We start from the raw sequence: 57,671 nt of genomic DNA on the forward strand, positions 1-57,671 counted from the left end.
AGTGAACAATGCGGGCAAACCAGCGGCCACTACCGGGCAGTTTTCGTGGCCATACGCGGGCAGTCCCAGTGGCCGTCAGCGGGTAATTCCGTGGCCACCTATGGGCAGTTTTTCATGGCCGCTTACAAACGTGCCGCGGAAAGGTTCCAAGTTGCCGTGACGACCGCAGCCCGCTGGGCCAGCCGCTACCGCTGCCATGACGAAGCCGGCATGGCCGACCGTTCCAGCTGCCCGCACCGGTCACCGAACCGGGTACCTATGAAGCGGAAACGCCGGATTATCAGCGTCCGGGTGAACCTGCGTTGGGGTCCGGACCGGATCGGCTACTGCCTCGGAATCCACCCTCCACTGCCCACCGCGTGCTTTCGCGCTATGCGCTGGCGAGACTCAAATAGCAGGACCGGGCCAACGGCCGCTCCGTCCGCCGCTACGAACACGAACATCCCGGCGATCTGGTCCATGTCGATATCAAGAAGCAGGGACGCATCCCCGACGGCGGCGGGCACCAGGTCCTGGGCAGGGCAGCGGGAAAACGCAACATCACCGGCACCGAAGCCAACGCCGGCCCTGCTACATGTTCCTGCCCAACGCCATCGATAACTACTTCAGGCTGGCCTATACCGAGGTCCTGCCCGATGAGAAGAAGGAAACCGCAGCAGGATTCTGGGAACGCGCCAACGCCTACTTTGAATCCTGCGGCATCACCATCAAGCGTGTCCTGACCGACAACGGTGCCTGTTACCGCTCCCACGTCTTCAAAGACGCCCTCGGCAGCGACATCAAGCACAAGCACACCCGCCCCTACCGTCCCCAGACCAACGGCAAAGTCGAACGCTTCAACCGCACCATGCACGAGGTATGGGCCTACACGAAGCCTTACGCTTCAGAAGCCGAGCGTGTTGCAGCGTTCCCGGCCTGGCTCCATGACTGCAATCACTGACGAGGCCCACACCTCTTCAAAGGTCAGACACCCGCCAGCCGCGTACCCAACCTCTCTGGGGATTGAACCTATCCCAGAGTGCCGGCCTTGAGCGCTGCAGCCTTAACTGCTTCCAAGACTTCCGTCTTGGTCTCCACGAACCGTGGCGAAGGGACGGACACAGTAAAGGCGCCGATCACGGATCCACTAACCCAAATGGGGGCCGCGATGCAGTCAACGCCTAAAGCAAATTCCTGGTTGTCGTACGCAACCCCCTCTTCAGCAACTCGCTGCAGCTCTTCCGTGAAGGCCTTTCGGGAAGTGATCGTGTTGGGAGTGAGCCTGTCGAAAGACAGGCTGTCCAGCACAGCAGCACGGAAGTCCTCAGGAGCAAACGCCAGCAAGACCTTACCGCTGGCACGGGAATGCAGATGATCGGCATAACCGACTGCCAGGTTTCCCACCCGCACAGCGTGTGCTCCCTCGATCGTTTCGAGTACCCTGATTTGCTGGTGGCTCCAAGCGCTAAGATACGCTGTCTCGCCCGTGGTACGCGCGAGGTCACGCAATACCAGACTGAAATGTTCCGGCACCACGTCCGTTGCGGCCACACTCTGGGCAATTACCGCAGCCGCAGGTCCCAGATGGTACTTTTTGGCCGTGTCTTTGAAAAGCATGCCTTCACGGGCCATGGTGTTGAGCAGGTGGTAAGCGGTTGGTACGGACAGCCCGAATCGTTCAGCGGCTTCCTTGGCAAGCAGCCCATTGGAGGACTGTGCGACAGCCAGCAGCATCTTGAGTGCGCGCGAAACTGACTGAATGGTTGTGCCGCCGGACTTGTCAGCGACCTCTTTTGATTTCAACATGACTTTTCCCACCTGCCCGGAGCCGTTAGACGGTGCCGCGGCCTACGAAATTGCTGCCGTCCGCTCGTCGTCCGACATCCCCAGCCGTGACGACCGCTTCGTGGCCACCGTCAGCGAAGATCAGCTGCCCGTTAACAAACCCGTTTTCGGCACTGGTTAGCCAGACCAGGAGGGCGGCTATGTCGTCTACCTTACCAATGCCCTTGAGGGGCTGAGGGTTCCGTTGGAGGGCATCAGTAATCTGATCCGGTGTTCCCAAGTAGTAAGACGTCATGGGGGAAGCTGTCATGCCTGGTCCTACCGCGTTGAGTGCTATTCCGGCGCCCGCCCACTCCGATGTTACCGCCGCGGTACGGATCCACTTAGCGATCGCTCGTTTGCCGCCGGCATAGGCGAGGGCCGGGGATCCTTCGCAGGCTCTTGTAGCGGCGTTCAGGTCACCGTCCATGCAGCGGTCAACGATTTCGTCCAGGTTTGCCGAGAGTGCGGCGATGGAGGAGAGGACAACGGCGCGCGGGTTTGTGCCGTTTGCCAACAGCGGACGCAACGTTTCGAGGGTTCCTACTGCTCCGGCATAGTTGATGTTCAGAATGGCTTCCGGGCCGAGGGTGGAGGCCCCGACACCGGCTGACGCGATGACTCCGTCGATGGCTCCGCCGGTCATTGACCGGACGGTGTGTGCCATGGCGTTAATGCCGTCTTTGGTCGAGAGGTCAACGACGACATCGGCGTTGTTCAGGTCGACGCCGATGACGCTGTGTCCTCCAGCGGAGAGCAGTTTGGCGGTAGCAGCCCCGATGCCGGAGGCACTTCCGGTTACGACGTAGGTGCGCATGATTTTTCCAGTTCTGATCTGTTAGACGACATTGGCGTTTGAACCGTCCGGCCGCAGCCTCGGGTGCGTGAAGTTGCCAAAGAATCCAAGATAGCTTTCCTCGGTCAGGAGTTCCGGTTCCAAGGTGACGCCCAGCCCGATGCCTTCGGGGGCCTGCATGTAACCGCCGTCGCGCACGAGGGTGGTCGTGAGGGCGGGATGGATGTTGGAGTCCTCGTCGGTTTCGACATATTCCTGCAGCACGACGTTTGGCGTGGCCAGATCGAAATGGACTGACGCTGCGGTGAGGACCGGGCCAAGAAAGTTGTGTGTGACGATCGCGGAGTGGTGCGCTTCGCCCAATGCGGCGATCTTGCGCAACCCGGTGAAGCCTCCCGCGAGCCCTGGATCCGGACGCAGATACTGGGGTCCTCCCTGCTCCAACAACTCGGCAAACTCCCAGATGGTGTGCAGCCGTTCGCCGTTGGCCATGGGAACCTGGGTTCGCCGGGCGAGTTCCGCCTGGGTGCTGATGCTGTCGATTTGAATGGCGTCTTCAACGAAGAGTGGCCGGAATTGTCCCAAGCTTTCGATGATGGGCATGGCCTCAAGCGGGGTCAGCTTACGATGCAGTTCGAGGAGGATATCGATGTCGGGTCCGACCGCGGACCGGACCTGACTGACGAGCTCAATACAGTCATGGTGAGTTCTTGCTGCGCTGTTGCGGTGATATCCGGGAAGGAAGGGATCAAACTTCACCGCCGTGTAGGCTCTCGCTGCCGCGTCTTTCACTGCATCGAGCATGCTGTCCGGAGTTTCCGGTGTCAGCAGCAGACGGCACAGTCGGACCTGGTCTCGGTACGCTCCTCCCAGCAACTCAAAGACCGGGGCCTGACGGAACTGGGATGCAATGTCCCACAGTGCAATGTCGATTGCACTGACTGCTGCAGAGAGCACTGCCCCGCGGAACGGTCCCATGCGGTACAGGTGCTGGTGGTGTCTTTCAATCCGCAGCGGGTCCTCACCCTGCAGATAATCGCGGAACTGGTCCATCATGGCGTGAACTGAGGAGGGATAGGCCCAGCAGGCGGATTGACCAAGTCCCACGAGACCTGTGTCCGTGTGTACGGTGATGAAATGCATCCCCCCGGCGACGTGGGAGCGTATGTCTTCGATCTTCACAGGGCGCCGACTTTTGCTGCGCCGAGCAGGTTCCTTGCGGCGGCGATAATTGAATCCGTGCCGGGCAGGACGGCGTCTTGGAGGGCCGGCGCGCTGGGTATCCGTACGTCTGCCGTGCCGATGCGTGAGACTGGCGCAGAGAGCTCGGCGAAATGGCGTTCAGTAATTCCTGCTGCCACCTCCGCACCGAACCCGCCCGTTCGGTGCGCTTCGTGGACTACGAGCACATGGCCGCCGGCTTCGGCCACGGCTCGGGCAATGGAGGATTCATCCAGTGGCCGCAGCCAGCGCAAATCGAGAACGGTGGTATCGATGCCTTCTGCTGCCAGTTGCTCCGCGGCTGCGTTCGCCTTCGTGACCATGTCGCCCCAGGTGATGATCGCCAAATCAGAACCGTGACGGTGGAAACGGGCGCCAGCAGCGGTCTGTGTCGGTGCATCGGTGTCTACCATGCCCTTGACCTGGTAAAGGGAACGGGCCTCGACGAGCACAGTGGGGTCCTCATCCGCTATGGCGGCACGGGTCATGGCATAGGCATCCTGGGCCGTGGCCGGGAGTCCTACCTTGATTCCCGGGATGTGGGCGAGGATCGCCTCAATGCTCTGGGAATGCTGTGCACAGGATCCGGGTGTGGCACCCTGCTGCATCCGGATGGTCAAAGGAGCGCTGAGCCGTGACTGGTTGATGTACCTCACGTTCGAAGCCTGATTGATGATCTGGTCCAGTGCGACAAAGACGAAGTCCGCCCACATGATTTCGACAACGGGGCGCATGCCTTCCATGGCGGCGCCCACGGCTGAACCCAGGATGGCGGACTCGGCGATAGGCGTGTCAAACACCCGCTCTTCGCCGAACTTTTTCTGCAGTCCGCGGCTGACGCCAAAGATTCCGCCCGCAAATCCGACGTCCTCCCCATAGACCAGCAATTCCGGCCGGTTTTCCAGCTCGGTGCTCAGCGCCTGGTTGATTGCACGCTGGTAGGTCATTTCCCTGGCGGTCTCGGGCAATTGTTTCGGGACGGCGACTGGTTCCGGGCTGGGGGCATAGAGATGTTCATAAACCGACAGCTTGTCAGGCCCGGGCATGGCCAGTGTCTGATCGGTAATGTCGTCGATCAGCCGGGAGACCTGCTCCTCAACTGCCGCGAGTTCAGTCTCGGTGGTGCCTGCGTCGATGAGTTTGCGGCGGAGACGGGGGAGAGGATCAGCTGCGGTCGCAGAGGCCTGGTCTTCCTTGCTCCGGTAGTGCTGGATGTCCCGGTTGTAGTGCCCGCTAAGCCGGGCCGTTTTGCACTCCAGCAGAACCGGCCCTTCGCCCCGAGTGCAGACTTCGATGGCGGCAGCGACCGCGTCATGTACGGCTTCAGGGTCATTTCCGTCCACCACATGGGACTGGATTCCCAGGCCTTCGCCGCGTGAGGCGAGATCTTTGTTGCGGGTCGTGGCGTCCTTGGTCGTCATTTCCGCCCAGCCGTTGTTTTCACAGATAAAGATGATCGGAAGATTTTTCGCGGCCGCGAAAATCATCCCCTCGGTCGTGCCTCCCTGGTTCATGGCCCCATCACCGATGGAGGAAATGACCACGCGGTCCTCTCCGCGGGACTTAGCTGCCAGGGCAACGCCTGCCCCAATGGGTATTCCCGCTCCGACGATCGAATTTTCTCCGATAAATCCGTTCGCCGGGTCGCTGAGCAATGGCGATCCTGCCCGTCCGCCATTGGTTCCGCCGGTGCGCTGCGCGATCTCGGCCAAGATGGCCAGAGGATCGCTTCCGGCTGCCAGTGCCCAACCATGGCCGCGGTAGGTGGACAGAATTCGGTCCTGGGGACGCAACGCGGCGGCTGTCCCTACGGGTATGGCTTCCTGGCCTAGGCACAAGTGAACCGATCCGGCGACCTCGCCTTCTAAGGAGATCTTTTGCACCCGCTCCTCGAGCTGGCGGATGGTCAACATCTGGCGGTACGTGTCGAACAGATTCAGGGTACTCATAAGTGTTTCCTTACGTGATGCAGATCCGGTACAGGATCAGCTGATGAAGGTGCCGCCGTTGATGGCTATCGTTTGACCGGTGACGTAGGAACTCTCGTCGCTGATCAGGAAGCCGATGGTGTGGGCTACCTCTTCGGCAGAGCCCATCCTTCCCAGAGGAATGCCCGCAAGCAGCTTCTCGTGCCGCTCGGGACCATAACCCTGGATCATGGGCGTATCGATAATTCCCGGGGCAACAGCGTTGACCCGTACACCTTGGGGGGCGAGCTGGTGGGCCAAACTCATCGTCAGTCCTATGACACCGGCTTTGGATGCTACGTAGGCAGGAGAGCTGAATGTAGAAGCCGTTCGGCCAGCGGTGGAAGCGACATTCACGATGCTCCCACCGTGCTGCGTGAACACCGGTTCCACTGCCTTGCAGAGGTTGTAGGTTCCGGTCAGGTTCACGCCGATCACCCGGTCCCAATCAGTTCGGCTGACATCACGGATCCCGCCCAGGTGAACGATTCCGGCCGAATTCACCAGACCCTTCAGTTCGCCCAGATCCTGGGCCGTGGCGACAGCTGCGTCCACGCTGGCGGGGTCCGAAACATCGAGGCCTACGGCGATGCTCTGACCACCGGCGGCGCGGATTTCGGATGCAACCGACCGGCACGCCGCCACATCAAGGTCCGCTATGACAACTGCATGTCCGCGCTGGGCCAGAAAATGGGCCGTAGCGCGGCCAATACCTCCTGCGGCTCCCGTAAGCAAAACCGTTCCTTGCATAGCGGCACTCCGTGTTCTCTAGGGTATGAAAAAGCATAAGGGGTATTTCAAATGGAATCAATATATTTCAAATGATGAAATTTAGCTGTTCGGTTGAGTACTTTTGGACGGCTTCCCAGTCGAGTGGAAAGTCGAGCCCCGGGTTTGTCGATGAGTGCCATCCCCCCTGCCGGATCGGCATTGGCTCAGACAGCAGCAGGCTTATAGGTTCAGCACCTACGTATTCAGGAATGATTTCCAATGCGCGGACCGAATCGGACGTTCCGGCCAGGGGTGCATGGAGGTGAGGCCAGACATGCGGCAGCACCATCCGCCCGGCTTCGCCTGCGGCGGCCAGTCCCGCCGCGGCGGCACTGAATCCACCTACGGTGGTTGCGTCAATTCGCAAGTATTGGACGCCACCGTTGAGTAGATCGGCATAGTTCGACGGAGTAATTAGGTCCTCGCCTGCGGCCAAAGGCAAGGGCACGCTGCCTGCCGCAGATGCCACTTCACGGATTTCAAAGCTGGGAACCGGGTCCTCCACGAACAACAGATTGAGGTCCTCAAGATGTCGCGCATGCGCGGCATAGCTGCCAGCGTCGGTGAACACGCCATGGAAATCTACGGCCAGCTCGACGCCGGGCGGCAGCACGTCGCGGACCGCCCGAAGAGCGCGGGCATCCTCAGCCGGATCCGTTCCCTGGGCCATGTACTTGATGATCCTGTAACCTTCATCGACATACCGACGGACCTCGTCCAGAATCTGCCCCTCGGGCCGGCGGTCCGGGAAGTATCCGGCAACGGCCATCAGCGGCACATCGGCGCCCTCCGAACCTCCCGCCGGCGAAAGGGCGTCAACCAGCGGCTTTGATTGCGCCGCCGCTTTGATGTCCCACAGGGCTATGTCAACCAGCGACGCGGCCCGCACCAATGCCGCCCAGCCCGGTGAGAAGCGGCGCCGGTATTCGTGGTGCACGGTCATCGGATCAGCTCCCAGTCCGGGCAGCTGCCGGAGCATTTCCGCCACTGCCTGCAGCAGCGGCGTGTTGCGGCCATACCCAACGGCCCTACCAATAAGGCCATCATTAGACTCAAGGCGCACGACGACATAGTCCCGGGTGTTATAGCTGATGGGTCCAAGGTGAAGGGGAAACGGCAGGGGCAGGGGGCAAATCCATGCGTCGGCCTTCACGATGTGCCGCTCAGTGACAGGTAAATCGGTCATTTCAAACGGGTCCCCTTGTGTGTCGAGAGTATTTCGGCGAAGCAGTGACAACTTCGTTTGTTATGAGGTAGATTACATGAAAGTTTCACATAGCCGTATGAAATTTTACTATCTGAAATAACTTCCTGGCAGCTCCTCCTACGAAATCGGAGAACCACATGTCGTCGACTACACGCAAGGGCGCGGGTGCAACGAAGCTATCCGCGACTGATCGCAGGATCTTTGCCCGGCTCATGCCAATACTGATTGCCGCATACATTATTTCTTTCCTGGACCGGACCAATATCGGTATGGCCAAGGATCGCCTGGAAATTGATCTCGGGATTACGGCTGCAGCCTATGGCCTCGGCGCGGGTCTCTTTTTCGTTGCCTATGCACTCATGGAGATCCCTAGCAACCTGATCATGCACAAAGTGGGAGCCAGAATCTGGATCACCCGAATCATGATCACCTGGGGCATCATTTCAGGCGGCATGGCCTTCGTGCAGAACGACGTCCAGTTCTACATCATGCGGATCCTGCTCGGCGCCGCCGAGGCCGGCCTGTTCCCCGGAGTGCTGCTGTATCTCACCTACTGGTTTGGACGTGACGTCCGGACCAGGGCAATGGCCTACTTCCTGGTAGGAGCGTGCGCGGCCAGTGTCCTGGGAGGCCCGCTCGGCGGGCTCTTGCTCCAGATGGACGGAATCGGCGGATACCACGGCTGGCAGTGGATGTTCGTCGTAGAGGCTCTCCCCGCCGTGCTCCTGGCATTCGTCGTCTGGAAGGTACTGCCGGACCGTCCAAGCGATGCCAAATGGCTCACAGCCGCGGAGGCCGCGGAAATCGAAACCCGACTGGCAAAGGAACAGGCCGACGGAACCGCCCACTCCGGCACCCATTCTTTCGGGGCAATTTTCAAAGACCGAGCAATCATGCTTGTCATCTACATCTACCTGGCACATCAGATCGCAGTCTATTCAGTAACCTATTTCCTTCCCAGCGTGATCGCTGCCAACGGTGTCGCATCACCGGTCCTCATCGGACTTCTGGCGGGCATCCCGTGGTTCTTCGGGGCCGTCGGGGCAATCTTCATCTCGCCACTGGCGTCGAACCCGGTGCGTTCCCGCAAACTGCTGACCGGCGGGCTCATCCTCATGATTTCCGGACTGGCGATCGGGGCTCTGGGCGGTTCCGTTGTTGGCCTTATCGGATTCGGACTCTCCGGACTGGCTTGGTTTGTCGTACAACCCATCCTCTTCAATGTCACCGGCACCCGCCTGTCTGGCATAACGCTGGCCGCTGGGCTGGCGCTCATGAACACCATAGGAATCACCGGCGGTTTCTTCGGTCCCTCCGTCATGGGCGCCACAGAACAAGCCACGGGAAACCCGCTCTCCGGACTCTGGTTTGCTGTCGGACTGCTGGTACTTGGGCTGCTATCGGTTCCCCTGATCAACCTCAAGAATTCGGGGGACGTCGCCAGAGAAGCTACGGCTGCAGCTGAAGCTGAAACTGCGGCCAAGCGTGCCGAACTGAGTAAGTAGGGATACCCAGATGGCCCTATATTCGGTCCGCTATGCCTACGGGGCAGACTTGGAAAAGCGCCTTTCCTTCAGGGCCGAACACCGGACCTTCCTCAAAACCCTTTACGAACAGGGCATCATTCTGGCTTGCGGTCCATTTACCGATGATGCTGACCCCGGCGGCCAGTTATTGATCCGCGCCGATTCCGCGGCCACCGCACTTGAACTGCTCGGTGGGGATCCCTACCTGGCAAACCAGGTAGTTGATGAAGTGGAGGTCCGCGAATGGACCACCGTTTATTCACTTTGGGACTAGACCGGAACAACACTACTGCTGGGATCGATTTGCTGACTCGATCCCAGCACGTCAAAGCGATTAGGAGCACATGATGGACTTCCGGGGTAAAAAGGTCTTAGTCACCGCCGGGACAGGCGGAATAGGACTGGCTACCGCCATCAAGTTCCGTTCACATGGAGCAGCAGTCGCTATCACGGGCCGAAACGCCGAGACACTGAACGCGGTGGCCTCGGGTCACGGCCTTAGGGGCCACGTCAGTGACGCTTCGGACGAAGAGAGTGTTCGCCAACTACGCAGCGAAATCGAGGAAAGCTTGGGGGGTCTTGACGTGTTAGTCAATAATGCGGGCATAGCCGGCCCTACCGGCCTGGTTGATTCTCTTGATCTCGAAGACTGGGAAGAGACGCTGAAAGTCAACCTCACCAGTCAATTCCTGCACGTCAAGCACTTTGTGAAAATGCTCCGTTGTTCTGGAACTCCATCGATCATCAATATCTCCTCCGCTGCTGGCCAGCATGCGTTCCCTGGCAGGGCGGCCTACGCTTCGTCTAAATGGGCAGTTATCGGATTCACGAAGACTGTAGCCGCCGAGCTAGGAGAAGACGGTATCCGGGTCAACGCCGTGTGTCCGGGGCCGATTGACGGTCCCCGCATGCGTGCCGTCATGGAGGCGAAGGCGGCAATGCTGGCCCAACCAATAGCGGAGATCAATATGGAGCAGAACCGTGTGTCATCGCTGGGCCGGATGTCCACTGCAGAAGACGTGGCCAACATGGTTCTATTTACCGCAAGCTCCTTGGCCGGGAGCGTGACAGGCCAGGCACTGTCTGTGGACGGTCATATCGAAAAACTTTACTGACAGATCAGGAGGACCCCAAGAAATGTGCAGCGTTTCATCCATTTTTCACACGGGCATCACGGTTACAAATCTAGAGAAATCCATTCAGTTCTATACCGAGGGACTCGGCTTGGAATTGCGGCATCGCCAAACCCAAGACAACGCCTACACCCGTTCCCTCGTCGGCTATCCCAACGCACTGCTGCACATAGCCCAGCTGAGGTTCCCGGGCGAAAGGCAGCCGCCCAGCGGACACCACATCGAACTGGTCGAATATGAACGGCCGAAGGGCGAGACCGGTGCGGTCCCTCATAACCATGCCGGCACTATGCACCTAGCCTTTGCCGTTGACGGAATCCACCAAATTGCCGAGCGGCTAGTACAACTGGGTGGCCGCCTGATATCAGAGCCCGTCCCCATCACCGCCGGAATCAACAACGGAGGCTACGCTTTGTACTTGCATGACCCAGACGGCGTTGTCTTAGAGCTGCTGCAACAGCCGGTGAAATGACCCCCTTTGGGGTTGCTGGCGCTGCAATACTTTCTGGTAGCCACACAGTCTGACCGACTTCGGGCTACTAGGTGCCGTGAGTGCCAATAACGGCGCTTCTGTCGCTTTGGAACCCTTCATATCGTGATATGCAAGGCGACCTCCAATCATTGAAAACGACTGATAACTCCAGTCAATCTCAATGAATGCCCTAGATGACGGGGCGCTTCCGTTCCCGACATCGTCTCGCAGGTATGTAGCCGACACTCCGCGCCTCACTGTGCATTCGAGAGCACATATGCGCCGTTATCGGTGTCAGGCCGATGTTGCACAACCTTCAAGGGTCTCTGTTCCGGGATAAGCGCTTGCGGGTTAGCGGATCAGATGGCGAAGCTGGAGGCCTGTCAGCTCTGGTCAGTCGCTGCCGGGCGATGTGTCTCGTCCTCCTGCCGGTGGCGACGGTCCTCGCGGGCCTTTGGATGCCCGCCTTCGTGCTCGTCGCGGGCCTCCACTAGGCCCTCGATGCGGACGGCAGCGTGTGGCTCGGCATCGGCAAGTGGCTGGCGCTATCCGTGGGCCTCGCCGGGGCCGCCTTTGGGCTCTTCCTGTCCGTCCGTCCGCTGGGTCGCTCGTCTCGTCGGCGACTGGAAGGGCCACGGGATGTCGAAGTGGCTTTGCTGGAAGAGGTAAACGCCCCTGCAGAGAACCCCGTGGTCGATCGTGACCACGGGGTTCTTCTTGAGGGACGTGGATCGCCTGCTGCTACTCCCTCGTGATGACGATCTTGCCCGCGGTCCGGCCGGTCTCGCCGAGTCGGTGCGCGTCGGCGATCCTGCCGAGGGGGAAGGTCTCGGCGATCGTGGCGCGGAGCTGACCGGCCTCTGCCAGCTCGGCGATTGAGCCCAGGTCAGCGCGGGAGGAGTCGACGAGCATCCGCACGGCGCGGACGCCCAGCCGCTCCGCTTCGCGGTAGAAGTCGTAGGAGCCCACGGGCAGGATCGAGACGACGATGCCGCCGGGGCGGAGGGTGCGCAGGGAACGCGTGGAGGTGTCGCCGCCGATGGTGTCGAGGACCGCGTCGACGTCCTTCGCGACCTCGGCGAAGTCCTGGGTGCGGTAGTCGATCGCTTCGTCGATGCCCAGGCCGCGCAGGAAGTCGTGCTTGGCCGCGCTGGCGGTGCCGATCACGTACGCTCCGCGGGCCTTGGCGATCTGGACGGCGATGTGCCCCACGCCGCCGCCGGCCGCGTGGACCAGCACGCGCTGCCCGGGCTGCAGATCCGCGTTCTCGATGAGCGCCTGCCACGCCGTCAGGGAGACCAGCGGCAGGGCCGCTGCCTGGACGTGGTCGAGCGCGGCGGGCTTCTTCGTGAAGACCCGTGCGGGCGCTGCGACGTACTCCGCGTGTGAGCCGTGACCGAACGGGTAGGACAGCATTCCGAACACCTCGTCGCCCGGCTGGAAGCGGGCGACGCCGACGCCGACGGCCTCCACTAACCCCGAGACATCCCATCCAAGGACGAACGGCGGGTCGCCGAGGAACCCTCCGTTGGCGCGGTGCTTCCAGTCGGTGGGGTTGAGGCTCGCCGCGTGCACGCGCACGAGGACCTCGTTGGTCCGCGGCTCGGGGCGAGGGATGTCGACAACCTCGAGGACCTCGGGCCCTCCGAGCGAGTTCTGAATGGCGGCTTGCATCGTGGGTTTCAGGTTCATGATCACCACGATGCCGGTTCGCCGACGTCGCCGAAATGGCAAGAAAGACACATTTCGATAGAATCATGCCATGACAATGAGGAGACAGCCGCAGCGCGTCGCGGTGCTCGCGCTCGACGGGGTCTATCCCTTCGAACTCGGCATCCCCAGCCGGATCTTCGAGGCGGTCGGGGGGCTGTACGACGTGTCCACGTGCAGCGTCGACGGGGAGCCGGTGCGCAGTGCGTCCGACTTCACCATCGGCGTCGAGCACGGCCCCGAACTCCTGGAGACCGCCGACATCGTGGTGATCAGTTCGATCTCGACGCCAGCTATCCCCGTGGAGCTGCCCGAGGACGTCGCCGCGGCGCTGAAGCGCATCGCCCCGCAGGCGCGCGTCGTCTCGATCTGCACGGGCGCGTTCATCCTGGCCGCTGCTGGGATGCTGGACGACCGCCGGGCGACCACGCACTGGCAGCTCACCGATCTCTTCCGCCGACGCTTCCCGCACGTCGAACTGGCCCCCGAGGTCCTCTTCATCGACGACGGGCCGATCCTCACTTCGGCGGGAGCGGCTTCCGGCGTGGACGCATGCCTCCACGTCGTGCGCATGGACCACGGCAGCGAGGTGGCCAACACGGTCGCGCGCCGCTGCGTCGTCCCGCCGTTCCGCGACGGCGGCCAGGCGCAGTACATCGAGCGGCCCTTGCCGGAGCTCGGGAGCATCGGCACGGCCCACGCCAGAGACTGGGCACTGGGGCACCTCCGCGATCCCCTCGACCTCAGCACGCTGGCGCGCGTCGCGGGGATGAGTCCGAGGACGTTCTCGCGCCGGTTCACTGTCGAGGTCGGGGTCAGTCCCGGCAAATGGCTCGTCGGCCAGCGGGTCGCCCAGGCGCAGCGGCTGCTGGAGAGCAGCGACCTCCCGATCGACCGGGTCGCCGAAGAGGTCGGATTCGCCACCGGCGCGTCCCTGCGCCAGCACTTCCATGCCGCAATGGGCGTGACGCCCACCGGCTACCGCCAGACCTTCCACGGCTCCGCTTGACCGCTTGGCCGCGAAGACCTCGATGCCTGCTCCGCGCACCATCGACGGTAAGGGCGCTGCGCCCGCGGCAGCCTGACATGCCGGCGTCATAAATCGAAGATGCGCTAGGACATCTCGATGTCAGGGACTTAGATGACTGGCGTGCGTTCCCTGGTATTCAGCCTTTGTCTGTCGCCGGGGCAACGATTTTTTCGTTGCCCCGGAGTTCGGCCAGGTGGTCGTTCGTGCAGAGGTCTGAGGGGGTGACTTTTGCGGTGTCGAGGCCGAGGTACTCTCCGGCCAGGTGGATGACGTGTTCGGCTCCTTGGTCGCTCATGGCACCCAGGCCGAGGTCGCCCAGCTCGTCGCTGGCCAGGATGGAGCAGACGGCTTCGACGCCGGCCTTTGAGGCCTCCGGTCCCATTTCGGTGAATCGGAGATGAAGAACGCGCGGGTGGCGTTCCAATGGTCGCTGAGCAGGCCGGAGATTTTGGCTTGACCTGTTGCGGCTACGACCTCGACATCGCCTGCGGCGAGTCCGGTTCCGAAGTGAATCGGGCACAAAAATAATCTTCGGGAGCCTGGCGAGATCCGGCAAGAACCGCGCCACTGCAGGCAACTGGACAATGCCGGACGACGACGGCGCGGGGAGCGTCTGCAAGTGCGTCGAATTCGCGGTCAATACGATTCGCCGGACGTCCGACGTATGCGCCGTTATCGGCGTTTACACGATTTCTCCGGCCGGGCCTGGTCCTTCTGCCGCACGGCATATCGATCGATAGGGGTTGGAGCGGTGGAGGTGCGTTTCCGGCAATTTGTTGCTTATGGGTCCGGAACAGTATGCGGGGGCCTCTGCCATCGCGTTTCGGCGATTAGCTTGACACGCTGGAGGGTGGAGTTGAGGGTCTGCCAGTGTTGCTCCTCGATTTGCCGCAAGGCGGACCTGTAAGGGCGGGTGAGCGTGAAGCTGCTGCGCATTTCCAGCCGGGTGCCGACCGTCGTACTTCTGAGAAAAAAGCTGGTCCGTGCGGAGTTGTCTTCCCCTCCCACGGTCCGCGTAATCGCGTACTCACCTGGGACTTCGTCGACTATTTCGATGGCCTGAACCTGTTCACGGCCATCGCGCCGATATATGAACCCCTGTATTTCTCCAATTCCAATAGGGGTTCCGGGGACATGAAAGCTCCGAATCATGGTGGGATCGAAAAGGACAGCATTCTCGGCAGGTTTGAAGAGATTCCACACTTCCTGCTGAGGTACCGCAATATCCACTGACGCGGATACTTCCCGCAGTTCTTCCCAAGACCCAGCTTTGCCTTCACGTCGTCTCATCACTGCTGGAGTATTACAGAAGCGACCATTTGCTATCCATCAAAGATGGCCCTTTGGATTTCCGACGCTGCCGAACCATGCAAGATATGCCCCTGTCTACAACAATTCAGCGCCGGGCCTTTATCCTTCAGCGGGACGGAGATGCGGTGCCACTGCTGGAAGGGGTTGAAGCTGCCGGGGCGGGGCCACTGTCAGATGCGCCGTTATCGGCGTCTTCCAATGCAGCTGCACAGATGGAGGGTCTTTCATTTCAATAGACGGAAGATCTCCCTAGCACCGTCTTGGCCAAGCATCGCAATCTCATTGCGCGCCCGGGAAGCTAATGCAAGCGGCGGGACGGGTAATCGGACGTATTGCGCGTGCACGTGCACCACTCTGTCGACCCCTGCAGCTACCAGCTTAGGCGCAGATCGAATCGCCGATGCGAGCGAGACGGAGTCAAATTTAGCGGCATGCATAACAAAGTTTCTCTGGTAGTACAGACGTCGGAAGACATCCTTGAAGTACCCTTCAATACGTGCAATGGTCCCAGCTGGATCCGCATCGATTTGAAGAACGCGCTCCGCGGACGCTCTATCTTCGAGGTGAAGGAACATGTTACTGCCATGCTCCTTCAGACTATCGAGTAACGTGCGGGCCTTGTCTGACCCTTGGGCTTTTTCAAGAGATTGTTTTAGACCGCTGTCTAAGATTTCCTGACGTATTTCCTTGCGAAGAAGATCCTCCAATTCAGCGCGAGGGAAACTGCATGCAACAACAGCTGCCAATCCGTCCGCAGCATCGATGCCAGCCGCCCCAGGGTGACCCAGCAGACCTTCGACAGCAGCCCACAGCATAGCTACCGATGCAACTGAAGAAAGATCTCTCACTGAAGATAAGAGTCCCAACGCGTTATCTAGCTGAGCATCGAGAGTGTCAGTGTAGAGACTGTGCCGATCCAATGAAGGAACGATCATGGGCTTGGTCCCGAAATAGAAGTCTCGAAGTTTTTTGTTTGTGCGATCAAGGACGATAGGACTGAACCCGAGCGCTCTGGTGACACCACGACCCACCGTCGCCCGCTGTTCGATCTTCATCAGTCGCTCATGAAGTTTTGAAGTTGCCGCGTGTGGATCTCTCGCTTGAAAGCTGAGTTCTATAACTGCTGCTGAATCTTGCGAGACAATCCTATGGAAGACGTTGGCTTTGGGGCCAGCATTGGGAATTTTAGAAGCTTCTTCACGGAACTCATCAATGTCCAAAAGCAAGTTTTGAAGGCTAGCTACCTCACGGGCACGGTTTCCGGATTGAATAGGTACTGCGAATGAATAGGTATTTTCAGGTTCGCGGCACATTTCGTGACCGCGCAGAATGACCGTTTCAAGGGCCTTTGCGGTCGTGGTCGCAAGAGTAGCCTTGAGAAAACCATGTAGGTGTTTTCCATCAAATCCGTCGTCCAACATGTGCGTCAGTACTAGCCTGGCTGTCTGTTCGACAGTTCCAGATGTGAGCTCAGCAGTAGCGACGTGAGTATTCCAACGGCTTAGATAATCACGGCTGGCCCTTAGCGCGAGCTCTTCAATTTCTGTAGTCAGCACGATTCCGGCAGATTTAGGAAGTGTCTTTTTTGGCGGCGCCAGTAGCTCCAACTTTTGCGCCAGGAGGTCCCGTACGGCTTGAGCTCCGATTCCTACATCCGCGGACACCTGGCTTCGACAGCGCTCCGAAACGTACTCGAGAGCGTGAGAAGAGTTGATGGCGCCACTCCATGTAGCTTGTGCACACTCAAGGACTTCGCGAACTGACTGAATTGTTCCTAACTGCCAGAGCGATCGATTCCAAGGCGAGCGGACGTCGATTAGTTCGATCATCCTCAGGACGACCGTCTCTTGGAGGGTGTTTTGTTGTGCGACGTTCATCCTATATAGTCCTCACTAAGGCCATTGCCTAAAGATCTGACAGACGGGAGCCGCCCTTTGGGGCCGCTCCCGTCTTTACCTAACTGACTCAGCTGCATTCAGCCTATCCACGATTCACGAGTGTGTTCTGTTGCGGAGAACCAGTACTAGGTTGGATGACCCATGTGAGGTCAAAACGGTGCTTCAGTAGGCATGCCTCTGCCGGAGGGCGAGTGCGACACCGGAAAAGGAAGAGCGGCGAAAAGATCCGAACCGCCAAGTTCGTTGCTTCTTGCCAAGTAGGCCATTAATACCTGTGCCGTTGCTGTCGCATCGGCCAGTGCGGTATGTGCCTCTCCTGCTTCTATGTTCAGTCTTTTGCAGATTTCGGCAAGCGTGGCGGGCTGGCCCGGATCGAATTGCTTGCTTAGCTGCATGGTGCACAGTGTGGGCCAAGAGGGGGCCTGCACTCCGGCGCGTTCGAATTCGCTGGTTAGGAAGCTGATATCGAAAGCAGCGTTATGGGCTACTACCACGGCTCCAGCTAGCTGTTGGGCGATTTCGTCCAGCACATCGGCAAATCGAGGAGCGGAAACAACATCGTCAGGGTGGATTCCATGGATATGGACTGGTCCGGTCGATTGATCCGGATTGATTAGCGTTGACCAGGTGCTGTCGATGACCCCTGCCGCGTCGAGCCGGACGATCGCGATTTCCACGATCCGATTTTTTTGTGCGGAGAATCCTGTTGTCTCGACATCCACGACGGCGAAAGGCGCCGTACCACGTTCAATCGAGGGGTTGTAAAGAGGGAAGTACATACTCTCCGGGACAGGAACTGCTGAACTCTCAGGGTGGGCGCCAGACGCTTCAGCGAGGCGTCGAAGTACCGGCCAGGTCGTGTCGACGTCGAGGGAACTTGCCGCGTAGGACAGGGTGAGCAGGTCATCGTCCAGATACATGTCATGCTTGTCCCTGCTTTTCACAGCGACGTTTTTTGCCAGAGCGGCTGGTTCTGGTGTTTCCGACCCTGCGAGTTGCCTTAGCAGGCTGCCCAATTGTTGAGGTGATGTCTTCCGCAGATTCAAAGCCACGCCATCGAGACTTACGTCGAGATCAGATGCCGTGAGCAGAACATGCAGGGTGTTCATGATCCGGTCACCGGCCCAGGGGAAGAGGATCGTGTCCTCGCCCCATGTAATTAGCGGTTGCTTTGCCAGATTCATTCTCTTGTATGCGGCCCTTCCCTCGGACAGCAGGGTTTGTGCGCTGTGGTCGAGGTAGGCGGGAACATCGTCTTCTTCATATAGACGACGCATCCGCTGGCGTATGCCGTCGGCGATCACAGCGCCACCGCCGGAAAAGGCCGGAGGTCTTCCGCCACGGGCTTGGGCGAGGTCAATTACTTTGTTGGCTGCGTCTACGTGCAGGACGCGCCAGCGCCGCCCGGCGAAAATCAGAAGATTTCCTTCGATAACGGGGTGGTCGATAGGGATGGATCCAAGGGTGCGCCCGGAGGTGATGAGGCGGTACTCCTCAGTGGATTGGAAGGCGCTGTAGAAGCTGTAGTGATTGATGAGCCGCTCGCCAACGCTCCCTGGAAGTAGTGTTCCATCCGAGGCCTGCATGAGGAGGTCTTCCTCGCCCAGTCTCCGAAGCAGTCTGACGAACATGGGCCGGTCGACGTGGTTGAAAGGTCCCGCCTCGCAAAGGGCGCTGTAAATTTCAGCCGCAGTTGCGCCTCCGTGCTGGGCTATCACGGACAGCACTTGTTGGATCAGCGTTGAGAGGTGTAGCCCATTGGTGTTCGGCGGTTCGTACCATCTTTCAAGCAGCAACTCTACGGTCGCCACGATCTCGAACGTCTGGGCACGGAGCTGGTCCACGGGAGGTGTCCGGTGATCCACGGTATCCTCCGAAACATATAGCCGGAGCGTGGCGGCGCCTCCCCGCCGTCCTGAGCGGCCGAGTCGTTGCCTAAGCGCCGAAACGCTGCCGGGGGACCCTATCTGGGCGACCGTGTCGGCCGTTCCGATGTCAATGCCCATTTCAAGTGTCGACGTGCAGACCGCGGTGGCGGGCGTCCCCGGAACCCGGAGCCGGGACTCAACGTCCTCGCGGAATTCCTTGGACAGATTCCCATGGTGGGGGAAGAATTCATTGGCTACGCGGTTGCGATCGCTGATTTGTTTGAGGAGGTCAGCGTAGGTCTCTACGTTGGCGCGTGAATTTGCGAAGACCAGATTGTCCTGACCGCGAAGATTCCGGAAGAGGTGTTCCGCGATGGCTTTTTTGTCAACACCAGCATCACATTCTTCCTCAGCGGCCGCATGGGCCGGGTCGGGGCTGGAGCCGATGTAGCCGCGCAGCTGCATGCGCAATTCTGCTTTGTCATCGCTGTCTTCACCGATCAGGTGAACAGAGGCTCCCTGTTTTGGGCGCAGGAACTCCGCCGCGACGGACAGGTCGGCCAACGTGGCTGAGAGTCCGATGCGCGGGATTCTACGCCGGAGAGCGAGTTCAACCCGGTGCAGCAGGGATTGGAGTTGTGCTCCCCGTTCGGTTCCGATGAAGGAGTGCATCTCGTCGATCACAATGTACTGAAGCCCGTTCAGTATCCCCGGAAGGCGGGTTCCTTGGGTGATGAACATGGCTTCGAGGGACTCCGGCGTGATAAGCAGCAGGCCGTCAGGTGTTTCCCGCAGGGCCCTGCGGGCGCCCCCGGTAACGTCGCCGTGGCGGCGGTGTACCGGGATGTTGATGCTTTCGGCCAGACTTCCAAGCCGCTCGTATTGGTCGTTGATCAAGGCTTTCAGCGGTGAGAGGTAAAGTGCCTTGACGCCGGACGGCAGCGGGCCGTTGTCCTGTTGCTGGGCTAACGCGGACAGGATTGGTAGCCACGCCGCTTCGGTTTTGCCGCTGGCGGTGGCGGCACTGATGATGACGTCGGTGTCCCCCCGCAGGATGGGATCCACTGCTTCCGCCTGGGTTGAGCGCAGCTGTTGCCACTTCTGGGCCCAGATCCAAGCCTGGATGTGCTTGTGCAGGCGTGCGAACGCAGTTGCAGGAGCGTTCACTTCGTCAGAGTTTGAAGACCGAAAGATCATCGTCGCCGGCATCGTTCGGGGGATTCGGAATCTGGGTCTGGACGCCGGCGGATCCGGTTGCGGGTGGCTCTGCGACGTTCCGGGCTGCCGATTCACCGCCGTGGTCAGGGAGCTTCAGCGGTGCGAGATCCGGGTTCGATTCTCGCTCGAGCGTGACGCCGGAAAGCAGGTCCTGCCACCTTTGTTCGGGGTTCTGCTCCAGCACTGCCAGAAGGTCCAGGAAGCCCTTGATCGTGTTGCGGGGCGTCCGGAAATAAGCGTCTCCAATGCGTTCGGCACAGTGGTTCATATACTCAGCGATACCCTCGTCGCTGATGAGATATGCTGATTCGTCCCCGGCAGCCTGCACATGTCTGAGCTTGGTGAGCAAGACATAGAAGTCTTCCGGCGTCAGGCTGGCCAGGCGCAGCACTGGTCCCGAGTAGTCCACGAGTCCATCGACCGCGTAGCTGTTCTCTTCCAAGCGTGATTGCAGAGCAGCGTATGAATAGAGTCCACGGCGCGGATCGAGGAGGAAATCGGGGGTCCCGCCAAATATGAACCCCAGCCCCGACGCTGATCCCTGGGTCGAGTCATTCAGGATCCTCAGGATCTGCTCGTAGTTCGAATTGCGGGCCTGGCTGTTTGCCAGTTTGTAAAGATTCACCATCTCGTCCAAGCAAATGAGGATCCCGCCGAAGCCGGCAAGACGGACGAACCGTGCCAGGAGCTTGAGCTGGTCGTAGAAATTGGCGTCGTCCACGATGGTTCGCACGCCCAGAGCGATGCGCGCGTCGGTTCGGGTGGTAAATTCTCCGCGCAGCCATCGGACGGCGTCCGACTTGAGCTGTTCGTTACCGCTGTCGTGTCCCTGCCAGTACTTGGCGACGACTTCTGCGAAGTCATAACCGCCGGTGAGTTCGGAGAGCTCGTCCAGGTTCCGGCGGAGGATATCTTCTACGGCCTCGCCGGAGGTGCGGGATTCGGTCAGTGCATGGGTGACGAAGCGCTCGACAACGCTGGACATTGCTCCGCCGTCGGGTTTGGCACGGGTGGACATGTTCCGCATCAGCTCCGAATACAGGCTCCGGGCCTGCCCGCCGGTGGCGTGCAGACGCCGATCAGGGGACAAATCGGCGTGGACCGTGACGAGCTTTTGTTGGAGGGCGATGGAGCGGACAACGTGAAGGAAGAAGGTTTTGCCTGATCCGTAGTCGCCGATGATGAAGCGGCTTCCGGAGCCACCGTCATTGATACGGCTGATATCTGAGAGCAGGGCCTGGACTTCGTTGGCCCGTCCTACCTGGACATGCTGCTGGCCCAGCCGTGGGACCACACCGGCGCGCAGGGACTGAAGGAGCGAGTCGCGTTCACGAGGCCGGATGGTGGCGAGCGAAGACGTGGTCATGAAAGAAGCTCCTGTAGGGCATAGGCGTTGACTGTTAAGGTTTCCTCGCCTTCGATGAGGGGCTCGTCGGAGGCTTCAAATGCTGCTTCATTCAGGGTGTCCAAGGCGCCCTCAGGAAGGAGGCCGTGCAGGGCGGCCAGATCCTGAAATTCATTCCAGCCGAGTTGTTCCATCCCTACCAAGGCATGCACGACCATCGAATGTGCCGGGTCGAGACCGCCAACTGCGTCGGCCGGCGAGAACTGCTCTTGCGCAACTCCAGGCTCGGATTCTTCCGGTGCTTCTATGTTGGCTGTGGGCTCTTGCTTTTGTAGGTCTTCGTCGAAGATTCGTATCAGTAGATGAGATACCGCAGCGGTCTCTGCCATTTTTGCCTGGATGACCGTGGGGTCCAGGGCAAACCCGCTCCCGGTCTTGGCTGGGGAGGCGACGGAACCTGCCGGGCGCGGAGGTATCGGGTAGCCGGCATCCGCCTCTCCTGCCGGGCGAACCGTCACGGGCTGCGTCGCTGGGCTTGATCCGGCAGCCATCACGGCATGGATTTTGCTTGAAACCGTTGAGCTATCGAGGCCGAGCAGCTTATAGATCTTCTGCAAAGTGGTGACCTCAGCAGGCGCAATATGTCCGTCGGCAGCAGCCAAGGTGACAAGCATGTCCGCCAGCGATGCCCTTTGGGTATCCGTGAGACCGGTGAGGCGTTTGGTAAGGCCCGTCAGTTTCACCTCTGTCGCCCCAAGCCACTGCAGATGTGCTTGCAGGCGGGTTCGTTCAGGAACTGTCAGCTGCAGGGATGATTCCAGATGGGCCGTAAGATGATCCAGCTCCGCGGGAGCGACATGTCCGTCCGCGGCGGTTACAGCCGCTGCCAAATGCACCATCGTTAATGCGGTGCTGTAGGCCGGCGTCGGTGAGTGCGGGCTGCCGGGCTGACTGCGGAACAGGAAAACAGGAGCCTCGGCCGCAATCGTGGGGCCCCCGAACCGGACATCAGGCTCCATACCTGCACCAAGGCTGGCCAATAGTGTGGCCAGGTTTACCGTGTCCGGTTTGCTGAGCTTGTCGGCACTCCCGGAAGGCCAGTGGTCAAAGAGCTCCGCCCCGGAAAGCAGCGCAGTATCGGATGCCGCAAGTTTTCCCGACACCCAGTCCCGGAAATCACGGACCGCTCCCGTGTCTTCGGCGATCAGGTCCGGCGGTAGTAGTGCAGCGGCTGCCAGGGTTCCACCCCTGTCCGGGTTACGCCCCAGCCACCGGCTGTAAGAGTCCAATTCTGCCGTAACTTCCTCAAACAGCGCGGAGAGTTTCTTGACCGGTGCCTGCTGCGCAAACACATCCGGTATGTGACTCATGGTCAAGTCCACCGAACCAATTTGGGAGCTCGCCGTCCGGTAGTTGAGTTTCATCCTGGATTTTCCCGGCCTGACTGTAAAACCTTCCGCGTATTTCTGTCTGTATCTGATGTGGAACAAGCGCGTAAATTCCTGCGGGCAGCGGGTGACCGGAGTTCTAACCGTTATCTCGGGATGGAACCACGCCCATGCAAGCGCCCACTCTGCCGGGACCGGCGTACCATCGGCGGCAAGATCGCCCAGCTGGACCTTAAGACCGATGGGAACGAGCCATCGAGACTCCGTCAACGCCGGAGGTTGGGCAGGAGCTGCAGTCGGCGCCTGCAGCATAAGGAAGTCGATAGCATCAAGGAACTGGGACGCATAGCTGGAGAATGAGCCGCTGCTATCGCCGTATAAGCGGAGCAGGTCAACCATCTCGGCGCGGATCTGTACAAGTTCTCCTGCCAGCTCCGGCTGGGCCGCGATATCGACAAGGACGCGCCGTTCGAGCCCGTACATAAATAAGAAGACATAGCCGATCGGGATGTCCGGGATCCTTCGCCCCTGGGCGAGCCAGCCGAGGTAGGCGGCTCTTCCCGCTGCGGTAATTTCCGCGTAAGACGGCCAATAGCCCAGGCACTGCCCGGACCAGTCCGGGTTTTGCAAGTCGATGCGAAGCGAAGGATTGATGAGTGAAGGCTCGGTGCCGCCGCGAGGCGACGAGAGCGTTCTGCCGGCATAGACCATCCCGGGCACCCGGAGCTCCCGGTCAACCTGAACCGACTCGTTTTGCCCGTACCACCGCGCCTTGTCCAAGGAGCCAGCTTTGGGTCGCGGTGCCCCACCTGCAGGTGCGCTGCCCTTAACGTCTTCTTGCCTGCCCGACACCGTGGAATCCAGCGGCATCGATTGAGAACCGGGATACAGAGCCGCCGGCGGCGTGACTGGCATCGTGTCCCCGCCGGCACGGCCTCGTTCGGGGAGGGCTGAGCGGCCCCGCAATTGCGCAGCGAAATCCTTGGCTGAATCCGTCTGCGACAGTTGAAGAATCCAGCGGAAACCCGAGGACGTCGTCAGCAGAACGTCCATATATCTCATGACGGGCAGAACGGGATTGTTCTTGAAACGGCGATCCGGCCCGCCTTGCTTGTTCACGTACTGCCAGGTCGTGCCAACCTGAATGCCATCCGAAGGAACAGCTCCGGGAGACTCAATAAATTCGATGTCCCGCTCAAGAACCTGCAAGGCGTCGTAGCCGAAGTCAGTGAACATCCCCTTTTCGGCGACCAGAATGCGGTCAGGCAGAAAGTAGATCGAGGAGTGACCTGAGGTTACCCCTGGCACCGCGATGTTAGTGACCAGCTCCTTGGGGCCTTGATCGGAGAACGAGGCGCCCGCCCTCCGAACCAGTGATCCGGCACCCGCGTTAACCTTCTGCTGGTGGCCCCCGTTGAGAGACCCTGATTCATTCACCCGCCAAAGCCCCTTCGACTGTGCCACATACTGCCCGGCATCAACGAGAGACTGAAAGCGTTGCGCATATTCGTCGTCGACGTCATAAAAAACGACTGCCGAATTCCGTGCCCGGTCTGACAGGACAGCCCACCAAACCAGCGGTACTCCTAGAAGGAATACAAAGAAACCAAAGGGCATCGTCACCAACCCCAGCAGAAGAATTGCAAGTACGACCCAACGGGTCAGCGGCTTCCGCCTCGAGGCGCCATTAAGCTGTGACACGAGGTCATCCGAGGACGTTGGCAGGAGCGTCTGGATGCTGGCCCCTGTCTGATCTTCAAAAATGACGTCGGACGATGTTGAAGCCGGTGGGGCAAGGTGTGCGGAATCGTAACGGTCATATGCCGGAGATTGCCCTTTGCCGAGACTGGCCTGATAGTAGACGCCGCCGGCGCCCATACGAACAAGGTTCCCGCGGGGACCCGATCCGATACGGAAACCGGGAACCCCGGCGCTCACGCCTACTCCTGACCCGGTCAAATTGAATCTAAACGGGCCAGCCTTCAGGCTCTTCCGAACATAAAACCCCACTATTGCCCCCCAGTGTAGATAGCACTGGTACGACCTCCCGATCGAACCGAGGTGCCATATTGTCGACGCCAGCTGAGACTCTTCTTCAACTGGGCGCGCGATCGGTCAGCGGGCGAAGAAAAGGAAGCAGTCGCAGTTGTAGGCAGACGATGAAACCTTTTCCCAGCATACGATCTTTCCCCTCGATTCGGACCAACAGCCGGCTGCCCATACGGACGGTGGTCAATGCGCGATGAGGTTCTTGCGTCTCAGCTAGGGGTCACTTTTGAGGCAAGGTGTTCGTCCTAGGAAAGGATCGTTTATCTGGACGGGACCGACGTCGGACTTCCCAGCCAATCAGTCCCCGTATTCGCGGGACATGCTACGTCTCATCAATATGTCTCACCGCTGCTATTCTCAACAAACAAATTAGTCAGTCTTTGATGAAACCAGGAAAGCTGCATGGGAAACATCGGATATGCCCGGGTCAGCACCGTTGACCAAAACGTCGACCTGCAGCATGAAGCCCTAAAGGCTGCGGGTTGCAGACGGATCTTCACCGACCATGGCGTGAGCGGAACGCGCTCTAGCCGGCCCGAACTTGACCGGATGCTTGACCACTTACGCGAAGGCGACGAGGTGGTCGTTTGGAAGCTTGACAGGCTGGGCCGCAACACGAGAAACCTGCTGGCCTTGATCGATGAGCTGGAGGGCCGGGGCGTGCACTTCAGATCACTGACCGAGGGCATTACAACCGCAGGGGCCATGGGTCGAGCCATGCTCACCGTCATGTCCGCGTTTGCCCAACTGGAACGCGACCAGTTGTCCGAGCGGACCCGGGCAGGAATGACCGCGGCCGCCGCCCACGGACGAAGGGCCGGACGGCGGGAAATCACCGCTGATGCCAAGGTCAGGCGAGTCCTCGAGCTGAAGGCCCAAGGCCTCAAGCCCGCTGACATCGGCAAGATCATCGGCGCCAGCCGCGCCACTGTCTACCGCTACCTGAGCCTGGACCTGGACCTGAACCTGGAAACAGCCTAACGGTGAGAGTTCCCGCGACTGGTTTTTCGCGGGTCACCGCTCTGGATTTCGTACCCGTAGGCACGAATAGTTCGGAACCGAATATGCACGCTTACCAGTAAGAAACCGACGAATCGCATTGAGGGCGAATTCGACGGATTGGTGCACTCTTCCCCCGCGCCATCGACAATGGCGGCACTTGCTGCACCGTCCGTAAAAGCAAACCCACCCGACTGACTTCATCACTTGTCACGCCGCCGGGCTGCTCGGATGCTCCTCTGCCGCAATTCAGCGGTCACAAAACGGGGTTCGACTGGTACGTTGGCTCCATAGATGCCGCAAGCTGATGGAAGAGGACAACGATGTCTGCAGCCTCCCCCTTGACCGATCTTGAAATTGCCCGCCGGGCCACGCTGAAGCCCATCATGGATATAGCTCTGGCAGCCGGTATCCGGCGCGAGGCCGTGGAACTGTACGGCAACTACAAGGCCAAGATCGACCCGTCCAAGTTGGCCGAGGACCAGGCGGAGCCGCGCGGGCGGGTGGTGCTGGTCAGTGCCATGTCGCCCACGCCGGCAGGGGAGGGCAAGTCAACGGTGACCGTAGGTTTGGGCGATGCACTGGCCAAGGCCGGACACAAGACAATGATCGCGTTGCGCGAACCGTCCCTGGGGCCGATCCTCGGGATGAAAGGCGGCGCCACCGGCGGCGGATACTCCCAGGTGCTGCCGATGGACGATATCAATCTCCATTTCACCGGCGACTTCCACGCCATCACTTCGGCGAACAACGCGCTGATGGCACTGGTCGATAACCACATTTATCAAGGCAACGCTCTCGGCATCGACCCGCGGCGCATCCCCTTCAAGCGCGTCGTCGACATGAATGACCGCACGCTGCGGCAGATCGTCGTCGGGCTTGGCGGTCCGGCCCAGGGCGTGCCGCGCGAGGACGGCTTCGACATCACGGTGGCCTCCGAAGTCATGGCGGTGTTCTGCCTGTCCACCGACCTGAAGGACCTGAAACGGCGGCTTGCCCGCATCACCTTCGGCTACACCTACGATAAGAAGCCCGTCACCGCGGGGGACCTCGGCGCCGAAGGTGCCATGGCGATGCTGCTCAAGGATGCCGTCAAGCCAAACCTCGTGCAGACCATCGCCGGGACGCCCGCGCTAGTCCACGGCGGGCCGTTTGCCAACATCGCCCACGGCTGCAACTCCGTCATCGCCACGCAGACTGCCCGGCGGCTGGCCGACATCGTCGTCACCGAGGCCGGTTTCGGCTCGGACCTCGGCGCCGAAAAGTTCATGGACATCAAGGCGAGGGCTGCCGGTTTTGCGCCGTCGGCCATCGTTGTCGTCGCTACTGTCCGCGCGCTCAAAATGCATGGCGGTGTGGCCAAAGAAAACCTGTCGACGCCGGATACCGCGGCCCTGCAGGAGGGGCTGGTGAACCTGGAGCGCCACGTGGACAACGCCGCGAAATTCGGCGTGACACCCGTCGTCGCGATCAATAAGTTCACTACGGACTCGCAGGCGGAACTGGACGCGATTCTCCAGTGGTGCCGGCGGAAGGGCGTCGAGGCGGCCGTAGCTGACGTCTGGGCCGAAGGCGGCGGCGGAACCGGCGGCGACGAACTGGCAGCCAAGGTTGCACGTGCCGTTGATGCGCCGCAGAATTTCTCGCAGCTCTACGACCTGGACCTCGCCGTCGAAAAAAAGATCGAGACCATCGCCCAGCAGATCTACGGCGCCGACCACGTGGAATTTGCCATCCCGGCCAAGCGTCGGCTCGCGGAGATCGAGGCCAACGGCTGGGGCCGGCTGCCGGTCTGCATGGCGAAGACCCAGTACTCCTTCACCGACGATCCGACCCGGCTCGGGGCCCCGTCCGGCTTCACCATCACCGTCCGCGACTTGATTCCCAAGACCGGCGCCGGCTTTATAGTTGCGCTGACCGGCGCGGTCATGACCATGCCTGGCCTGCCCCCGCAGCCGGCCGCGATGCGGATGGACGTGAACGACGACGGCGAAATCACCGGGCTCTTCTAGGCAAGTCCGGACGACGGAGGGTGGTGGCGGCGGATCAGGCGCCTCCGGGTCAGCGAAGCCGAAGTTGGGCGGGAAGACCCGTGCTGCTCAGGCGAAGCCGAAGATGGGCGGGAAGACCAGGATGACGACGGCGGCCCACGCGCCGTAGATGGGCAGGTAGCGGGTTTGCCAGCGCTCGAGCGCACCGAACGGGCGGCGCCCGCGCAGGAATCCGACGGTGAGCCAGGCCGCCCGGAGCAGGTGCACCAGCAGCAACAGGTTCAGGCCGAGCGCGGCGATCTTGTTGGGGCTGAACCCGAACTCGGCGATGCGGGTCAGCATCGCGGTCAGCATCACCGCGTCGACCGCGAGGGCCGCGATGACGAGGACCAGCTGCAGGGCGTCGAACAGGCCCGGCTGCGCGAGCGAGTCGCGGGCCGAAATGGCGTAGAGCAGCAGGCACAGGACCAGCACGAGGATCGCGTCCATGAGGATGAGCAGCTCGCGGTCGACGTCGACAAGGCCGCCGGTAGCGGTGAAGACGGCCAGCAGGGTCAGCAGCATGACGATGGTCAGCGGCGTGAAGACGCGGGTGAGGACGGGCGCGATGTTCTCGACGACGTTCTGCTTGGCTTCGACGAGCCACGCGGCGACGACAAGCGCCCCGGGGACGGCGAATGGCATGATCCAGTCCTCCATCACCGGTTCGAGGTCGATGCCCACGACGCTGAGGGCGCCGAAGGTGAGCCCCACCAGGACGGCGCCGCCGAGGGCCAGGAGCGTGAAGTAGATGGCGAGTTCACCGGTGAACCGGACGAAGTCCATCCGCCGGTTGTCCGAGCGCCACCTGCCTCCGACGTACGCGACGCCGGCCAGCAGCCACAGGACCACCGGGGCGTGCAGGATGGCGAGCACCTCGGTGGAACCGCCCGAGACAAACGGGTAGACATTGAGCACCACCGCCAGCGCGGCAAAGGGGGTAAGCAGCATCGCCGCCACGGAGGCGGTGAGCCGGCGCTTCCACGCGAAGTAGGCACCGAGGAACGGGAAGACGAGCAGTCCGAGGTTTCGCGCCAGCACGGCTTCGTCGTCCAGCCAGATCGTCCCGACCTTGACCGCCAGGCCTGCTCCCACGGCAAGTGCAAGCACGACCGCGAGCTCGCGCCACGGGGGAGTGCCTGCGCCGTCGCGATTTTCTGGCACCAGTACCAGCTGCTTCCACAGCCGGTCGGAGTGCTCGCGGGCGAACTCGCGCGAGACGGCGTCGAGGTTGCCCAGGCGCTTGATCGCGACGAGGAACGCCTCCTCATCGTCAAGCCCGGTGGCCTGTCGGTCGGCAATCTGCTCGCGCAGATGGTCCTCAAGTTCGTCGATGTCGGCGGGGGAGATCGCCTGGCGACGCTGGACGTACCCGCGCCACCGGCCGATCTGGGCTTCGAGTTCGGCGTGCGCTTCCATCATGCCCACCCTTCGATCACGGCGGGCGGTCGCTGGGCGCTCTGCCACACCTGCCGCAGGGCGTCCGCCACGACCGTCCACTGCTCCTGCCGGTCCGCGAGGGCATCCCGACCCGTCGGGGTGATCGCGTAGTGCTTGCGCCGTCGTCCGGCTTCGGAGGTGCCCCAGGACGACGACACGTAGCCGAGCCGCTCGAGCCGGTGGAGCAGCGGGTAGAGCATCCCGTCGGTCCACTGCATGCCGCCGCCGGACAGCTCGCTCACGCGCTTGATGATCGCGTAGCCGTACAGATCGCCCTCCGACAGAATCCCCAGCACGAGCGGGGTGGCCGAAGCGGCGACCAGGTCCTTATCGATGCGCACGTGCGCCTCCCATACCTAGATCTACAATGCATCAACCATAGCAGTTCTAGGTATAGCTGCCGGGTTTCGGCGCGGCGGGTTTGAGGCGGGCTCGGCCTCGCAAGTTCAGCGGTTGAGCAGCTTGTGCAGCAGCACGGCCACATGCAGGGACGTGCGCGATTCAGCATCGTCCAGCCGGACGCCGAGCTGGGTTTCGAGCTTGGCCAGGCGGGCGTAGAGGGTGGGCCTGCTGAGGTAGCCGGTCCGGGCGAGCTGCGCCTTGTTGCCACCGCTTTCCAGGTACCGCTCCAGCAGGTCGAGCCCGGCGCCGTCGTCGTTCGCCAGGAGTTCGCCCAGTTCCGATTCCACGAACGTCTGCACGCGCTGGTCCTCGTGCAGCAGCCAGAGCAGGCCGCGCAGGCGGACGTCGCCGGAGCGGTAGAAGCGTTTGGCGCCCTTGGTGAGCGTGCTGGCGGCCTCGGCGACCTGCGCGGCTTCGTCCAGCCCCGCGGCGGCGGCGGCCAGCAATTCGGCACGGCCACGGCCCACGCCGACGGTCCAGCCCAGCTCGCCGGAGGACTCGGCGGCCTCGCCGGAGATCCGTTCCAGCATCGGATCGGCCAGCTGCTTGGCGGGCACCGGCAGCAGTAGCGCGATTGATCCGGCCTGCAGGCTGGCGGCCAGGGCGGTGGTGCGGGAGGTCGCCATCACCCGGTGCAACAGGTCCAGCAGGGCCCGTTCGCGCCGTTGCGTGCCGATGGGTTCCTCGCCGGGAATGCGGTCCAGCCGGAAGACCACCGGCACGTAGAGCGGCGCCGGCTGCAGGCCCATGGCGGCGCTGCGGGCCAGTGCCTCGGACTCGGTCAGGGAGCCGGGCCGGCGGAGTTCGTGCACCAGGCCGGCGCGCGCCTGGTGGGCGAGTTCCAGCTGGTCGCGCTCCGCCATCCGGTTGATCGAGAGCGCCTGGCCGGCGCGCTCGAGCACCATGGCGGATTCGGCGTCGTCGTCGTTATTTTCCTCCAGGACGGGAACGACCAGGCGGCCCCACCGATGCCCCCGGATCCCCACGGGCGTCTGCAGCCAGCGCTCGCTGCCGGAGCGGACGGTCTCCTCCCGGTAGTGCACCAGCCGCGATCGGGCTTCCCAGTCGCGCAGCACCTCCATGGTGGGCAGGCCGGCGGCGTCGAAGGCCAGAACCAGGTGGGAAGCGTCTTCGAGCACCACCGGCGCGCCGAGCAGCTCCGCGGTGCGGGCGACAATCTCCTCCGGACCGGCGCTTTCGAGGCTGAGCTGGGTGAAGACCTCGTGCACGCGGCGGGCCTTTTCCACCTGCTCCAGCTGCGTGGCGACCAGCTTGCGGTGCACCACTTCGGTCACCTCAACGAACCGCACCTTCCGGCTGAGCAAGACCACGGGAAGGCCGACGTCGCGGGCGGCTTCGCGCAGGGCCTGCGCGGCCTGCTGCCGCGCGCTGGTGATTTCGACGACGACGCCGGCGGCTCCCGCGGCCTCGAGCCCGCGGAGGAATTCCGCCGCCTCGTGGGCGGAGTCCTCGAAGGCCAGGCCCGTAGTCAGCACCAGCTCCCCGCCTTCGAGCAGGCCGGAGAGCTCCTTCAGCTCGGCGACGTGGACCCAGCGGACTGCTTCGCCGAGCCTTTCCGCGCCGGCAAGGATTTCCGGTTCCCCGGCCTTGACCACGGGCAACTGCAGGACGTCGGCAACCGTAAGCACCATTTACACAGTGTATAGCTCGAAGGAGAACGGATTACACAGTGCTTCTTCCGTGGGAGCGTCCCGTGGGGGGAGGATGGAAACCACGACGCCGGCGCTTGCCCGGGCACGCCCAAACACGTACTAAGGAGTCCCATGAAGACCATTCAGCACTGGATCAACGGCGCCGAGACCGCGCCGAACACCGGATCGCGCGTCTCCGACGTGACCAACCCCGCCACCGGCAAGGTGACCTCGAAGGTGGCTCTGGCCAGCGCCAGCACCGTGAACGATGCGGTTGCCGCGGCGACGGCGGCGTTCCCGCTCTGGCGCGACACCTCGCTGGCCAAGCGTGTGCAGATCCTCTTCCGCTTCCGCGAACTGCTGAACGCCCGCAAGCCCGAACTGGCCGCGATCATCACCGCCGAGCACGGCAAGGTCCTCGACGACGCCCTCGGCGAGATCTCCCGCGGCCAGGAGGTTGTGGAGTTCGCCTGCGGCATCCCGCACCTGCTCAAGGGCGGCTACACCGAGAACGCCTCCACCAAGGTGGATGTCCACTCCGTCCGCCAGCCCGTGGGCCCGGCCGCGATCATCTCCCCGTTCAACTTCCCGGCCATGGTCCCGATGTGGTTCTTCCCGGTGGCGATCGCCGCCGGCAACACCGTGATCCTCAAGCCCAGCGAGAAGGACCCGACGGCGGCGAACTGGATGGCCGAACTGTGGAAGGAAGCAGGCCTGCCGGACGGCGTCTTCAACGTGGTCCACGGTGACAAGGAAGCCGTGGACACCCTGCTGCAGCACCAGGACGTTAAGTCCGTGTCCTTCGTCGGCTCCACGCCCATCGCGCAGTACGTCTACCAGCAGGGCACCGCCACCGGAAAGCGCGTGCAGGCTTTGGGCGGCGCGAAGAACCACATGCTGGTTCTGCCGGATGCCGACCTGGACCTGGCCGCCGACGCCGCGGTCAACGCCGGCTACGGTGCCGCGGGTGAGCGCTGCATGGCCATCTCCGCCATCGTCGCCGTCGAGTCCATTGCGGACGAACTCGTCGCCAAGATCGCCGAACGCACCCGTACCTTGCGGATCGGCGACGGCACCCGCGGCGCCGACATGGGCCCGCTGGTCACCGCCGCGCACCGCGAGAAGGTGGCCGGCTACATCGACGCCGGTGAGGCCGCCGGCGCCACTATGGTCCTCGATGGCCGCAACGTGACCCCCGATGCCGAGGGCGATGGATTCTTCCTCGCCCCCACGCTGTTCGATAACGTCACGCCGGACATGTCCATCTACACCGATGAGATCTTCGGCCCGGTACTCTCCGTGGTGCGCGTGCCCAGCTATGACGAGGGCCTGCAGCTCATCAACGCCAACCCGTACGGCAACGGCACCGCGATTTTCACGAACGACGGCGGGGCCGCCCGCCGCTTCGAGAACGAGATCGAGGTTGGCATGGTCGGCATCAACGTGCCCATCCCCGTGCCGATGGCGTACTACTCCTTCGGCGGCTGGAAGAACTCCCTCTTCGGCGACAGTCATGCCCACGGCGCCGAAGGCGTGCACTTCTTCACCCGCGGCAAGGTGGTCACCTCCCGCTGGCTCGACCCGAGCCACGGCGGTATCAACCTTGGCTTCCCGCAGAACTCTTGACCCGGCGTCGTTGTTAAGGAGCGCAGCATGAGCATCACCACCGATTCCCCGCTCACCGAGGCGGAACTGGCCTCCGCAAAGCGGGCGTATGAGCTGGACCGCAAGCACGTGTTCCACTCCTGGTCCGCCCAGGAGCAGCTCAAGCCCATGGTCATCACGCGGGCGGACGGCAGTTACGTCTGGGACGGCGAGGGCAACAAGCTGCTGGATTTTTCCTCGCAGCTGGTCAACACCAACATCGGCCACCAGCACCCCAAGGTGGTGGCGGCCATCCAGGAACAGGCCGGCAAGCTGTGTACGGTTGCGCCGCAGCACGCCAATGACGCGCGCTCCGAGGCCGCCCGGCTCATCGCCGAGCTCACGCCGGGGGACTTGAACCGGATCTTCTTCACCAACGGTGGTGCCGATGCGGTGGAGCACGCCATCCGCATGGCGCGGCTGCACACCGGCAAGTACAAGGTGCTCTCCGCGTACCGCTCCTACCACGGCGGCACCGCCCTGGCCGTGAACGTCACGGGCGACCCGCGGCGGATCCCCAACGACTACGGCAACGCCGGCACAGTGCACTTCCATGCGCCGTTCCTCTACCGCAGCCAGTTCCACGCGGCCACCGAGGCGGAGGAATCCCAGCGCGCGCTGGAGCATCTGGAGACCACTATCCAGCTGGAGGGTGCGTCCAATATTGCCGCGATCATCCTCGAGTCCATCCCGGGCACCGCCGGCATTATGGTGCCGCCGCCGGGCTACCTGCAGGGTGTGCGGGAGCTGGCCACGAAGTACGGGATCATCTTCATCGCGGACGAGGTCATGTCCGGCTTTGGGCGCTCCGGCAAATGGTTCGCCATCGACCACTTCGACGTGGCGCCGGACCTGCTCACCTTCGCCAAGGGCGTGACCTCCGGGTACGTCCCACTGGGCGGCGTGGCCATCTCCGAGGAGATCTACTCCACCTTCGCGCAGCGGCCCTACCCGGGCGGGCTGACCTACTCCGGGCATCCGCTGGCTTCCGCGGCGGCCGTCGCCACGATCAATGCCATGCGCGATGAGTCGATGGTGGAGAACGCGGCCTCGCTCGGCGAAAGCGTGGTGGCGCCGGCACTGGCCCGCATGGCGGAACGGCACACCAGCATCGGCGAGGTCCGCGGCACCGGCATGTTCTGGGCGATCGAGCTGGTCAAGAACCCTGCCACCCGCGAGCCGTTGGCCCCGTACGGTGCGTCCAGCCCGGAGATGAACGAGCTGATCGGCGCGTGCAAGTCCCGCGGCTTGCTGCCGTTCGCCAACTTCAACCGGATCCACGTGGTGCCGCCGCTGAACATCACCGGAGAGGACCTCCAGGCAGGCCTGGCCATCCTCGACGAGGTGTTCGACCTCGCGGACGCCCACGTGCAGGGCTAACGCACCTGCAAACAAGACAACGACGTCGGCACCTGGGCGGGTGCCGGCGTCGCTGTTTTGGTGTCGGTTCCGGGTTGGCGGCCCTGCGCGGCGGTGTTAGGCGACCGCCGCTTCCTCCACCGGCACCTTCCGGAACAGGCTCCTGAAGGTGAAGAACAGCGCTGCCGACGTCGCCAGGACCAGCAGGGAAGCGAAAGCCAGCGTGTCCGGCTGCTCGGAGAACAGCAGCGGGATCCGCCGGCCCGGCGCCAGGATGGCGAACACGAAGGCGATTACGGTCCCGAGGTAGCTGCCGATCATGTTGCCCCGGTGCGCCTGGATCTTCCCGCGGATGGCGCTGACCAGGCCGAGGGTGACGGTCAGGAGGGTGAAGGCAGAGAGGCCGTGCAGCCAGGTGAAGCCGCCGTCCGTCTGGATCCAGAAGCTGCTGATGCACAGGTAGTACATGGCGCCGATCCAGGTGAAGCCGATGGCTTTGTGCACCCTGTCCTTGGCGCGGCGGAAGATGTTCATCGGGCCGAGCACCAGAACGTAGCCGGCCGCGATGGCGTGGGTGGCAATGAGCCAGTTCCAGGTTTCCATGGTTATAAGATAGTACTACTATCCACGGGTGTATACAGGATAGTTGCCGGCCGATTCGCTATCCGTTAGGAGCCTCCTGTGCAGCTGAAAGAGTTGAGCCATGCCAGCGGGGTATCCGTTGCCAGCATCAAGTTCTACCTGCGCGAAGACCTGCTCCAGCCCGGGGAGCCAGGCAGCGCCAACCGCGCCGAGTACACGCAGGAGCACCTTGACCGGCTGGAACTGATCCGGCTGCTCCGGCAGGTGGTTGGCCTGGGTTTGGACAAGATCAAAACCCTCACGTCCGCCGTCGATAATCCCGAGGTGGACGTGCTCAACCTGCTCGGCCTGGCGCAGGCGACGGTGCTGGGCCTGCCGGCCGAGGCCGTTCCGGACCACCGCTGGACCACGGAGCTGATGTCCGGCGGCCGCTGGCTGGATGCTCCGTCTCCCGCGCGGAACTCGCTGAGCGAGCTGTTCGGCCAGATGGAGGAGCTCGGCATGGCCCCTGACGCCACGGTGCTTTCCGCCTACGCTGCCGCTGTGGATCAGGTGGCGGCCCTGGATATCGGCCATGTGGCGGAACAGTCCACGCGGGACCAGATGGTCCGGACCGTTGCCATGGGAACCTTTCTCTACAGCAAGTTGCTGCTGCGGATGCTCGCCCTGGCCCAGACCTCGCGGGCGATGCAGCGGTTTCCGGAGCGGCGGGCCGCCGGATCGGCAGGAACTGATTCCAATGATGGTCCAGCTAACGACGACGGCGGGGCCGCCGGCCGCTCCGGGGCCTAGGGAACCAGGTAGTCGCTGTCGCGCGCGTCGGTAATGAGCATGTGCCCGGGCGCGTGGCCGATCGCAAGGGCGGGGCGTGACTCCATCACCGCGGCCTGCGGCGTGACACCGCACGCCCAGAACACCGGAATGTGGCCCTGCGGAATCTGCACGGGATCGCCGAAGTCGGGCCTGCCCAGGTCGCCGATGCCCAGCTCCGCAGGGTTTCCCACGTGCACGGGGGCGCCGTGTACGGCGGGGTAGCGGGACGTGATGCGCACGGCGTCGGCCACCCTTGAAGCGGGGATGGGCCGCATCGAAACTACCAGCGGTCCTGATATCGATCCGGCCGGTTCGCAGCGCACGTTGGTCTTGTACATCGGCACGTTCACGTTCTGGTCGATGTGCGCCACCGGGATCCCGCCCTCGCGCAGCGCCGATTCAAACGTGAACGAGCAGCCCACGATGAACGTGACAAGGTCCTCGCGCCAGTACTCGCTGATGTCCGTCGGTTCGGCCACCCTCTGTCCGTCGAGGTAGACCGTATAGCGGGGCACGTCGGTGCGGATGTCCCCGCCCGCCAGCAGCGGCCCGGTGACCTCGCCGGCGTCGAGCACTCCCAGAATCGGACACGGCTTGGGGTTCCGCTGGGCGAAGAGCAGCACGTCGAAGGCAAACTCGCGCGGGACGATCATCAGGTTCGCCTGGGCATAGCCGCGTGACCAGCCGGCCGTCGGAACGGCCAGGCCCGAGCGGAACATCGCGCGCGCCTCCGCCGGGGCCAGGGCGCCCGGGTCCTCGGGCACGGAGACCGGATCCGCCATGTTCGCGTTCGCTACGTTCTGCATGTTCTCCATGTTTCTCTAGCCCATAATTTCTACGAGGCCGGTTAGGGAATTCCACCCCAGGAACAGGGTCAAGAGCCAGGCCGTCACGCCCACAATCAGCAACCATTTCGGGTACGCATAGCCGTGCATCAGGTCCCGCCGGCGCCATGCCACCCAGAGCAGAACCCCGAAGCCGACCGGCAGGATCAGGCCGTTGAATGCGCCAGCAAAGATGAGCAGTTGCTGCGGCGCCTGGCCCAGGAACATGTAGACCACGGCACAGAACGCGATAAAGGCGACGGTGATGAGATTGCGCTTGCGGTCCGACGTTCCCGTGTGCGTCACGAAGGAAACGGAGGTGTAGGCGGCGCCGATTACGGAGGTCAAAGCGGCGGCCCAGAGCACGATGCCGAACATGCGCATGCCGATTTCGCCGGCAGCCGCGCCGAAAGCCTCGGCCGCCATGTTGTTACTGGTCAGGGTCACCCCGCCGGCAACTACGCCGAGGATTGCCAGGAAGAGCAGTACGCGCATCACGCCGGTGACCAGGATTCCCAGGACCGAGCTGCGCGTAATTTCCCTGACATGCTCCACGCCAGTGGCCCCGGAGTCCAGCATACGGTGGGCGCCGGCGTAGGTGATGTAGCCGCCCACTGTGCCGCCGATGAGCGTGGTGATGATCAGGAAGTCGACCTTTTCCGGCAGGAACGTATTCTTCAGCGCATCGCCCAGCGGCGGGGCGGCGACAATAGCTACGTACAGCATCAGCAGGATCATCACTGCGCCGAGCAGCACCACAATCCGGTCCAGAGCGTAGCCCGCCCATTTGGAGAGGAAGATCAGGATGGCGATAGCGGCCGAGATGGCGCCGCCGATCTTCGGGTCCAGTCCCATCATGGCGTTGACGCCCAGGCCGGTGCCCGCGATGTTGCCAATGTTGAAGACCAGGCCGCCAAGGAACACCAGACCGGCGAGGAACCAGCCGACCCCGGGAAGCACCTTGTTGCCGAGTTCCTGGGCGCGCATGCCGGAAATGCCGACCACGCGCCACACGTTCAGCTGGACGGCGATGTCCACGAGGATGGAGAGCAGGATGGCGAAGGCGAACGCCGCGCCCAGCTGCACCGTGAAGACAGTGGTCTGGGTAATGAAGCCCGGGCCGATGGCGCTGGTGGCCATGAGGAACATGGCGCCCAGCAGCGCGGTGCGCTGGAGATTCGGCCGCACCTTGACCGGTTTCGTTTTTTCCATTGTCTTTCCCATCTGGATTGGTGACCACTGTCACAGAACGATGGGAAAGACACTACAGGTTGTTGAACAATCCACGCAAGAGATTGTTCAACAAACTTTCGGAGAATTGTTGAACAATCTGAAATTGTGAGGCATTCTTGATGGAAGAACCAACGAGACGGGTGTCACATCATGGCTTTTATTGACTTGAACAGCGACGTCGGGGAATCCTTCGGCAACTGGCAGATGGGCGACGACGCCGCCATCTTCCGTTCCGTATCCAGCGCCAATGTCGCGTGCGGCTTCCACGCCGGTGATCCGAGCACCATCGCCCAGACCTGCCGGGATGCCGTGGCCGCCGGAGTGACCATCGGCGCCCACGTCGGCTACCGGGATCTGGCCGGTTTCGGCCGGCGGTTCCTGGACTGCACGCCGGGCGAACTGGCCGACGATGTGCTCTACCAGCTGGGGGCGCTGCAGGCACTGGCCCGCGCGGCCGGCGCGGAAATCCGCTACGTGAAGCCGCACGGCGCGCTGTACAACACGATCGTCCACCACGAGGGGCACGCCCAGGCCGTGGTCGACGCCGTCCATTCCTTCGGGACCGACCTGCCGTTGCTGCTGCTGCCGGGTTCGCTGGCGCTGGCCAAGGCCGAGGCTGCAGGGCTTCGCGGTGTCGCCGAGGCCTTCGCCGACCGCGCCTACAACCCCGACGGCACGCTGGTCTCCCGTCGTGAAGCCGGCGCCGTGCTGCACGATCCGGAGGTCGTCGTCGCGAACATGGTCCGGCTGGCGCAGGACGGCGAGATCGTCGCCGTCGACGGTTCCGTTGTTAAGGTGCAGGCCGAGAGCATTTGCGTGCACGGGGACACCCCCGGCTCCGTGGCCATGGCCGCAGCCGTCCGCACCGGCTTGGAGGCCGCGGGAGTCGGCGTCCGGAGTTTCGCGTGAGCGTCACCGGGCTCCGGTTCGCCGGCACGCGCGCCCTGCTCGTTGAGCTCTCGAGTCTCGACTCCGTGCTGGCCCTGCACGCACACCTGCTCGGCTCTCCGCTGCCTGGCCAAGTCGATGTGCTTGCCGCCGCGAGCACCGTGCTGATCAAATGCGACACCCGCGCCCACGCGCTCAAGGCGCGCGACGCCGTCGAACGTCTCGAACTCGGTGCCGCCCCCGCAGCATCGGGGGAAATCGTGGAAATTCCGGTAAATTACGCCGGCGAAGACCTCGCCGAGGTCGCGCGGCTCACCGGCCTCAGCCCCGAGGGCGTGGTCAATGCGCACACCGGGCAGCTGTGGACCGCGGCCTTTGGCGGCTTCGCCCCGGGCTTCGCCTACCTCGTGGGTGAAGACCAGGTGCTTGACGTGCCACGCCGGGATACCCCGCGCACCGCTGTGCCGGCCGGGGCCGTGGCGCTCGCCGGCGGTTATTCGGCGGTGTATCCGCGCAAGTCTCCCGGCGGCTGGCAGCTGATCGGGCATACCAGCACCGTGATGTGGGATCTTGACCGGGCCAATCCCGCCCTGATCCGGCCGCAGGACCGGGTCCGGTTTGTGCCCGCCCGCGAATCCATCGCTGCGCGCTCCGAAGCGGCCACGCTGCACACGGAGGACATGCAGGAAGAGCAGGGCGTTATGCAGCAACAGCCCGTGTCGCAATCAGCCGCCCAGTCCGCAGCCGAGCCTCAAGCCCCCCAGCAATCCGGCACCGCCGGTTCAGCCCTCCAAATAGTTTCCCCCGGCCTGCGGTCGCTGTTGCAGGATCTTGGCCGGCCCGGTCTGGGCGACCTCGGCGTGAGCGCGTCCGGTGCCGTGGACCAAACTGCCGCCCGCCAGGCCAACCGGCTGGTGGGCAATGGCAGCGGGGCTGCCGTGATCGAGAATTTGTTCGGTTCGCTGGTGCTGCGTGCCCGCGGCGACCAGGTGCTGGCAGTCACCGGCGCCCGCGTTGAACTGACCATCAGTCCTTCCGGACGCCGGCCGCCCCAAGACGCGCCCTTCGCACTGCTCGACGGCGAAACACTGGCCCTCGGCCCCGCCAACACCGGTCTGCAGGCGTATATCGCCGTGCGTGGCGGCATCGAGGTGGAGCCGGTGCTTGGCAGCCGCTCCACGGACACGATGTCCGGGCTCGGACCCGCGCCGCTGGCGGCCGGTTCGGTGCTGCCGCTCGGCAGAACCTCCAACCGGCATGTGGTCGCTACGCCGGAGCCGTCCGCGCTGCGCGTTGCCCCCGGGGAAGCAGCCACGCTGCGCATCACGGCCGGACCCCGCGATGACTGGTTCGGGCCGGCCGGACTCAAGCGGCTCACAGGCCAGAAGTGGCTGGCCAGTTCCGCCTCGGACCGCATCGGCCTCCGCTTGGAACTCCCCGGCGATAGCGACGGCGAAAACGACACCGAAAACGACGGCGAGGGCGCTGGCGGCAGCGACGCCGGCAAGGGGGCCAACCGCTCCGCAACACCCGCGCCACTGGCACGCATTCTCGACGGGGAGCTCAAGAGCGAAGGCGTTGTCGCCGGCTCCCTGCAGGTTCCGCCCTCCGGGCTGCCGGTACTCTTCCTCGCCGATCATCCGGTGACGGGCGGGTACCCGGTGATTGCCGCCGTCGTACCTGAGGATCTGCCGGTGGCGGCGCAGCTGCCGCCCGGAACCACCATCCGCTTTGTCCTGGTCGACCCGGACACCCTGCAGCCGCCCGGCACTCCCGGCGCCACGACTTCCGAGGAAGGACCCCGTCCATGAAAAAGGTTCTGATTGCCAACCGCGGCGAGATCGCGGTGCGGGTTGCCCGCGCGTGCACCGATGCCGGGCTGGAGTCCGTGGCGGTGTACTCGGACCCGGATGCGGACGCGCTGCATGTGCGCCGGGCCGACGAGGCGTACTCGCTCGGCGGCCGCACCGGGGCCGAGACCTACCTGAACATTCCGAAGCTCATCGACGTCGCCCGCCGCTCCGGGGCCGACGCCGTGCACCCCGGCTACGGTTTCCTCTCCGAAAATGCCGAGTTCGCGCAGGCCGTCGGCGACGCGGGCCTGGCCTGGATCGGTCCGACGCCGGAGGCCATCCGCGTGCTCGGCAACAAGGTCACGGCGCGCGAGATTGCCGTGCGTGCCGGTGCCCCGCTAGTGCCGGGCAGCGACGGGCCCGTTGCCAGCGCCGCGGAAGTGCTGGACTTTGCGGAGGAATACGGCCTGCCGGTGGCCATCAAAGCTGCCTTCGGCGGCGGCGGCCGCGGATTGAAGATCGCCCGCCGGATGGAGGACATCGAGGATGCGTTCGAATCCGCCGTCCGCGAGGCCACCGTCGCCTTCGGGCGCGGCGAATGCTTCGTCGAGCGGTTCCTGGACCGGCCCCGCCACGTCGAGGCGCAGGTGCTGGCCGACACGCACGGCAACGTCGTCGTCGTGGGCACCCGCGACTGCTCGCTGCAGCGGCGCAACCAGAAGCTGGTGGAGGAAGCCCCGGCACCGTTCCTGACCGATGGCCAGCGCCGGCAGATCCACGAGTCGGCCAAGGCGATCTGCCGCGAGGCCGGCTACCACGGCGCCGGAACGGTCGAGTACCTGGTTGGCCAGGATGGCATCGTGTCCTTCCTCGAGGTCAACACCCGCCTGCAGGTGGAGCATCCGGTCACCGAGGAAACCACCGGCGTCGACCTGGTGCGCGAGCAGTTCCGCATCGCCGCGGGGGAGCCGCTGAGTCTCACCGAGGACCCGCAGCCCACCGGCCACGCCTTCGAATTCCGCCTCAACGCCGAGGACCCCGCCCGCGGATTCCTGCCCGGGCCGGGCATGATCACCGCGTTCGAGCCACCCACCGGATCCGGCGTGCGCGTCGACTCGGGCGTGCGTTCCGGCTCGACCGTTCCGGGTGACTATGACTCGCTGATGGCCAAGCTGATTGTGCGCGGCGCCGACCGCGCCCAGGCTCTTCGCCGGGCCAAGGTGGCGCTGGACGAAATGGTGATTTCCGGCGTGCCCACGGTCCTGCCCTTCCACCGCGCGGTGGTCCGCGACGGCGACTTCACCAACAACGAGAAGTTCGGCGTCTACACCACCTGGATCGAAACCGAGTTCGCCGCGGTGCTGGCTGCCTCACCCGAAATCGCGGCGGCGGAGCAGGGCGGCGAGCGTGAAGAGTTGACCATCGACGTCGACGGCAAGGCCATGCGCATCGGCCTGCCCGCGCAACTGCTGCACTCGCTGCTGCACGGCGGCGGCTCCGCCACTCAAGCGCAACAGGACAACGACGACGCCGTGGGCGCCGAGGTGCTCGTCGCCCCGATGGCCGGCAACCTGGTCAAGTGGTTGGCCGCCGACGGAGCCGAACTGGCCGCCGGGGATCCGGTCGCCGTGGTCGAGGCCATGAAAATGGAAACCACCATCTTCGCGCACCGTGCCGGTACATTGACGCGGGGCGGCCAGCAGCCGGGCACTCCCATCGCGCAGGGCGAGGAGCTGGCCCGCATTGGCTAGGTCCCGCACTGCCGGACCAGGTTCATGCGCTCGCGGATAGGTCGGTAGATTGGTGGCATGTCGTTGAACGCATCGCTGGCGGAAGAGTCCGCACGAGACCGGGCCGCCCACGCCCACACCGGGGCATGGCTGGCCGGGCTGCTGCGCGAGAGGATCGCCGAGGGACACCTGCTGCCTGGCTCGAAGCTGTCCGAACAGGCTCTGGCCGACGCCTTCGGGGTCTCCCGTAACACGCTGCGCGAAGCCTTCACCGTCCTGGCCGGCGAACAGGTCGTCACCCGCATCCCCAACCGCGGCGTCCTGGTTGCCTCGCCGGGAGCCGAAGGTGTCCGGGAGATCTACCGCGTGCGGCGGATGGTGGAGCCCGCGGCCGTGCTTTGGGGACCCGAGCTCGACGTCGCCGCCCTGAAGGCGATCGTTGCCGATGCCCGTGCGGCGCTGGCCCGGGGATCGGTGCCAGAGATGGCCGATGCCAACCAGCGCTTCCACGCCGAACTGGTCCGGGGAACCGGCAGCACGGACCTGCAGGAGTTGATGACCCGGGTGCTCGCCCGGATGCGCCTGGTCTTTCACTCGATGCGCCATGCGCCCGACTTCCACAGCCACTACGTAGAGCTCAACGCCGGACTGGTGGACCTGCTGGCCGAAGGGCGCCGCGAGGAAGCCGCCGAGGCGCTGCGCGGCTACCTCGACCAGGCCGAAGCCGAACTGCTTGAGCACCTCGAAGCTTGATATTCAGAAAACCCAGCGCAGCTGTCTAGAACACCCTGCGCAGCCAGGGGATTCTCAGGGCTGTGTAGGAGAGGATGAAGGCGCCGACGGTGGCCGCCGTGAACTTGAACGTCATGGTGGCCAGCGTAGGCTGCAGGTCTTCGCCCAGAACCTTGAAGGTTAGCCACGTCAGGATCAGGTAGTGGCTCAGGAAGACACCGAACGCCGCATTAAACATCGCCAGAATGAACCGCGCCAGCCGCGGGGCGGGCCGCCAGTCCTTGAGCAGGTGGAACACGGACGTGAAGATGCACAGCGCCGCCAGCGTCACGCCGAGCCCGATATAACTGGACGGCGTGATGACGTTCAGCACCGGCGTCGAATCCTGGTTGATCCAGTGCCAGATGTTGAAGATCGAAAGTACGACGGCGGCGCCTCCTAGCATCGCCGCGGTGCGTTTGCTGATTCTCACCTGGGCGAGGACCCAGCCGGCCATGAAGTAGCCCAGGTAGGGGAACCACTGGGTGAGCATGTTCCAGGGGTACTGCCATCCGAGTCCGGCCTGGATGCTGGCGGCTTGGGCCATGAAGAGAAGCAGAATCACACCCAGCACAACCGCCGTCGTTATTTTGGCGGTTCGCAGGCTGATGCTGTGGAGGTAGCGGGCCAGGGGAGGGGCCGCGAGGTACAGGCCGAGGATCAGCCACAGGAAATACAGGTGCGGATAGACCGAGGTGTTGAAGACGTCGGCGAGGGTTTCGGCCGGGTTTAACTCGCGTCCGAGGATTATCCAGTTGCCCACGAAGATGTAGGCCAGGTGCCAGAAGATCAGCGCGGGCACGAGCCGGAGGGCGCGCTTGCGGTAGAAGTCGCCGGCGCCGGTCGTGTGGGCGCGCGGAGCCAGGGTGAGTGTGCCGGAGATGATCACGAAGACCGGGACCACCCAGATGAACGCGATGTCGATAACCGCCGCCGGGATCCAGTCCCGCTGGTTGCGGGCGCTATCGTCCCCGGCCAGTTCGCCGAAGGAATGAATGGCGACGACGCCAACAATGCTGACGATGCGCAAAAGATCTAGTGCGTAATTGCGCGCCCTGGTGGGCGTCGCTGCCGGGGCCGGCTCCGTGGATTCCGGCTGGCCGACAGGCTGGACGGGTTCGGCCATAGGCCCCAATCTACCAAGACCGGTGTGGCGCTCAGCAGTAAAATGCAGCATGGACATACCAGAGCCTTTTGTAGAGCCAACCCAGCGCCGGATCCGGGTCCGGCTGGGCAATGAACTGGTCGCGGAAAGCACCCGCGCGCAGTTGTTGGTGCAGTACGGGCCGGGCGCACTGCCTACCTACTACTTGCCCCGGGAAGACGTTGTTCCGGGCGCGCTGATCGACGAAGTGCCCGGAACCGGTGCTGGAGCCGGCGCCGGAAGCCGCTGGACCGTTCAGGCCGGGCGGAAGCGAGCAGAGAGGGCCGCCTGGTCCAACGGGGAACCGACCGGGGAGTTCGCCGCTCTGGCTGACCACGTTACTTTTTCCTGGCGACAGCTGGATTGGTACGAGGAGGACGAGCAGGTTTTCGTGCATGCACGCGATCCGTATAAGCGGGTGGACACCTTGCACAGTTCGCGGCGCGTGCAGGTTTTCATCGGCGGCGAAGAGATTGCTAACAGCATCCGGCCGCTGCTGCTGTTCGAGACGCATCTGCCCACGCGCTACTATGTGCCGTTCGAGGATGTGCGTACCGAGCTGCTGGAGCCGAGCACCAAGACCACCACCTGCCCGTACAAGGGCCGCGCCCGCTACTGGTCGGTCCGAGCGGGTGGTCAGCTTGAGCGGGACATTGTGTGGAGCTACGCCGAACCAATCCGCGAGAATCCGAAGATCCGAGGGCTGCTCAGTTTTTACAATGAGCGGGTGGATCTGGTGGTCGACGGCGAACGGCTCGAGCGTCCCGTTACGCCGTTTTCGTGACCTCGCGGTAGGCAGCAAAGCACGGAGGCTGGCAGGGAGGCAGTAAGCGGGTGGGCACAGACAAGCGGGTAATCCGGCAAGTAAGGGCAGGAAACGGCGAAGGCCCGGACCGCCGTGGCGGGTCCGGACCTTCGAAATGCCCTTAGGGCTGGAAGCGAGGGGCTGAAAGTACCCTCAGATACGAGGTGCCTGGTTAGCGTTCGATGTCGCCGCGGATGAAGGCTTCGACCTTGTCGCGGGCGATGTCGTCGTTGTACTGCTCGGGCGGGGACTTCATGAAGTAGCTCGACGCCGACAGGATCGGCCCGCCCACCCCACGGTCCAGGGCGATCTTCGCCGCGCGCACGGCGTCGATGATCACGCCGGCGGAGTTCGGCGAGTCCCAGACCTCGAGCTTGTATTCCAGCGACACCGGGGCGTCGCCGAAGTTGCGTCCCTCCAGCCGGACGAAAGCCCACTTGCGGTCATCAAGCCACGCCACGTAGTCGGACGGGCCGATGTGCACATCGTCCGCGCGCAGCTCGGCCTCGACGTTGGAGGTCACGGCCTGGGTCTTGGAGATCTTCTTCGACTCCAGCCGGTCCCGCTCGAGCATGTTCTTGAAGTCCATGTTGCCGCCGACGTTCAGCTGGTACGTTCTATCCAAAGTCACGCCGCGGTCTTCGAACAGCTTCGCCATCACCCGGTGCGTGATGGTCGCGCCGATCTGGCTCTTGATGTCATCGCCGACAATCGGGACACCGGCGGCGGTGAACTTATCCGCCCACTCCTTGGTGCCCGCAATGAACACCGGCAGCGCGTTGACGAAGCCCACGCCGGCGTCGATCGCGCACTGGGCGTAGAACTTCGCCGCGGCCTCGGAACCGACCGGCAGGTAGCAGACCATCACGTCGACCTTGGCCGCGCGCAGCTCCGCCACAATGTCCACGGGCTCGTCCGGGGCCTCGACGATGGTTTCGCGGTAGTACTTGCCCAGGCCGTCCAGGGTGTGGCCGCGCTGCACCGTCACGCCCGTGGCCGGGACATCGGCGATCTTGATCGTGTTGTTCTCGCTCGCACCGATGGCGTCCGCCAGGTCCAGCCCGACCTTCTTGCTGTCCACATCAAACGCGGCAACGAACTCGACGTCGTTCACGTGGTACTTGCCGAACTGCACATGCATCAGGCCGGGAATGGTCGAATCCGGATCCGCGTCCCGGTAGTACTGGACGCCCTGCACCAGCGAGGCCGCACAGTTACCAACGCCAACGATCGCGACCCTGATGGGGTTCTCTGCCACGGTTCTCCTTCAAAAAATACAAATCTGTTAGCCGCCACGCCGAGGGCGGGCAACTTGCCTATTCTACTTTGTTACTCAACCATCGGCCGCGACGTAACATTCCTGTGACGGGCAGCGAGTTTTAGGCCGGTGGGTGAGCGGCCCGATTCGGGATCAGCTGGGGCGGGATCAGCCGCCCCGGATCAGCCGCCCCGGGTCGGCCGGCGCGGGATCAGTTGCTCGCGCCGGTGGAATCATGCGGCATGCCCACCGCCTTGGACTCCGGCGAGGCGCGCTGGCGCAGGTAGACCGCGAGGATCACCATGGACCATACCGCGAGAAATTCGGATTGCCAGTTCTGCAGGGTGCGGTTCCAGAATTCGGGCGAGCCCAAATACTCCGTCCACGTGCCCGGGTCCTGGAGATTGGCCAGCTGGCTCTCGGCGAAGGCGCTGAACCCGGCAACGGACTGGACCAGCCAGGAAGCAACGAAGATCGCGCCCATCACCAGCCCCAGCGAGTTGGCGAACACCGCGGTCCGCCAGCCTCCCGCCTTGGCCCACTTGGGCGAATCCGGCTTGGCGAACTGGCCCACCAGTTGCTCCTTGTCCGACTGCTGCCCGCGCTTTTCAATCTCCTTGGATTCCGGCGAGCCCTTCTGCACCAGCCAGACTGCCAGCACAATAAGCAGCGTGAATTGCAAGTACTCGGACTGCCAGTTCTCCGCGACGTCAACCACAAAACTGGAGGACGTGACGTACTGCAGGAGACCGATCTCGTCCAGCTTCGAGGCCACCTGCTGCTCGTTGTAGTAGGCCAGTCCGGAGAATGCCTGCCCCACGAGAGAAAACAGGAACAGCAGGCCGAAGCCGATGCTCAGTCCATTGGTGATGAAGGGGTTGTGCTTCATCGGGCCATCACGCCGATCACGAACATGTACAGCAGGCCCGCGGCGATGACGCCCAGGCAGAGCCAGAATGCCCAACGCATGTCAGTTCCCCTCCACTTCGCAGTCGTACGGCCGTTCGCCTTGCCGCGTGCAGCCGGCCGCGGTGACTTTCCAGGTGTCGCCGGAGCGGGTCAGGAAAACCGTGTCCTGGTCCATCAGCACTTGTGCATTGGTACCGTAGGCCTTGCTCTCGGTCACCTCAGACGCGCCGGGGATGACCAGCTGCAGCAGTTCGTCCGCGCACGCCCCGGCGGCGCCGTCTTCCAGATCCTCCACGGCGGACGGGGCGAGGAGGTTGCAGGCCGTTGCGCCATCACCGGTGGCAACGGCCGAATGGAACTCCTGCGCCGTCGTCGTTGCCTCTTCAGTGCCCGGGTTCAGGCTCGTGCAGCCGGTCAGGGCCAATATTCCAAGAACGACGGCGGCACTCACCACGGGTGCGCGGGTGCAGGATCTGCGCCTCACCATCTCCTAAGCCTCCTTATGGTTTCTGAGCTCACCGTACCAAGCCTTAGGACTTGCGGGGCAAAGCGGTCCTCGCCTCCGGATGGTTAGTGTCTTCGGCGGACCGTTTCTGCCAAGGCCAACGCCCCGTGATCTCCAGCTCCAGGGAGAAACTGAGGAAGGTCCGGATCAGGACAATGATGGCGAGCACTCCTACGGATTGAAAGGTAGGGCTGACGGCTACGGTGCGGATGATGTCTGCAGCTACCAGCAGTTCGAGACCAAGCAGAATAGAGCGTCCCAGTCGGCGCCGGTAGGTTTCATAGACTGTGTGCCGTTCGCCGCGGAGCCAGTTCGCCGCTGCCAGCGCCGTGGAAACCACCGCTCCCAGAACGATGGCGACTACACCCGCGGCGTCCACCGCCTTTCCCACGGTCTCCATAATCTGCTGGAACTCCATGCTTCCTCCTTCGTCAGGTCACCAGCTCACGCAGGGACCGTTCGGCGGCGCGGTAGGTGTTGGCGTCGATCGTTTCGCCGTTCATGAACCGGTCGATGACACGCGGGTCCACGTAGGACTTGCGGGCGATGGTGGCGGTGTTGCCCAGGTGTTCGGCGACCTCGCGCATGGCAGCGGCCACGGCTTTCTTCCGGGCGGTGGGGCTGCTGCGCTCCGGCGCGTGGGCCGCCAGGGCGATGGCGGCAGCCACGGTGCCCTGCCAGGTCCTGAAGTCCTTGGCGGTGAAGTCCTCCCCGCATTGTTCGCGGATGAAGTCGTTCAGGCCCGCGCTGCTGATGGGCGTGAATTCGCCGTCGTCGTTGAGATAGCCCAGAACCTGCTCGTCCGGTCCGCGGTTCTTGAGCAGAGGTTTCAGGGCCTCGGCCAGGTCCGGATCCTCGATGCTGCCCGTCCACTGCTGGCCGCTCTTGGCGGGAAAATCCAGTTCGACGACGGATCCGCGGACCCGCATATGCCGGATCTGGATAGTAGTCACGCCGAAGGAGCCGTTGGTCTGCGCATATTCCTCGTTGCCGATCCGCAGCCCCGCTTCCTCGATCAGGCGGAAGGCTGCAGCGTAGGCACGCTGTTCGGAGGGTCCTTCCGAGCGCAGAATGCGGGTGATGGCGGGGCGCGCTTTGGGCAGGGTTTCGCCGAAGTCCAGGGCTCGGTCGAACTTCTCGCGGTCCTTCAGCTCCCGCCAGCGGGGGTGGTAGATGTATTGCCTCCGGCCGGCGTCGTCAATTCCTGTTGCCTGGATGTGGCCGTTGGCGACAGGGCTGATCCAGACGTCGCGCCAAGCGGGCGGGATGGCCAGCTGGTTGATCCGCTCCACCGTTTCCGCGTCAGTGATCTTGCTGCCGTCCGCCGTCCGGTAACTGAAGCCTTTGCCGTGGCGGCGGCGGCTGATCCCCGGGCCGTTGCAGTTGATGCGCCGCAGCCGGGGTTTGCGGGCAGGCTTCTGCTGCTGAAGCGTCACTGCGGCTCCTTTCTGATTTGGCACTATGTGCGGCCTGAAGCCGCTTCTCCACCATATTATTCAGCTTGCTTACTATTTTTAGTAGGGTGGGCCAAAGAGCCCTGAAACAGCAGGGCTGCAACTTCAACGAATTGGAGTACCAGCATGGCTGAGAAGAGCACGCCCGAGAGCAGCACGCCCGCCAATGACGTGCCCATCCCCGGAGCTCCCTCGGTGGAGCCGCCGGCAGTGGAAGAACGGACCGAACCGCAGAGCCCGTTGCCGCCGAAGCCGGACCAGGATGCACCGGAAATGGTCTCCCCGACCGGGACGCCCACGGGAGCGCAGAAGAGCGCCAACAGCCAGAGCGGCGCCTATCTGACCACAGCCCAGGGTGTCCGGCTGTACGATACGGACCATTCCCTGAAGGCCGGACCGCGCGGCCCCAGCCTGCTGCAGGACCACCACCTGCGCGAAAAGATCATGCACTTCGACCACGAGCGGATTCCGGAGCGCGTAGTCCACGCCCGTGGTGCCGGGGCGCATGGCGTCTTCGTCGCCAACGGCGCGGCCGCCGGAGTGACGAAGGCCGGCTTCCTGGCCGCCGGCGTCGAGACCCCCGTTTTCACCCGCTTCTCCACCGTTGTCGGCTCCCGCGGATCGGCGGACACCGTGCGGGATACCCGTGGATTTGCCACCAAGTTCTATACGGACGAGGGCACTTTCGACCTGGTGGGCAACAACATTCCGGTCTTCTTTATCCAGGACGGCCTCAAGTTCCCGGACGTGGTCCACGCGGCCAAGCCCCATCCCGACCGGGAGATCCCGCAGGCCCAGAGCGCCCATGACACGTTCTGGGACTTCGTCTCGCTGCACACTGAGGCCCAGGCACACACCATCTGGTTCATGGCGGACCGGGGAATTCCCCGCTCGTTCCGTACCATGGAGGGTTTCGGTGTGCACACGTTCCGACTGCAGAACGCCGCGGGCGAGACCACGCTAGTCAAGTTCCACTGGAAGCCGAAGCAGGGCATCCATTCGCTGGTCTGGGAAGAAGCGCTGATGATCAACGGGGCGGATCCGGACTTCCACCGCCGCGACCTTGCGGATGCGATCGAGGCCGGCGCCTTCCCGGAGTGGGAGCTTGGCATCCAGACCTTCCCGGACACCCCGGACGAGATGTTCGAGGGCATCGACCTGCTGGATCCCACCAAGATTGTGCCCGAAGAGCTGGCCCCGGTGCAGATCATCGGCACGCTGACGCTGAACGCCAACCCCACCAACTTCTTCGCCGAAACCGAGCAGGTCGCCTTCCACCCGGGCCACCTGGTGCCAGGCATCGACGTCACCAACGATCCACTGCTGCAGGCGAGGCTGTTCTCCTACCTGGATACCCAGCTCACCCGGCTTGGCGGGCCGAACTTCGCGCAGATCCCGATCAACCGCCCGCACGCTCCGGTGAATGACATGTTCCGGGACGGCATGCACCAGACCGCGGTGCACGGCGGCGTGGCGCCCTACCGGCCGAATTCGCTCGACGGCGGCTGCCCCTTCCTGGCCGGCGAGGACATGAGCGCCTACATCGAGGTGCCGCAGGAACTGCCGGCCGCGGCGAAAGTCCGCGAAGCCCCGGCGTCGTTCGAGGACCACTTCAGCCAGGCCCGGCTGTTCTTCAAGTCGCTGACGCCGGTGGAGCAGGAGCACGTTGTGCAGGCGTACACCTTTGAGCTCGGCAAGTGCTACGAGGAGAACATCCGGATCCGCCAGCTGCAGGCCTTGGCAAATATCGACGGCGATCTGTGCGCCAAGGTGGCCGAGGGCCTGGGCCTGCCGGCGCCGGCGCCGACCCGCACGCTGGAAGACGACGTGCAGCCGAGCCCCGCGCTGTCCCAGCTGGGCAAGTCCTGGCCGCTGGCCGGCCGGGTAGTAGGCATTATCGCCGACGACAACAGCGACCAGGACGCCCTCGCTACGGCACGCCAAGTCATCCACGCCGCCGGCATGGTCCCGCTGATCATCGCGCCCAAGGGTGGCAAGTTGTCAGGAGGACTGACAGTGCAGCGGACCTACCTGACGGCACGGTCGGTGGAGTTCGACGCCATCCTCGTGGCCGGTTCAGCGGCGCCCGGGGCGGATGCGGCAGCCGGACGGGATGCGAAGGCGGCGGATCCGACCGGACATCCGGCGGTGGATCCACGGGTCAGCCTGATGCTGGCCGAGGCGTACCGCCATGCCAAGGCTATCGGCGGCTGGGACCACGTTGCCCACGCCCTTGCCGCAGCCGGCATCCCCGAGGAAGCGCCCGGCGTCGTTATTGGAAATGGTCCGGCGGTGCTGGAGGGGATTGCCGAGCTGCTCGCGAAGCACCGGGTCTGGGAGCGCTTCCCGGTCTCCGCTTAACTCCGCAGCAACTCCCGCCGGGGCGGCTTCGGCTGCGCCGGCGGGAGATTGCTGGTCTCAGGCGGGTTGCTGGCCGGAAGGTTGGGCGGAGTTTCCCGCAGCCTGTTCCGACTGGACGTTGCGCAGTTTGCGGATCAGCTTCAGCGCCGGCATCGGGAGCGCGGTGCGGAGCCGCAGCCGCCAGCGGCGTTTTTTGGCGGCGGCGAGCCGGTCCGGGTCCACGGTCAGTTTCCCGGCGCGCGCCCGGCCCGCGTAGGTCGCCAGCAGATCCGCCAGCGGAACGGTCTGGCGGTGGAAGTAGTTGTCCCGCAGCCAGGTAGCCTCCGGATGGAAGAAGTGCCCGGCCTTCAGATCGGCCAGCGTACCCAGCAGTCCCGAACCCACGAACACCCGGTTCAGCATGTCTTCGTTGACGCCGAAATCGGACAGGATCAGCACCGGCAGGCCGGCGTCGATCGCTTCCAGGGCGGCCGTGGAACTGACCGTGACCATGGCGGTGCCGGGAACCAACTGCTCGGCCATGGAGCCGGTACAGAATTCCAGTTCGTGGCCGGCCACGGCACGGGAGGCGACCAGTTCGCCCCACAACGTATCGAACGGGTACTGCTCCAGATGCGTCTGCGGTTCGCCGGCCCAGGCCCGCAGTTTCACCCGGACGCGGTAGCCGCTGCGGCGCGACAGTGCCGCCAGCGCCTGCAGGATGGCGACGCGCTCGTCCTTCAGGACGGGGACTTTTGCCTGTGGGGCGAAGACCACCTGGGTCAGCGGTACCTCCACCGGTTCCGGCCGCGCGGGTGATTTCAGGAAGGGGAGCCGGGACACCAGGACGCGCTGTTCGAGTCCCAGCTGATCGGCCAGGTCACTGAACGCGCGGCACTCGGCGTGGCTGTGGGTGATGAACGCGTCGCCCAGCGCGCGGAACTGCAGCGCCTTCTCGGTGGCGGGGAAGGCCACGCCGGGCAGACCCGACACCAGGGCCGGGCGCGGGGTGAGCCGGCTGGCGTGCAGGTAGACCTCTTCGGCCACGGGTCCGGTGGCAGCAGCAAGTACGACGTCGGCACCCGCCAAGGCGGTGCGCAAGCCTGAGGCGGGAATCACCGGCGTCGTGATTCCGGCGCAGAAGGTGCCGGCCACTGCCGCGGCGGTCTGCTCCCGCGTCGGGGCGATGGGCGAGCGGACCAGCAGGACCTCCCGTTCCCATTCCGGGCCGAGGGCCTCGAGCGTGGCGCAGGCGAACTTTAGGTAGGAATCGCTGTCCGCCACAGCGACGATTTTGTGCCGGGCCCGGCGTGGCTGTCCGGGCACGGCGCCGGCCGCGGTGTAGGCCATGCCGCCCGGCGGGTTGCTGCCAAGACCGCCGGACCGGATGCCGCTCATGCCGCACCCAAAACGTCATCGAGGGAGCTGCTCAGATGCCGGCGCAGTTCCTGCGTGGTGCCCGGCATCCACCAGTCGGCCGGCACCGGTTGGCCCTTGAGCGGGACCGAGTTCGGAGCGAGGATCAGCCGCAGTGATGCGAGCACGGTGGATGGCAGGGCGCGCACGGTCTGGTTGGAGCGCAGTCCGCGCAGGCGCATTTCCACTGGGATGGTGTGCTTATTCACGGTGATTAGCGGGTGTTCTGCCAGGGCGTCCAGCACTTGGGGAGTTTCCCGGCGGTGCGGGAAGTAGCCTACGGGGCCGTCTTCGGTCAGGGACCGGACCCAGTCCACGTAGGGCTCGGCGCGGATCAGCCCGTCCGCCGGCATCGCCGAACCGACCACCACCGTGGGTTCGTAGATGGCCTCGGTGACCGGCTGGGTGCCGAGCCACTCAAATTTGTGCCGCTCCAAGTGGCCGCCCAGAGTCCGGAATTTTGCTTCCAGCGCCGGGGGGACGGGCAACGCGGTGAATACCAGGAGCCGGCCCTGCCCGGCGAGCCGCCGCAGCGCCCACCAGCTCGCCAGGCCCAGAGCCTTCCGCGAGGCACGGGCGGTGGCGCGCGGCCGGATCAACGGAGTCGGCCGGTCCCGCACCAGGGTGGCCAGCAGCTTCAGGGTGGCGAGACCGTCGTCGAGGATGACAACCTCTTTGGTGCCGGCGCCGCGCAGCAGTTCGGTCTGGACCTTGCCCGAGTAGGCATCGCCGATCACCCAGCGGTCCAGCCCCGGTACCCGAAGCGGCGGGATGGTCGAGGTCGGCGCGGCGAAGTGCACTCCGGCTGGAACCTGTTCCATCAGTGAGGCCAGGGTGGCGTTCATGCCGATGGCGTCGCCGCGTGGATGAATGGTCGTTTCGCGGCCCAGCAGCCCGGCGCCGTGGGCTTCGACGGCGCTGAGCAGCTGCAGCGGGGACTCCGCCCAGACCGCTGCCCGGCCAAAGCGCGGCCGGGCCACTTGTTGCGAGGGAAGCATGGCCTGTGTCATTTGCCCAGTACGGTCAGGACGCGCTTGGCGGCCCGCCGTCCCACACGGCGGACCCGGCCCAGCGGCAGCAGGACCTGGCGCCCCGGCAGGGCGCCGGGCAGGCCCAGCTTGGTCAGCCGGCGGCGTTTGAAGTAGCGCATGTCGGACGTGTGCTGGGCCTGGTGCAGGAAGGCCACGGCGCTGACGCGGGCGACTTCCAGCGTCTCGGCCTGCATGCAGTAGGACACGGCTTCCACCAGCTGCTGCAGCGGCGCGGCCGGAACCATGGCCGTCGTATTCGGTGCAGCCTCAACGGCGGCGGGCGCAGTGTTCTCGCCCGGCGTCTGTTCGGTCGCAGCCTGCTCGGCCGGCGCTGCGTAGCCCTGCTCGAGGAGCGCGTCGATGATGGTCACCGGGATGCGGTTGCTGTTCTGGTAGGGCGTCAGCCGCTCCAGCAGGATCTCGGTTCCCACAGCCGCGGCGTCGATCTTGAAGAGGTATTTGGCCGTCATCAGCGCGGTGGAGAAGCAGCTGACTACGAGCTCGGGCCGCAGCCGTTGCATGACCACTTCTGCCGGGCTGGTGGACGTCATGACCTTCAGGTCCAGGCCGAGTTCGACGGCGGCGGCCTGGATGGAGGTCACCGCGCCGGGGCCTGCGCTCGGATGGGGTTTGAAAATGCAGTGCCGGATGCCGCGGTCGGTTGCCTTCAGCAGCATGTCCCGGTGCAGCTCGATTTCCTCTTCGGTCGAGAGGATGCCGAGCTCGGAGAGGTACTGGCCCAGGATCAGCGCCGTGCCGCCGGCAGCCGGTTCGCCGTCGTGCGTGCTGGCCTCCGGGGTTCCTGCCAGCGCGGCCGGCCCCTCGGTTTCCTCGGGCAGGGCGCCGGCGAGTTCTTCCATGCCGCGGCGCAGGGCGGCGGCGTCGATCGGAACCAGTTGCGCGTTGTGCTCGCGCAGCAGCTGGGGGACCAGGCCGGGCACCAGATCCACGTACAGCAGCGAGTCCAGGCGCTGGGCCAGGTCCCGCGGCAGCCGGTTCCGGGTGGGGCCGTAGCTCATCAGGCCGTCGGAGTGGACGGAAATCGTGGCGCTGGCAAAAACACGGCAAAGCGCGACGGCGGGATTGACCTGGATGGACTCGACATAGAGGTGCAGCGGGCCGTCGCCGAGCTCCCACTTCCCGCGGAGCAGGCGCTCCCAGATGTCGAGTTCCTCGCCGCGGGGGTTGAACTGGCCGGGCCGGCGCGGCCAGAGCAACTCGCTCAGATCCACCGTCCGGTCGAAGCGGGAGGCCGCTTCGGTAAAGCCGGCGGACTCGTGGAACGGAACGGAAACTTCCGGTATCAGGGCACTGTTGGTCAGGACGAGGATACGTTCGGCGCCGCGCTCCGGGATGCGGCCGCTATCGATGGCCGCTGCCAGCGAGATGCACTGGTACAGCGTTGAGACGACAAAAAGCTCTTTCATGCGGCGCTCCGAAGTGCAGGTTTGATCAGCTGGCGGCGCTTGTGGTCGAGCAGCGCCAAGCTCTCCTCGGACACATGTTCCGGCAGGGTGTCCAGCGTAGCCCGGATGCCGGTGTGCAGCTCGCCCAGATAGTGCTTGTCCATCTGTTCGGCACGTTTGAGCTGGTGGCAGGCGATGGCCAGGAACTGGCGGGCCGCCTTGGGCCAGAAGCGCTCCGGCTCCGGGTCTTCGGCGACGAGGCGGAAGACCTCCTGGAAGCACGGCAGGAAGTCCAGCTGGCGGCGGTCGAAGACCTGGGTCAGCGAACTGGACACGCCGCGGCGGTAGAAGGCACCCAGCTGGGTGCTCACGGCATAGGACTCGGCCTTCAGGTGCAGCCGCCAGACCCAGGGCCGGTCTTCAGCGGTTTGCCGGCCGTCGAGGAAGTGGAGCATCCCCGCGTCCTTGAGTCCGCCGTCGAAAATCCCGAAGGGCGGGAAGGGGTAGTCCACCATCGTGGAGAGGTTGTACGGGGCAATATCGTCGCGCGGGTTCAGCCGGACCCCGCGGCGGGCCTGCGGGGCCTTGTGGATGGTGCGGATCCCGTTGGTGTGGCGGATGTGGTCCACGCGGAGGAAGTCCACGCCCAGCTGTTGGATCTCCGTGGTGATCCTGGGCAGGTGGCCGGGGGCGTACCAGTCATCCGGATCCAGGAAGGTGATGTAGCGGCCGGTCGCCTCGTCCAGACCGTGGTTCCGGGCGGTGGCCACCCCGTGGGCGGTCTCGTTCCGGAGGATCTTCAGGCCGGGGAGCTGGCTGGTGAAGGCCGCTGCCAGCTCCCCGGTCCCGTCGGTGGAACCATCATCGACGACGATAATCTCCATTACCGAGGGGTCATCGAACTGGCGCATCAGGCTGGTCATCGAATCGCGGATGAAAGGGGCCTGATCTTTCGCAGGAACGATGACACTCAGTAATGGCTTGTTCATAGGTACTTATGCATCCACTCGGCGCAGGCGGGACAGCGGGGCCAGCTCGCCCGGGAAGACCTGCTTGACGCCGTCGCCCATGGCATCTTCGAGGATGCGGATGTCGCGGACCAGCGCTTCGAGGCCCTTCGGCTCCAGCGAGGACGCCTGGTCCGAGCCCCACATGGTGCGGTCCAGGGTGATGTGGCGTTCCACGGTCACCGCGCCGAGGGCGACGGCGGCCAGGGAGATCTGCAGGCCGCGCTCGTGGCCCGAGTAGCCCACCGGCACCTGGTAGCGCTCCTGCAGGGTGGTGATCATGCGCAGGTTGGCCTCTTCAGGGGGCAGCGGGTAGGTGGAAGTGGCGTGCATCAGGATCAGGTTATCGGTCCCGAGGGTTTCCACGGCCTTGTCGATCTGCTCGATGGTGGACATGCCGGTGGAGAGGATGATCGGCTTGCCGGTTTCGCGCAGGGCGGTGAGCAGCTCGAGGTCGGTGACGGAAGCGGAGGCAACCTTGTGGGTCAGCGCGCCGGCCTCCTCCATGAAGGCCACGGAGGGAACATCCCACGGCGAAGCGAAGCAGTGCAGGCCCTTGTCGGCAGCGTGCTGGATCAGCTTCTGGTAGATCGGCATGTCGAACTCGACGCGGTAGCGGTAGTCCAGGTAGGTCATTTCGCCCCACGGGGTGGAACGCATCTTGTCGCGCATGTCGGCCGGGGTGGAGATTTCCGGGGTGCGCTTCTGGAACTTCACGGCGTTGGCACCGGCGGCGGCGGCGACGTCGATCAGCTGCTTGGCGATCTCGATGTCGCCGTTGTGGTTGATGCCGATTTCGCCGATTACGTAGACGGGCTGGCCCGCGCCGACCTGAACGTCACCGATAGCGACGGGTGCCGGAGCGCCGAGGGGAAGGTAGTTCTGGGTTGCTTCGGTAGTCATCAGGAGGCTCTTTCTGTCATTTCTGCAATTGCGTTCCGGCTGCCGGTCGCGGCGGCCGTGTGGGCGGCGAGGACGAGTTCGCAGATTTCGCGGACCGCCCCTTCACCCCCGTTGTGCGACAGCACGATGCGCGCTGCCGCCTTGACCTCTGACCGGGCATCCGCCACGGCCACGGGCCAACCGACCTTGCCCATGGCGGGCAGGTCGTTGACGTCGTTGCCGACAAAGGCAACGCGTTCGGGGTCAAGTCCGCGTACAGCCATCCATTCGGAGACTGCTTCGGCCTTGTCCCTGACGTCCTGGACGACGTCGACGCCGAGCTTGTTGGCCCGGGCGGTCACCACCTGGTTTGTCTCGGTGGAGAGGATCAGTTGGGGCACTCCGGCCCTGCGCAGGCGGGCAATGCCCATGCCGTCGCCGCGGCTGACGCGGACGAACTCTTCGCCTTCGGAGTTGACGAAGGCGTGGTCGTCGGTGTGGACGCCGTCGAAATCCATCACGAGGGCATCGACGTCGACGGCGGTGGCTTCGGCGGGGGCAGCCATCGCCTGGACCAGCGCCAGGTCTTCGAGCGAGTCGATCTCGATGGCGTGTTCGGCGGGCACCACCTGCAGGTCCAG

At 63.8% G+C, this 57,671-nt stretch carries 47 protein-coding genes and 1 pseudogene (1 of these 48 running past the window's edge); 18 read left to right on the forward strand and 30 right to left on the reverse strand.

Annotated features, from left to right (window positions below; translation table 11 throughout):
• Positions 1-126 precede the first annotated feature (126 nt).
• Positions 127-1,006, forward strand: a pseudogene (locus tag HGO92_RS23745) (IS481 family transposase); the annotation flags it as partial.
• 2 nt (positions 1,007-1,008) lie between these two features.
• On the opposite strand, the gene HGO92_RS12600 reads toward HGO92_RS23745, so the two are convergent.
• From HGO92_RS12600 to HGO92_RS12625, 6 genes are all read right to left on the reverse strand, one after another.
• Entirely contained in the window at positions 1,009-1,797 is a 789-nt protein-coding gene (locus HGO92_RS12600; RefSeq protein ID WP_346768947.1) for an IclR family transcriptional regulator, read from the reverse strand.
• Between the two features lie 13 nt (positions 1,798-1,810).
• Complete coding sequence (locus tag HGO92_RS12605; RefSeq protein WP_169995315.1) at positions 1,811-2,620, reverse strand: SDR family oxidoreductase; 810 nt, start codon at positions 2,618-2,620, stop codon at positions 1,811-1,813.
• Positions 2,621-2,641: 21 nt separating this feature from the next.
• Positions 2,642-3,742 carry a mandelate racemase/muconate lactonizing enzyme family protein gene (locus tag HGO92_RS12610; RefSeq protein WP_240974614.1) on the reverse strand — a complete coding sequence of 367 codons (1,101 nt, stop codon included), beginning with the start codon at positions 3,740-3,742 and terminating at the stop codon, positions 2,642-2,644.
• A gap of 35 nt (positions 3,743-3,777) precedes the next feature.
• On the reverse strand, positions 3,778-5,769 hold the full coding sequence (locus HGO92_RS12615) for an alpha-ketoacid dehydrogenase subunit alpha/beta (protein ID WP_169995318.1): 1,992 nt from the start codon (positions 5,767-5,769) through the stop codon (positions 3,778-3,780).
• 36 nt (positions 5,770-5,805) lie between these two features.
• Entirely contained in the window at positions 5,806-6,537 is a 732-nt protein-coding gene (locus HGO92_RS12620; RefSeq protein ID WP_277351898.1) for an SDR family NAD(P)-dependent oxidoreductase, read from the reverse strand.
• Between the two features lie 67 nt (positions 6,538-6,604).
• Positions 6,605-7,795 carry a mandelate racemase/muconate lactonizing enzyme family protein gene (locus HGO92_RS12625; protein WP_169995322.1) on the reverse strand — a complete coding sequence of 397 codons (1,191 nt, stop codon included), beginning with the start codon at positions 7,793-7,795 and terminating at the stop codon, positions 6,605-6,607.
• 182 nt (positions 7,796-7,977) lie between these two features.
• Here HGO92_RS12625 and HGO92_RS12630 point away from each other — a divergent pair, with 182 nt between their 5' ends.
• The 4 genes from HGO92_RS12630 (at position 7,978) to HGO92_RS12645 (ending at position 10,896) form a co-directional block, all read left to right on the forward strand.
• Entirely contained in the window at positions 7,978-9,270 is a 1,293-nt protein-coding gene (locus tag HGO92_RS12630) for an MFS transporter (RefSeq protein ID WP_240974605.1), read from the forward strand.
• 10 nt (positions 9,271-9,280) lie between these two features.
• The gene (locus tag HGO92_RS12635) at positions 9,281-9,565 is read left to right on the forward strand and encodes a YciI family protein (RefSeq protein WP_169995326.1); all 285 of its coding nucleotides are present in this window, start codon (positions 9,281-9,283) and stop codon (positions 9,563-9,565) included.
• A gap of 70 nt (positions 9,566-9,635) precedes the next feature.
• Positions 9,636-10,406, forward strand: a complete 771-nt coding sequence (locus HGO92_RS12640) for an SDR family NAD(P)-dependent oxidoreductase (RefSeq protein ID WP_169995328.1) — start codon at positions 9,636-9,638, stop codon at positions 10,404-10,406.
• A 22-nt stretch (positions 10,407-10,428) separates the two neighbouring features.
• Complete coding sequence (locus HGO92_RS12645) at positions 10,429-10,896, forward strand: VOC family protein (RefSeq protein WP_169995330.1); 468 nt, start codon at positions 10,429-10,431, stop codon at positions 10,894-10,896.
• A 741-nt stretch (positions 10,897-11,637) separates the two neighbouring features.
• Here HGO92_RS12645 and HGO92_RS12650 read toward each other — a convergent pair.
• Positions 11,638-12,588: an NADP-dependent oxidoreductase gene (locus HGO92_RS12650; RefSeq protein WP_169995332.1), complete on the reverse strand. Its 951-nt coding sequence runs from the start codon at positions 12,586-12,588 to the stop codon at positions 11,638-11,640.
• Positions 12,589-12,658: 70 nt separating this feature from the next.
• Here HGO92_RS12650 and HGO92_RS12655 point away from each other — a divergent pair, with 70 nt between their 5' ends.
• Positions 12,659-13,615, forward strand: coding sequence for a GlxA family transcriptional regulator (locus HGO92_RS12655; protein WP_169995334.1), 957 nt, complete (start codon positions 12,659-12,661; stop codon positions 13,613-13,615).
• A 157-nt stretch (positions 13,616-13,772) separates the two neighbouring features.
• Here the strand turns inward: HGO92_RS12655 and HGO92_RS12660 are convergent, their stop codons facing one another.
• On the reverse strand, positions 13,773-14,018 hold the full coding sequence (locus tag HGO92_RS12660; protein WP_169995336.1) for a hypothetical protein: 246 nt from the start codon (positions 14,016-14,018) through the stop codon (positions 13,773-13,775).
• 488 nt (positions 14,019-14,506) lie between these two features.
• Here HGO92_RS12660 and HGO92_RS12665 point away from each other — a divergent pair, with 488 nt between their 5' ends.
• A complete protein-coding gene (locus HGO92_RS12665) occupies positions 14,507-14,869 on the forward strand; it encodes a hypothetical protein (RefSeq protein ID WP_169995339.1) in 363 nt (120 codons plus the stop codon).
• Between the two features lie 302 nt (positions 14,870-15,171).
• Here the strand turns inward: HGO92_RS12665 and HGO92_RS12670 are convergent, their stop codons facing one another.
• The 4 genes from HGO92_RS12670 to HGO92_RS12685 all read right to left on the reverse strand — a co-directional run bounded on the left by HGO92_RS12670 (position 15,172) and on the right by HGO92_RS12685 (position 24,674).
• Entirely contained in the window at positions 15,172-16,824 is a 1,653-nt protein-coding gene (locus HGO92_RS12670; RefSeq protein ID WP_169995341.1) for a hypothetical protein, read from the reverse strand.
• A gap of 170 nt (positions 16,825-16,994) precedes the next feature.
• Entirely contained in the window at positions 16,995-19,880 is a 2,886-nt protein-coding gene (locus HGO92_RS12675) for a DEAD/DEAH box helicase (protein WP_169995343.1), read from the reverse strand.
• 4 nt (positions 19,881-19,884) lie between these two features.
• Positions 19,885-21,297, reverse strand: a complete 1,413-nt coding sequence (locus HGO92_RS12680) for an ATP-binding protein (RefSeq protein WP_169995345.1) — start codon at positions 21,295-21,297, stop codon at positions 19,885-19,887.
• Positions 21,294-24,674 carry a TerB N-terminal domain-containing protein gene (locus tag HGO92_RS12685; RefSeq protein ID WP_169995347.1) on the reverse strand — a complete coding sequence of 1,127 codons (3,381 nt, stop codon included), beginning with the start codon at positions 24,672-24,674 and terminating at the stop codon, positions 21,294-21,296. The genes HGO92_RS12680 and HGO92_RS12685 overlap by 4 nt, the downstream gene beginning before the upstream one ends.
• Before the next feature lie 441 nt (positions 24,675-25,115).
• Here HGO92_RS12685 and HGO92_RS12690 point away from each other — a divergent pair, with 441 nt between their 5' ends.
• Together HGO92_RS12690 and HGO92_RS12695 are read left to right on the forward strand one after the other, a co-directional pair.
• Positions 25,116-25,694, forward strand: coding sequence for a recombinase family protein (locus HGO92_RS12690; RefSeq protein WP_169995349.1), 579 nt, complete (start codon positions 25,116-25,118; stop codon positions 25,692-25,694).
• Positions 25,695-26,035: 341 nt separating this feature from the next.
• Positions 26,036-27,724: a formate--tetrahydrofolate ligase gene (locus HGO92_RS12695; protein ID WP_169995351.1), complete on the forward strand. Its 1,689-nt coding sequence runs from the start codon at positions 26,036-26,038 to the stop codon at positions 27,722-27,724.
• 87 nt (positions 27,725-27,811) lie between these two features.
• Here HGO92_RS12695 and HGO92_RS12700 read toward each other — a convergent pair whose 3' ends face one another.
• From HGO92_RS12700 to HGO92_RS12710, 3 genes are all read right to left on the reverse strand, one after another.
• Positions 27,812-29,164, reverse strand: a complete 1,353-nt coding sequence (locus HGO92_RS12700) for a permease prefix domain 1-containing protein (protein WP_240974607.1) — start codon at positions 29,162-29,164, stop codon at positions 27,812-27,814.
• Positions 29,161-29,523 (reverse strand): helix-turn-helix transcriptional regulator, encoded by a 363-nt coding sequence (locus HGO92_RS12705; RefSeq protein ID WP_169995353.1) that lies wholly within the window; start codon positions 29,521-29,523, stop codon positions 29,161-29,163. The genes HGO92_RS12700 and HGO92_RS12705 overlap by 4 nt, the downstream gene beginning before the upstream one ends.
• Before the next feature lie 105 nt (positions 29,524-29,628).
• Positions 29,629-31,236 carry a PucR family transcriptional regulator gene (locus HGO92_RS12710; RefSeq protein ID WP_169995355.1) on the reverse strand — a complete coding sequence of 536 codons (1,608 nt, stop codon included), beginning with the start codon at positions 31,234-31,236 and terminating at the stop codon, positions 29,629-29,631.
• Between the two features lie 132 nt (positions 31,237-31,368).
• Between HGO92_RS12710 and HGO92_RS12715 the strand changes: the two genes are divergently transcribed.
• The gene (locus tag HGO92_RS12715; RefSeq protein ID WP_169995357.1) at positions 31,369-32,862 is read left to right on the forward strand and encodes a CoA-acylating methylmalonate-semialdehyde dehydrogenase; all 1,494 of its coding nucleotides are present in this window, start codon (positions 31,369-31,371) and stop codon (positions 32,860-32,862) included.
• A gap of 27 nt (positions 32,863-32,889) precedes the next feature.
• A complete protein-coding gene (locus HGO92_RS12720; RefSeq protein WP_169995359.1) occupies positions 32,890-34,260 on the forward strand; it encodes an aspartate aminotransferase family protein in 1,371 nt (456 codons plus the stop codon).
• A gap of 96 nt (positions 34,261-34,356) precedes the next feature.
• Here the strand turns inward: HGO92_RS12720 and HGO92_RS12725 are convergent, their stop codons facing one another.
• The gene (locus HGO92_RS12725; RefSeq protein WP_169995361.1) at positions 34,357-34,842 is read right to left on the reverse strand and encodes a DUF2306 domain-containing protein; all 486 of its coding nucleotides are present in this window, start codon (positions 34,840-34,842) and stop codon (positions 34,357-34,359) included.
• Positions 34,843-34,920: 78 nt separating this feature from the next.
• Here HGO92_RS12725 and HGO92_RS12730 point away from each other — a divergent pair, with 78 nt between their 5' ends.
• On the forward strand, positions 34,921-35,613 hold the full coding sequence (locus HGO92_RS12730; RefSeq protein ID WP_169995363.1) for a MerR family transcriptional regulator: 693 nt from the start codon (positions 34,921-34,923) through the stop codon (positions 35,611-35,613).
• On the opposite strand, the gene HGO92_RS12735 is transcribed toward HGO92_RS12730, so the two are convergent.
• Together HGO92_RS12735 and HGO92_RS12740 are read right to left on the reverse strand one after the other, a co-directional pair.
• On the reverse strand, positions 35,610-36,440 hold the full coding sequence (locus HGO92_RS12735; RefSeq protein ID WP_240974608.1) for a putative hydro-lyase: 831 nt from the start codon (positions 36,438-36,440) through the stop codon (positions 35,610-35,612). The genes HGO92_RS12730 and HGO92_RS12735 overlap by 4 nt on opposite strands.
• A 15-nt stretch (positions 36,441-36,455) precedes the next feature.
• On the reverse strand, positions 36,456-37,670 hold the full coding sequence (locus HGO92_RS12740; RefSeq protein ID WP_169995366.1) for an NRAMP family divalent metal transporter: 1,215 nt from the start codon (positions 37,668-37,670) through the stop codon (positions 36,456-36,458).
• Between the two features lie 171 nt (positions 37,671-37,841).
• Between HGO92_RS12740 and HGO92_RS12745 the strand changes: the two genes are divergently transcribed.
• Genes HGO92_RS12745 through HGO92_RS12760 form a run of 4 tightly spaced genes read left to right on the forward strand, consistent with a single transcriptional unit; the run spans position 37,842 to position 42,855 of the window.
• A complete protein-coding gene (locus tag HGO92_RS12745; protein ID WP_169995368.1) occupies positions 37,842-38,600 on the forward strand; it encodes a LamB/YcsF family protein in 759 nt (252 codons plus the stop codon).
• Positions 38,597-40,390: a carboxyltransferase domain-containing protein gene (locus HGO92_RS12750; protein ID WP_169995370.1), complete on the forward strand. Its 1,794-nt coding sequence runs from the start codon at positions 38,597-38,599 to the stop codon at positions 40,388-40,390. The genes HGO92_RS12745 and HGO92_RS12750 overlap by 4 nt, the downstream gene beginning before the upstream one ends.
• Positions 40,387-42,123, forward strand: coding sequence for an acetyl/propionyl/methylcrotonyl-CoA carboxylase subunit alpha (locus tag HGO92_RS12755; protein ID WP_169995372.1), 1,737 nt, complete (start codon positions 40,387-40,389; stop codon positions 42,121-42,123). Before HGO92_RS12750 ends, HGO92_RS12755 begins: the two co-directional genes overlap by 4 nt.
• Positions 42,124-42,180: 57 nt before the next feature.
• Positions 42,181-42,855: a GntR family transcriptional regulator gene (locus HGO92_RS12760; protein WP_169995374.1), complete on the forward strand. Its 675-nt coding sequence runs from the start codon at positions 42,181-42,183 to the stop codon at positions 42,853-42,855.
• 25 nt (positions 42,856-42,880) lie between these two features.
• Here HGO92_RS12760 and HGO92_RS12765 read toward each other — a convergent pair whose 3' ends face one another.
• Positions 42,881-43,999 (reverse strand): acyltransferase, encoded by a 1,119-nt coding sequence (locus HGO92_RS12765; RefSeq protein WP_169995376.1) that lies wholly within the window; start codon positions 43,997-43,999, stop codon positions 42,881-42,883.
• 49 nt (positions 44,000-44,048) lie between these two features.
• On the opposite strand from HGO92_RS12765, the gene HGO92_RS12770 reads away from it, so the two are divergent.
• On the forward strand, positions 44,049-44,801 hold the full coding sequence (locus tag HGO92_RS12770; protein WP_169995378.1) for a DUF427 domain-containing protein: 753 nt from the start codon (positions 44,049-44,051) through the stop codon (positions 44,799-44,801).
• Positions 44,802-44,994: 193 nt separating this feature from the next.
• Here HGO92_RS12770 and HGO92_RS12775 read toward each other — a convergent pair whose 3' ends face one another.
• The 5 genes from HGO92_RS12775 to HGO92_RS12795 all read right to left on the reverse strand — a co-directional run bounded on the left by HGO92_RS12775 (position 44,995) and on the right by HGO92_RS12795 (position 48,930).
• On the reverse strand, positions 44,995-46,080 hold the full coding sequence (locus tag HGO92_RS12775) for an inositol-3-phosphate synthase (RefSeq protein ID WP_169995380.1): 1,086 nt from the start codon (positions 46,078-46,080) through the stop codon (positions 44,995-44,997).
• A gap of 211 nt (positions 46,081-46,291) precedes the next feature.
• Positions 46,292-46,969, reverse strand: coding sequence for a DUF6766 family protein (locus HGO92_RS12780; RefSeq protein ID WP_169995382.1), 678 nt, complete (start codon positions 46,967-46,969; stop codon positions 46,292-46,294).
• Between the two features lie 81 nt (positions 46,970-47,050).
• Positions 47,051-47,476, reverse strand: a complete 426-nt coding sequence (locus tag HGO92_RS12785) for a hypothetical protein (RefSeq protein ID WP_169995383.1) — start codon at positions 47,474-47,476, stop codon at positions 47,051-47,053.
• A 43-nt stretch (positions 47,477-47,519) separates the two neighbouring features.
• Entirely contained in the window at positions 47,520-47,912 is a 393-nt protein-coding gene (locus tag HGO92_RS12790) for a DUF1622 domain-containing protein (RefSeq protein ID WP_169995385.1), read from the reverse strand.
• 13 nt (positions 47,913-47,925) lie between these two features.
• The gene (locus HGO92_RS12795; RefSeq protein WP_169995387.1) at positions 47,926-48,930 is read right to left on the reverse strand and encodes a DNA topoisomerase IB-related protein; all 1,005 of its coding nucleotides are present in this window, start codon (positions 48,928-48,930) and stop codon (positions 47,926-47,928) included.
• A 144-nt stretch (positions 48,931-49,074) separates the two neighbouring features.
• Here HGO92_RS12795 and HGO92_RS12800 point away from each other — a divergent pair, with 144 nt between their 5' ends.
• Positions 49,075-51,309, forward strand: a complete 2,235-nt coding sequence (locus HGO92_RS12800) for a catalase (protein WP_169995389.1) — start codon at positions 49,075-49,077, stop codon at positions 51,307-51,309.
• A gap of 57 nt (positions 51,310-51,366) precedes the next feature.
• Here the strand turns inward: HGO92_RS12800 and HGO92_RS12805 are convergent, their stop codons facing one another.
• The 6 genes in view from HGO92_RS12805 to HGO92_RS12830 are tightly spaced (at most 6 nt apart) and all read right to left on the reverse strand, a layout consistent with a single transcriptional unit that may run on beyond the window.
• Positions 51,367-52,686, reverse strand: coding sequence for a DUF6716 putative glycosyltransferase (locus HGO92_RS12805; RefSeq protein WP_205834465.1), 1,320 nt, complete (start codon positions 52,684-52,686; stop codon positions 51,367-51,369).
• Positions 52,683-53,714, reverse strand: a complete 1,032-nt coding sequence (locus HGO92_RS12810; protein WP_240974609.1) for a hypothetical protein — start codon at positions 53,712-53,714, stop codon at positions 52,683-52,685. The genes HGO92_RS12805 and HGO92_RS12810 overlap by 4 nt, the downstream gene beginning before the upstream one ends.
• Positions 53,711-55,162 carry a polysialyltransferase family glycosyltransferase gene (locus HGO92_RS12815; protein ID WP_169995391.1) on the reverse strand — a complete coding sequence of 484 codons (1,452 nt, stop codon included), beginning with the start codon at positions 55,160-55,162 and terminating at the stop codon, positions 53,711-53,713. The genes HGO92_RS12810 and HGO92_RS12815 overlap by 4 nt, the downstream gene beginning before the upstream one ends.
• Positions 55,159-56,130, reverse strand: coding sequence for a glycosyltransferase family 2 protein (locus HGO92_RS12820; protein ID WP_169995393.1), 972 nt, complete (start codon positions 56,128-56,130; stop codon positions 55,159-55,161). The genes HGO92_RS12815 and HGO92_RS12820 overlap by 4 nt, the downstream gene beginning before the upstream one ends.
• A gap of 6 nt (positions 56,131-56,136) precedes the next feature.
• The gene (locus HGO92_RS12825) at positions 56,137-57,051 is read right to left on the reverse strand and encodes an N-acetylneuraminate synthase family protein (protein WP_169995395.1); all 915 of its coding nucleotides are present in this window, start codon (positions 57,049-57,051) and stop codon (positions 56,137-56,139) included.
• Positions 57,051-57,671 carry the 3' portion of an acylneuraminate cytidylyltransferase gene (locus tag HGO92_RS12830; RefSeq protein ID WP_169995396.1) on the reverse strand. The gene runs 603 nt beyond the window's last position, so 621 of the gene's 1,224 nt are visible here — the last part of the coding sequence; the start codon falls outside the window, past its right edge — the gene reads right to left on this strand; the stop codon is at positions 57,051-57,053. Before HGO92_RS12830 ends, HGO92_RS12825 begins: the two co-directional genes overlap by 1 nt.

The sequence above is a fragment of the Crystallibacter degradans genome, assembly GCF_012952295.1.
GTDB lineage: Bacteria > Actinomycetota > Actinomycetes > Actinomycetales > Micrococcaceae > Crystallibacter > Crystallibacter degradans.

Coding starts and splice junctions, on each gene's coding strand:
- HGO92_RS12605 (WP_169995315.1), bottom strand. CDS start 2,620: ATGCGCACCTACGTCGTAACCGGAAGTGCCTCCGGCATCGGGGCTGCT.
- HGO92_RS12610 (WP_240974614.1), bottom strand. CDS start 3,742: ATGCATTTCATCACCGTACACACGGACACAGGTCTCGTGGGACTTGGT.
- HGO92_RS12615 (WP_169995318.1), bottom strand. CDS start 5,769: ATGAGTACCCTGAATCTGTTCGACACGTACCGCCAGATGTTGACCATC.
- HGO92_RS12620 (WP_277351898.1), bottom strand. CDS start 6,537: ATGCAAGGAACGGTTTTGCTTACGGGAGCCGCAGGAGGTATTGGCCGC.
- HGO92_RS12630 (WP_240974605.1), top strand. CDS start 7,978: ATGCCAATACTGATTGCCGCATACATTATTTCTTTCCTGGACCGGACC.
- HGO92_RS12635 (WP_169995326.1), top strand. CDS start 9,281: ATGGCCCTATATTCGGTCCGCTATGCCTACGGGGCAGACTTGGAAAAG.
- HGO92_RS12640 (WP_169995328.1), top strand. CDS start 9,636: ATGATGGACTTCCGGGGTAAAAAGGTCTTAGTCACCGCCGGGACAGGC.
- HGO92_RS12645 (WP_169995330.1), top strand. CDS start 10,429: ATGTGCAGCGTTTCATCCATTTTTCACACGGGCATCACGGTTACAAAT.
- HGO92_RS12650 (WP_169995332.1), bottom strand. CDS start 12,588: ATGAACCTGAAACCCACGATGCAAGCCGCCATTCAGAACTCGCTCGGA.
- HGO92_RS12655 (WP_169995334.1), top strand. CDS start 12,659: ATGACAATGAGGAGACAGCCGCAGCGCGTCGCGGTGCTCGCGCTCGAC.
- HGO92_RS12660 (WP_169995336.1), bottom strand. CDS start 14,018: ATGGGACCGGAGGCCTCAAAGGCCGGCGTCGAAGCCGTCTGCTCCATC.
- HGO92_RS12670 (WP_169995341.1), bottom strand. CDS start 16,824: ATGAACGTCGCACAACAAAACACCCTCCAAGAGACGGTCGTCCTGAGG.
- HGO92_RS12680 (WP_169995345.1), bottom strand. CDS start 21,297: ATGACCACGTCTTCGCTCGCCACCATCCGGCCTCGTGAACGCGACTCG.
- HGO92_RS12690 (WP_169995349.1), top strand. CDS start 25,116: ATGGGAAACATCGGATATGCCCGGGTCAGCACCGTTGACCAAAACGTC.
- HGO92_RS12695 (WP_169995351.1), top strand. CDS start 26,036: ATGTCTGCAGCCTCCCCCTTGACCGATCTTGAAATTGCCCGCCGGGCC.
- HGO92_RS12700 (WP_240974607.1), bottom strand. CDS start 29,164: ATGATGGAAGCGCACGCCGAACTCGAAGCCCAGATCGGCCGGTGGCGC.
- HGO92_RS12710 (WP_169995355.1), bottom strand. CDS start 31,236: ATGGTGCTTACGGTTGCCGACGTCCTGCAGTTGCCCGTGGTCAAGGCC.
- HGO92_RS12715 (WP_169995357.1), top strand. CDS start 31,369: ATGAAGACCATTCAGCACTGGATCAACGGCGCCGAGACCGCGCCGAAC.
- HGO92_RS12720 (WP_169995359.1), top strand. CDS start 32,890: ATGAGCATCACCACCGATTCCCCGCTCACCGAGGCGGAACTGGCCTCC.
- HGO92_RS12725 (WP_169995361.1), bottom strand. CDS start 34,842: ATGGAAACCTGGAACTGGCTCATTGCCACCCACGCCATCGCGGCCGGC.
- HGO92_RS12735 (WP_240974608.1), bottom strand. CDS start 36,440: ATGCAGAACGTAGCGAACGCGAACATGGCGGATCCGGTCTCCGTGCCC.
- HGO92_RS12740 (WP_169995366.1), bottom strand. CDS start 37,670: ATGGAAAAAACGAAACCGGTCAAGGTGCGGCCGAATCTCCAGCGCACC.
- HGO92_RS12745 (WP_169995368.1), top strand. CDS start 37,842: ATGGCTTTTATTGACTTGAACAGCGACGTCGGGGAATCCTTCGGCAAC.
- HGO92_RS12755 (WP_169995372.1), top strand. CDS start 40,387: ATGAAAAAGGTTCTGATTGCCAACCGCGGCGAGATCGCGGTGCGGGTT.
- HGO92_RS12760 (WP_169995374.1), top strand. CDS start 42,181: ATGTCGTTGAACGCATCGCTGGCGGAAGAGTCCGCACGAGACCGGGCC.
- HGO92_RS12765 (WP_169995376.1), bottom strand. CDS start 43,999: ATGGCCGAACCCGTCCAGCCTGTCGGCCAGCCGGAATCCACGGAGCCG.
- HGO92_RS12770 (WP_169995378.1), top strand. CDS start 44,049: ATGGACATACCAGAGCCTTTTGTAGAGCCAACCCAGCGCCGGATCCGG.
- HGO92_RS12780 (WP_169995382.1), bottom strand. CDS start 46,969: ATGAAGCACAACCCCTTCATCACCAATGGACTGAGCATCGGCTTCGGC.
- HGO92_RS12785 (WP_169995383.1), bottom strand. CDS start 47,476: ATGGTGAGGCGCAGATCCTGCACCCGCGCACCCGTGGTGAGTGCCGCC.
- HGO92_RS12790 (WP_169995385.1), bottom strand. CDS start 47,912: ATGGAGTTCCAGCAGATTATGGAGACCGTGGGAAAGGCGGTGGACGCC.
- HGO92_RS12800 (WP_169995389.1), top strand. CDS start 49,075: ATGGCTGAGAAGAGCACGCCCGAGAGCAGCACGCCCGCCAATGACGTG.
- HGO92_RS12805 (WP_205834465.1), bottom strand. CDS start 52,686: ATGAGCGGCATCCGGTCCGGCGGTCTTGGCAGCAACCCGCCGGGCGGC.
- HGO92_RS12810 (WP_240974609.1), bottom strand. CDS start 53,714: ATGACACAGGCCATGCTTCCCTCGCAACAAGTGGCCCGGCCGCGCTTT.
- HGO92_RS12815 (WP_169995391.1), bottom strand. CDS start 55,162: ATGAAAGAGCTTTTTGTCGTCTCAACGCTGTACCAGTGCATCTCGCTG.
- HGO92_RS12820 (WP_169995393.1), bottom strand. CDS start 56,130: ATGAACAAGCCATTACTGAGTGTCATCGTTCCTGCGAAAGATCAGGCC.
- HGO92_RS12825 (WP_169995395.1), bottom strand. CDS start 57,051: ATGACTACCGAAGCAACCCAGAACTACCTTCCCCTCGGCGCTCCGGCA.